This window comes from Pseudomonas sp. NFACC32-1, from assembly GCF_900101215.1.
GTDB lineage: Bacteria > Pseudomonadota > Gammaproteobacteria > Pseudomonadales > Pseudomonadaceae > Aquipseudomonas.
In genome coordinates, this window is sequence record NZ_FMUL01000014.1 from 56,909 (window position 1) to 114,176 (window position 57,268).

51 protein-coding genes (2 of these 51 cut by a window edge) are annotated in these 57,268 nt (G+C 62.1%); 35 read left to right on the forward strand and 16 right to left on the reverse strand.

The genetic code is table 11. The annotated features are described in order from the left end of the window. The 3 genes from BLP99_RS20205 to BLP99_RS20215 form a co-directional block, all read right to left on the reverse strand. On the reverse strand, positions 1 to 492 hold the 5' portion of the coding sequence (locus tag BLP99_RS20205) for a phosphoenolpyruvate carboxykinase (protein ID WP_072397733.1). Its footprint begins 1,050 nt before the window's first position; only the first 492 of its 1,542 coding nucleotides appear in the window; its start codon is at positions 490 to 492; its stop codon lies off the left edge, out of view. A gap of 178 nt (positions 493 to 670) precedes the next feature. Beyond that, a complete protein-coding gene (gene hslO, locus BLP99_RS20210; RefSeq protein ID WP_072397732.1) occupies positions 671 to 1,573 on the reverse strand; it encodes an Hsp33 family molecular chaperone HslO in 903 nt (300 codons plus the stop codon). Between the two features lie 125 nt (positions 1,574 to 1,698). After that, on the reverse strand, positions 1,699 to 2,103 hold the full coding sequence (locus BLP99_RS20215) for an RNA-binding S4 domain-containing protein (RefSeq protein WP_072397731.1): 405 nt from the start codon (positions 2,101 to 2,103) through the stop codon (positions 1,699 to 1,701). A 218-nt stretch (positions 2,104 to 2,321) separates the two neighbouring features. On the opposite strand from BLP99_RS20215, the gene rimB reads away from it, so the two are divergent. Together rimB and rimK are read left to right on the forward strand one after the other, a co-directional pair. Then, positions 2,322 to 2,804 (forward strand): retropepsin-like aspartic endopeptidase RimB, encoded by a 483-nt coding sequence (rimB, locus tag BLP99_RS20220; protein ID WP_072397730.1) that lies wholly within the window; start codon positions 2,322 to 2,324, stop codon positions 2,802 to 2,804. Further along, entirely contained in the window at positions 2,801 to 3,706 is a 906-nt protein-coding gene (rimK, locus tag BLP99_RS20225) for a 30S ribosomal protein S6--L-glutamate ligase (protein WP_072397729.1), read from the forward strand. Before rimB ends, rimK begins: the two co-directional genes overlap by 4 nt. 71 nt (positions 3,707 to 3,777) lie before the next feature. Here rimK and BLP99_RS20230 read toward each other — a convergent pair whose 3' ends face one another. Then, entirely contained in the window at positions 3,778 to 5,091 is a 1,314-nt protein-coding gene (locus tag BLP99_RS20230) for an ATP-binding protein (RefSeq protein WP_072397728.1), read from the reverse strand. A gap of 108 nt (positions 5,092 to 5,199) precedes the next feature. After that, positions 5,200 to 5,940 (reverse strand): osmolarity response regulator transcription factor OmpR, encoded by a 741-nt coding sequence (ompR, locus tag BLP99_RS20235; RefSeq protein ID WP_003186825.1) that lies wholly within the window; start codon positions 5,938 to 5,940, stop codon positions 5,200 to 5,202. A gap of 350 nt (positions 5,941 to 6,290) precedes the next feature. Here ompR and BLP99_RS20240 point away from each other — a divergent pair, with 350 nt between their 5' ends. The 7 genes from BLP99_RS20240 to tauD all read left to right on the forward strand — a co-directional run bounded on the left by BLP99_RS20240 (position 6,291) and on the right by tauD (position 14,694). Then, on the forward strand, positions 6,291 to 8,615 hold the full coding sequence (locus BLP99_RS20240) for a Tex family protein (protein ID WP_092181543.1): 2,325 nt from the start codon (positions 6,291 to 6,293) through the stop codon (positions 8,613 to 8,615). Next, positions 8,615 to 8,998 carry a PaaI family thioesterase gene (locus BLP99_RS20245; RefSeq protein WP_072397726.1) on the forward strand — a complete coding sequence of 128 codons (384 nt, stop codon included), beginning with the start codon at positions 8,615 to 8,617 and terminating at the stop codon, positions 8,996 to 8,998. The genes BLP99_RS20240 and BLP99_RS20245 overlap by 1 nt, the downstream gene beginning before the upstream one ends. Before the next feature lie 271 nt (positions 8,999 to 9,269). Continuing rightward, positions 9,270 to 10,853: a glutamate--cysteine ligase gene (gene gshA, locus BLP99_RS20250; RefSeq protein ID WP_092181546.1), complete on the forward strand. Its 1,584-nt coding sequence runs from the start codon at positions 9,270 to 9,272 to the stop codon at positions 10,851 to 10,853. Between the two features lie 317 nt (positions 10,854 to 11,170). After that, the gene (tauA, locus tag BLP99_RS20255; protein WP_072397724.1) at positions 11,171 to 12,148 is read left to right on the forward strand and encodes a taurine ABC transporter substrate-binding protein; all 978 of its coding nucleotides are present in this window, start codon (positions 11,171 to 11,173) and stop codon (positions 12,146 to 12,148) included. A gap of 24 nt (positions 12,149 to 12,172) precedes the next feature. Beyond that, positions 12,173 to 12,967, forward strand: coding sequence for a taurine ABC transporter ATP-binding subunit (gene tauB, locus BLP99_RS20260; RefSeq protein WP_072397723.1), 795 nt, complete (start codon positions 12,173 to 12,175; stop codon positions 12,965 to 12,967). After that, the gene (gene tauC / locus BLP99_RS20265) at positions 12,964 to 13,803 is read left to right on the forward strand and encodes a taurine ABC transporter permease TauC (protein ID WP_072397722.1); all 840 of its coding nucleotides are present in this window, start codon (positions 12,964 to 12,966) and stop codon (positions 13,801 to 13,803) included. Before tauB ends, tauC begins: the two co-directional genes overlap by 4 nt. A gap of 48 nt (positions 13,804 to 13,851) precedes the next feature. Next, positions 13,852 to 14,694 carry a taurine dioxygenase gene (gene tauD, locus BLP99_RS20270; protein ID WP_072397721.1) on the forward strand — a complete coding sequence of 281 codons (843 nt, stop codon included), beginning with the start codon at positions 13,852 to 13,854 and terminating at the stop codon, positions 14,692 to 14,694. A 179-nt stretch (positions 14,695 to 14,873) separates the two neighbouring features. Here tauD and mgrA read toward each other — a convergent pair whose 3' ends face one another. Further along, a complete protein-coding gene (mgrA, locus tag BLP99_RS20275) occupies positions 14,874 to 15,911 on the reverse strand; it encodes an L-glyceraldehyde 3-phosphate reductase (protein WP_072431759.1) in 1,038 nt (345 codons plus the stop codon). Positions 15,912 to 16,043: 132 nt separating this feature from the next. Next, a complete protein-coding gene (locus BLP99_RS20280; protein WP_072431760.1) occupies positions 16,044 to 16,934 on the reverse strand; it encodes a LysR family transcriptional regulator in 891 nt (296 codons plus the stop codon). A gap of 122 nt (positions 16,935 to 17,056) precedes the next feature. Between BLP99_RS20280 and BLP99_RS20285 the strand changes: the two genes are divergently transcribed. Next, positions 17,057 to 17,797 (forward strand): SDR family oxidoreductase, encoded by a 741-nt coding sequence (locus BLP99_RS20285; RefSeq protein ID WP_072459159.1) that lies wholly within the window; start codon positions 17,057 to 17,059, stop codon positions 17,795 to 17,797. Between the two features lie 10 nt (positions 17,798 to 17,807). On the opposite strand, the gene betT is transcribed toward BLP99_RS20285, so the two are convergent. After that, a complete protein-coding gene (gene betT / locus BLP99_RS20290) occupies positions 17,808 to 19,769 on the reverse strand; it encodes a choline transporter BetT (RefSeq protein ID WP_168199088.1) in 1,962 nt (653 codons plus the stop codon). 519 nt (positions 19,770 to 20,288) lie between these two features. Between betT and BLP99_RS20295 the strand changes: the two genes are divergently transcribed. The 12 genes from BLP99_RS20295 (at position 20,289) to BLP99_RS20350 (ending at position 32,563) form a co-directional block, all read left to right on the forward strand. Further along, positions 20,289 to 21,281 (forward strand): D-cysteine desulfhydrase, encoded by a 993-nt coding sequence (locus BLP99_RS20295; RefSeq protein WP_072397780.1) that lies wholly within the window; start codon positions 20,289 to 20,291, stop codon positions 21,279 to 21,281. 306 nt (positions 21,282 to 21,587) lie between these two features. Continuing rightward, positions 21,588 to 22,388, forward strand: coding sequence for a cystine ABC transporter substrate-binding protein (gene tcyJ / locus BLP99_RS20300; protein ID WP_072397716.1), 801 nt, complete (start codon positions 21,588 to 21,590; stop codon positions 22,386 to 22,388). After that, complete coding sequence (gene tcyL / locus BLP99_RS20305) at positions 22,388 to 23,053, forward strand: cystine ABC transporter permease (protein WP_014336021.1); 666 nt, start codon at positions 22,388 to 22,390, stop codon at positions 23,051 to 23,053. Before tcyJ ends, tcyL begins: the two co-directional genes overlap by 1 nt. Before the next feature lie 3 nt (positions 23,054 to 23,056). Further along, entirely contained in the window at positions 23,057 to 23,818 is a 762-nt protein-coding gene (gene tcyN / locus BLP99_RS20310) for an L-cystine ABC transporter ATP-binding protein TcyN (protein WP_072397715.1), read from the forward strand. Between the two features lie 486 nt (positions 23,819 to 24,304). Then, positions 24,305 to 25,075 carry a hypothetical protein gene (locus tag BLP99_RS20315; protein ID WP_072397714.1) on the forward strand — a complete coding sequence of 257 codons (771 nt, stop codon included), beginning with the start codon at positions 24,305 to 24,307 and terminating at the stop codon, positions 25,073 to 25,075. A gap of 301 nt (positions 25,076 to 25,376) precedes the next feature. Then, positions 25,377 to 26,618, forward strand: coding sequence for an SfnB family sulfur acquisition oxidoreductase (locus BLP99_RS20320; protein ID WP_092181549.1), 1,242 nt, complete (start codon positions 25,377 to 25,379; stop codon positions 26,616 to 26,618). Between the two features lie 25 nt (positions 26,619 to 26,643). Continuing rightward, on the forward strand, positions 26,644 to 27,837 hold the full coding sequence (locus BLP99_RS20325; protein ID WP_072397712.1) for an SfnB family sulfur acquisition oxidoreductase: 1,194 nt from the start codon (positions 26,644 to 26,646) through the stop codon (positions 27,835 to 27,837). Then, positions 27,837 to 29,195, forward strand: coding sequence for an LLM class flavin-dependent oxidoreductase (locus tag BLP99_RS20330; protein ID WP_092181552.1), 1,359 nt, complete (start codon positions 27,837 to 27,839; stop codon positions 29,193 to 29,195). The genes BLP99_RS20325 and BLP99_RS20330 overlap by 1 nt, the downstream gene beginning before the upstream one ends. 70 nt (positions 29,196 to 29,265) lie before the next feature. Continuing rightward, positions 29,266 to 30,075, forward strand: coding sequence for a MetQ/NlpA family ABC transporter substrate-binding protein (locus tag BLP99_RS20335; protein ID WP_092181555.1), 810 nt, complete (start codon positions 29,266 to 29,268; stop codon positions 30,073 to 30,075). Positions 30,076 to 30,077: 2 nt separating this feature from the next. Then, entirely contained in the window at positions 30,078 to 31,202 is a 1,125-nt protein-coding gene (locus BLP99_RS20340; protein WP_092181557.1) for a methionine ABC transporter ATP-binding protein, read from the forward strand. Continuing rightward, positions 31,192 to 31,836 carry a methionine ABC transporter permease gene (locus BLP99_RS20345; protein ID WP_072459154.1) on the forward strand — a complete coding sequence of 215 codons (645 nt, stop codon included), beginning with the start codon at positions 31,192 to 31,194 and terminating at the stop codon, positions 31,834 to 31,836. Before BLP99_RS20340 ends, BLP99_RS20345 begins: the two co-directional genes overlap by 11 nt. Positions 31,837 to 31,933: 97 nt before the next feature. Continuing rightward, positions 31,934 to 32,563 (forward strand): class I SAM-dependent methyltransferase, encoded by a 630-nt coding sequence (locus tag BLP99_RS20350; RefSeq protein ID WP_072431794.1) that lies wholly within the window; start codon positions 31,934 to 31,936, stop codon positions 32,561 to 32,563. 160 nt (positions 32,564 to 32,723) lie between these two features. Here the strand turns inward: BLP99_RS20350 and BLP99_RS20355 are convergent, their stop codons facing one another. Further along, a complete protein-coding gene (locus BLP99_RS20355; RefSeq protein ID WP_072397707.1) occupies positions 32,724 to 33,290 on the reverse strand; it encodes a transporter substrate-binding domain-containing protein in 567 nt (188 codons plus the stop codon). 132 nt (positions 33,291 to 33,422) lie between these two features. On the opposite strand from BLP99_RS20355, the gene BLP99_RS20360 reads away from it, so the two are divergent. Then, positions 33,423 to 33,848, forward strand: coding sequence for a DUF4399 domain-containing protein (locus BLP99_RS20360; protein ID WP_072397778.1), 426 nt, complete (start codon positions 33,423 to 33,425; stop codon positions 33,846 to 33,848). 111 nt (positions 33,849 to 33,959) lie between these two features. Here the strand turns inward: BLP99_RS20360 and serA are convergent, their stop codons facing one another. Further along, positions 33,960 to 35,189, reverse strand: coding sequence for a phosphoglycerate dehydrogenase (gene serA, locus BLP99_RS20365; protein ID WP_072397706.1), 1,230 nt, complete (start codon positions 35,187 to 35,189; stop codon positions 33,960 to 33,962). A 204-nt stretch (positions 35,190 to 35,393) separates the two neighbouring features. Here serA and BLP99_RS20375 point away from each other — a divergent pair, with 204 nt between their 5' ends. Next, positions 35,394 to 36,788, forward strand: coding sequence for an FAD-binding oxidoreductase (locus BLP99_RS20375; protein WP_072397705.1), 1,395 nt, complete (start codon positions 35,394 to 35,396; stop codon positions 36,786 to 36,788). 22 nt (positions 36,789 to 36,810) lie between these two features. Beyond that, the gene (locus BLP99_RS20380; RefSeq protein ID WP_072397704.1) at positions 36,811 to 37,476 is read left to right on the forward strand and encodes a fumarylacetoacetate hydrolase family protein; all 666 of its coding nucleotides are present in this window, start codon (positions 36,811 to 36,813) and stop codon (positions 37,474 to 37,476) included. 79 nt (positions 37,477 to 37,555) lie between these two features. Here BLP99_RS20380 and BLP99_RS20385 read toward each other — a convergent pair whose 3' ends face one another. Then, the gene (locus BLP99_RS20385) at positions 37,556 to 38,449 is read right to left on the reverse strand and encodes an FAD-dependent oxidoreductase (protein ID WP_207956647.1); all 894 of its coding nucleotides are present in this window, start codon (positions 38,447 to 38,449) and stop codon (positions 37,556 to 37,558) included. A 663-nt stretch (positions 38,450 to 39,112) separates the two neighbouring features. Here BLP99_RS20385 and BLP99_RS20390 point away from each other — a divergent pair. Then, positions 39,113 to 40,033 (forward strand): SdiA-regulated domain-containing protein, encoded by a 921-nt coding sequence (locus tag BLP99_RS20390; RefSeq protein ID WP_072397702.1) that lies wholly within the window; start codon positions 39,113 to 39,115, stop codon positions 40,031 to 40,033. A gap of 122 nt (positions 40,034 to 40,155) precedes the next feature. Beyond that, positions 40,156 to 41,073 (forward strand): SdiA-regulated domain-containing protein, encoded by a 918-nt coding sequence (locus tag BLP99_RS20395; protein WP_072397701.1) that lies wholly within the window; start codon positions 40,156 to 40,158, stop codon positions 41,071 to 41,073. An 82-nt stretch (positions 41,074 to 41,155) separates the two neighbouring features. Here BLP99_RS20395 and rpiA read toward each other — a convergent pair whose 3' ends face one another. Next, a complete protein-coding gene (rpiA, locus tag BLP99_RS20400; RefSeq protein ID WP_072397700.1) occupies positions 41,156 to 41,827 on the reverse strand; it encodes a ribose-5-phosphate isomerase RpiA in 672 nt (223 codons plus the stop codon). 137 nt (positions 41,828 to 41,964) lie between these two features. Here rpiA and ilvA point away from each other — a divergent pair, with 137 nt between their 5' ends. Then, positions 41,965 to 43,479, forward strand: coding sequence for a threonine ammonia-lyase, biosynthetic (ilvA, locus tag BLP99_RS20405; RefSeq protein ID WP_072397699.1), 1,515 nt, complete (start codon positions 41,965 to 41,967; stop codon positions 43,477 to 43,479). A gap of 38 nt (positions 43,480 to 43,517) precedes the next feature. Beyond that, positions 43,518 to 43,946: a DUF2269 family protein gene (locus BLP99_RS20410; protein WP_072397698.1), complete on the forward strand. Its 429-nt coding sequence runs from the start codon at positions 43,518 to 43,520 to the stop codon at positions 43,944 to 43,946. 105 nt (positions 43,947 to 44,051) lie between these two features. Here the strand turns inward: BLP99_RS20410 and BLP99_RS20415 are convergent, their stop codons facing one another. Then, positions 44,052 to 44,708: a histidinol-phosphatase gene (locus BLP99_RS20415; RefSeq protein ID WP_072397697.1), complete on the reverse strand. Its 657-nt coding sequence runs from the start codon at positions 44,706 to 44,708 to the stop codon at positions 44,052 to 44,054. 156 nt (positions 44,709 to 44,864) lie between these two features. Here BLP99_RS20415 and BLP99_RS20420 point away from each other — a divergent pair, with 156 nt between their 5' ends. Together BLP99_RS20420 and ptsP are read left to right on the forward strand one after the other, a co-directional pair. Further along, the gene (locus BLP99_RS20420) at positions 44,865 to 45,344 is read left to right on the forward strand and encodes an RNA pyrophosphohydrolase (protein WP_053148065.1); all 480 of its coding nucleotides are present in this window, start codon (positions 44,865 to 44,867) and stop codon (positions 45,342 to 45,344) included. Positions 45,345 to 45,366: 22 nt separating this feature from the next. Beyond that, a complete protein-coding gene (ptsP, locus tag BLP99_RS20425; RefSeq protein ID WP_072459149.1) occupies positions 45,367 to 47,646 on the forward strand; it encodes a phosphoenolpyruvate--protein phosphotransferase in 2,280 nt (759 codons plus the stop codon). Between the two features lie 217 nt (positions 47,647 to 47,863). On the opposite strand, the gene BLP99_RS20430 is transcribed toward ptsP, so the two are convergent. After that, entirely contained in the window at positions 47,864 to 48,610 is a 747-nt protein-coding gene (locus tag BLP99_RS20430; protein WP_072397695.1) for an NRDE family protein, read from the reverse strand. A 153-nt stretch (positions 48,611 to 48,763) separates the two neighbouring features. Between BLP99_RS20430 and BLP99_RS20435 the strand changes: the two genes are divergently transcribed. From BLP99_RS20435 to BLP99_RS20445, 3 genes are all read left to right on the forward strand, one after another. Beyond that, entirely contained in the window at positions 48,764 to 49,546 is a 783-nt protein-coding gene (locus BLP99_RS20435; RefSeq protein WP_072397777.1) for a sulfite exporter TauE/SafE family protein, read from the forward strand. 68 nt (positions 49,547 to 49,614) lie between these two features. Further along, complete coding sequence (lgt, locus tag BLP99_RS20440) at positions 49,615 to 50,424, forward strand: prolipoprotein diacylglyceryl transferase (RefSeq protein WP_072397694.1); 810 nt, start codon at positions 49,615 to 49,617, stop codon at positions 50,422 to 50,424. A gap of 47 nt (positions 50,425 to 50,471) precedes the next feature. Continuing rightward, positions 50,472 to 51,443 (forward strand): thymidylate synthase, encoded by a 972-nt coding sequence (locus tag BLP99_RS20445; RefSeq protein WP_092181560.1) that lies wholly within the window; start codon positions 50,472 to 50,474, stop codon positions 51,441 to 51,443. A gap of 97 nt (positions 51,444 to 51,540) precedes the next feature. On the opposite strand, the gene cadR is transcribed toward BLP99_RS20445, so the two are convergent. Then, the gene (gene cadR / locus BLP99_RS20450; protein ID WP_072397692.1) at positions 51,541 to 51,987 is read right to left on the reverse strand and encodes a Cd(II)/Pb(II)-responsive transcriptional regulator; all 447 of its coding nucleotides are present in this window, start codon (positions 51,985 to 51,987) and stop codon (positions 51,541 to 51,543) included. Positions 51,988 to 52,071: 84 nt separating this feature from the next. On the opposite strand from cadR, the gene BLP99_RS20455 reads away from it, so the two are divergent. Further along, on the forward strand, positions 52,072 to 54,303 hold the full coding sequence (locus BLP99_RS20455) for a heavy metal translocating P-type ATPase (protein WP_092181563.1): 2,232 nt from the start codon (positions 52,072 to 52,074) through the stop codon (positions 54,301 to 54,303). Between the two features lie 105 nt (positions 54,304 to 54,408). Here the strand turns inward: BLP99_RS20455 and BLP99_RS20460 are convergent, their stop codons facing one another. Beyond that, positions 54,409 to 57,268, reverse strand: the 3' portion of a protein-coding gene (locus BLP99_RS20460; RefSeq protein ID WP_072397683.1) for an efflux RND transporter permease subunit. Its footprint extends 221 nt past the window's final position; only the last 2,860 of its 3,081 coding nucleotides appear in the window; its start codon lies off the right edge, out of view; its stop codon occupies positions 54,409 to 54,411.

Genomic DNA, 57,268 nt, shown 5'->3' on the forward strand with positions numbered 1-57,268 from the left:
AATGACGCAACCGTCGGAGTTGGTGCCATCACGCTCGGGCACGCATTCGAAGTTGGCGACGTTGAGGATCTGCCATTCCTGGCGACCAGCGGGGTTGTACTGGGCCGGGTTGATGAACAGGCAACGACCGAACAGGTTCTGCCAGGCAGTCTGGGTGGTCATCTTCACCGCCAGGTAGTGCTCGTCGGACGCGCCTACATGAACGTGGGAGACAAAATGCTCTTGAGCGTTGTTGAACGCTTCGACGCGAGCCCACAGGGCATCGAACTTGTCGGCAGGGAATTTGCGGTTGATCGGGCCCCAGGCGATGGCGTCCTGGGTGCTCGGCTCTTCTACGATGAAACGGTCGGCTGGCGAGCGACCGGTACGATGACCGGTACGGACAACCAGCGCGCCAGTATCGGCAAGCTCGCCTTCACCGCGATTCAGGGCTTCTTTGACCAGATCATCGACACTCAGATCGGTGTACACGGTGTTATTGGCTTGCGTCATGAGATTCCCCATCGGCCCGTGGCCGAGTGCTCCAAACGTTTTGTAGTAGGAAGTCGCGCACTACTACCCGAAAAAAGTGCGCCGGATTATGCCAGAAAAGCCCAAAAAAAGTAGGGCCCTCCCGTCAGTACGGCGTAAAACCGTCGTTTGCCAGGAGATTTACCTGAACTGAACCGTTTCAGTGACGAGTATCTGACGGCGACCCGACACCCGCTCCGGCGAACAATTGCGCAACGTCCGCCGCATCGAACAAGTACCGTTCATTACAGAACTGGCAATCGATCTCGACGGCGCCGCCATGCTCGATCACCAGCTGCTGCGCATCTTCCAGACCCAGACTGACCAGCGCATTGCCTGATCGTTCACGGGAGCAACTGCAACGGAAGCGCAACGGCAGGCTGTCGAACAGCCGAACGGCTTCTTCGTGGTAGAGGCGATGCAGGACGGTTTCGTTGTCCAGACCCAGCAGCTCATCGGCAGTCAGGGTATTGGCCAGCGTGGTGAGGTGCTCCCAATTGGCGTCACGCTCCTCCGGGTCACGAATGCGATCGGGGGGCAATTGTTGCAGCAGCAGGCCACGGGCGCGCCGTCCGTCGGCGTACAGCCAGAAACGCGTGTTGGTCTGCTGGGACATGACGAAGTAGTTGGTGAAGCACTCGGCGAGGGTGGCGCCGTCAAGATCGACGATACCCTGGTAGCGCTTGCCTTGGGTCGGGTCGACCGTCAGGGCCAGGACACCGTTGGGCATCAGGTCGGCCAGGGTGGCGTCGGGGGCGATCTGCTCGGCGTGATAGCGGGCCAGTCCACGGATCTCGCGCTCACTGGAGCACTCGATCATCAGCAAAGGCACCGGGCCTTCGGAGCGGGCCTGGAGAATCAGCAAGCCATCGAACTTCAAAGTGCCCACCAACAGTGCCGCGGCCGCCATCAGCTCACCGAGCAATTGCGCGACCGGCTCCGGATAGGCGTGCTTGGCAAGGACTTCGGCGTAACTGCGCTCCAACGCCACCAGGTCGCCTCGGGCGTCGCTGTCATCGAAGATGAAACGTTGGGTGCAATCGTTATCCGGTAAATCAGTCATGAGATCTGGTATCTGAGGTGATGGCAAAGGAATGGGCGGCATTTTATGGCCATTCCGGGTGGCTTCCAAGCAAAGCGCCGGACGGTATGCACAGCATCCACCCGATAATCCGCTGCCGACCTCTTCTATTCGCTATTGCTTCCCCGGAACTTGAACAGATCCCGGCGCTGCTTCTTGCTCGGCTTGCCATCGGTACTGACGCCCAGGGCACCGGCCTTGCGCTGCGCGGCGGCGGCCTCGCGCCTGGCGATGCTGGCTTCGGTTTCACGATACAACGCCTGCGCTTCAGGTGCTCCACGCCGCACGATCGACAAGGCCTCGACCACCACGGTCTTTTCATCGAACCCGGTGCGAATGACGTATTCGTCGCCGATGCGTGGCTCCTTGCCGGGCTTGCAGCGCTCGCCCCGGTGATGGACCTTGCCACTTTCGATCGCAGCCTTGGCCAAGGCACGGGTCTTGTAGAATCGCGCCGCCCACAACCATTTATCGAGACGGACCTTGTCGTCCTCTTCCTGTTTTTGTGCCACTGCAATTCCTCTCTCTACCGATAGTCAGAACTGTACTACCGTTTTTGTCGAGCGCACGAATCCGGCCTGACAGATAGAATGCGCGCCACGCCGGTTTGCCGGCGAAAGTTACAAGCGCAAACAGGTGCGTAGATATCTGTCGCCATTTTGTGATTATCCTGTGCGATACCGCGACTCGCGGACTCCCACGATCCGACGTACTGATCAGGTTGTTTTTATTGAAGACATTTGACCATTTGACCGTTGTCGGTCTTCGCGAGTGGGTTGCGCTCCCAGACCTGGGAGTGGCGGGCCTGCGGGCAAAAATCGACACCGGCGCCAGCACCTCCAGCCTGCACGCCACCGATATCGAGCCCTTCGAGCGCGACGGCGAGAAGTGGGTGCGTTTCACCGCGCACCTGGGCACGGTGGTGCAACTGCGCCATCGCCGCTGCGAAGCCCCGCTGGTGGCGCGCAAGACCATCAAGAGTTCCAACGGCCACGCTCAGGTGCGCTACGTGATCAGCACTACGCTGGCGTTGGGTGACCGGATCTGGCGGGTCGAATTCACCCTCGCCTGTCGTAAATCCATGCGATATCGCCTGCTGCTGGGTTCCAAGGCCCTGGTCGACGGCCAGTTGGTCGTCAACCCGGGCATCAAATACGTTCAAGACAAGCCGGTATTCCCGGTGTCCACTACCTCTGCCACAGGTGTTGCATGAAGATCGCTGTGCTGTCGCGAAATCCGCGTCTGTATTCCACTCGTCGCCTGGTTGAAGCCGGGACCGAGCGTGGCCATGAAATGGTGGTGATCGACACCCTGCGCGCCTATATGAACATCGCCAGCCACAAGCCGCAGATCCATTACCGGGGCCAACCGCTGGAAGGGTTCGATGCGGTGATCCCGCGCATTGGCGCATCGGTCACGTTCTATGGCTGCGCGGTGTTGCGACAATTCGAAATGATGGGCGTCTTCCCCCTCAACGAGTCCGTGGCCATCGCCCGCGCCCGGGACAAACTGCGCTCGCTGCAGCTGTTGTCGCGACGTGGCATCGGCCTGCCGGTGACCGGCTTTGCACACTCCCCCGACGATATTCCCGACCTCATCGCCATGGTCAACGGCGCACCGCTGGTGATCAAGGTGCTGGAGGGTACCCAGGGCATCGGCGTGGTCCTGTGTGAAACCGCGACCGCGGCCGAATCGGTAATCGAGGCGTTCATGGGCCTGAAGCAGAACATCATGGTGCAGGAGTACATCAAGGAAGCCGGCGGCGCGGACATTCGCTGCTTCGTGGTCGGCGACAAGGTCATCGCCTCGATGAAGCGTCAGGCCCGCCCCGGTGAATTCCGCTCCAACCTGCATCGGGGCGGCAGCGCCAGCCTGATCAAGATCACTCCGGAAGAACGCATGACCGCCCTGCGCGCGGCGAAAGTCATGGGCCTGGCCGTGGCAGGCGTGGACATCCTGCGCTCCAATCACGGGCCGCTGGTGATGGAGGTCAACTCCTCGCCCGGGCTGGAAGGCATCGAAACCACCACAGGCAAGAACGTGGCGGGAATCATCATCGAGCATCTGGAAAAGAATGGCGGGCCGAACATGACCCGGACAAAGGGCAAGGGCTGAAGAGCCGCTGCAAGCTGCAAGCGTACACCGCTTCCAACTTGCAGCTTGAAACTCGCGGCTTGTGGCTGTCTCTACACTGCATCCCTGGGCAGCATCAAGCCCAACGGCAACCGCACCCGCGCTTCCAGCCCGCCACCGACGCGATTGCGCAGCTCGACGTTGCCGCCGTGCATCGAGGCGATACGCTTGACGATGGCCAGGCCCAGGCCCGTGCCCTTCCCGCCTCGGGCGCGGTCGCCACGGGTGAAGGGGTTGAAGATGGCTTCCAGCTCCGACGGATCGATGCCCGCGCCACGGTCCATGACACTCAGTACGACATACGGCGCGCTGGTGTCACCGGACACATAGGCCGCCACTTCGACACCGGTGCCAGCATGGTTCAAGGCGTTACCGATCAGGTTGTTCAACAGACGCTTCATCGATACCCGGCGTAGCGGGAACGGCTGGATTGGTTCCAGCCGCAGATGCACTTTTTCATCGTTCTGGTTGTAGGGCGCGACCACTTCCCGGACCAGTTCGCTGAGGTCCACTTCCTCCACGGACTCGTCACGGCCATCGCGAATGAATGCCAGGAACTGGTCGAGGATCGCGTCCATGTCCTCGATGTCACGGACCATTTCGTTGGTCAGGTCGGTATGTTCGCCCATCAGCTCCAGCGACAGGCGCAGCCGGGTCAGTGGCGTGCGCAGGTCGTGGGAAACACCGGCGAGCATCAGTTCGCGCTCGCGTCCGGCCTGCTCGACATCTTCGGCCATCTGGTTGAAGGCACGGTAGACCTCGGTCATTTCGCTGGGCGTGTCACTGATGGGCAGGCGCACGCTACGCCCCTGGCCCAGTTGGCGAGCCGCGTAGACCAGCCGCTTCAACGGCTGGTTGAGCTGGCTGACGAAGATCCACGCCGACGCCGTCGACAACAGGCCGATGGCGAGGAACCAGCCAAGCACGTTCCAGATCTTCTGCCCCCGTAGCGGATGAGGGTACAGCGGGACCTTAAGCCAGCCGTCCCCCAGGCTCGGCGCACGCACCCAGAGCGCCGGAGGCGAATGCATGCGCAGTCGAACCTCGGTATCGGCCCCCAGTTCGGCCTGCATCTGCCGCTGATAGATCTCGCTGTAGGGCCAGTGCTGCTCCCCCTCCGGCACACCGGCCCCCACCACCCGGATCAACGTCGCCGCCTCGGCGATCTTGGCCCGGTTGGTTTCGTCGGCGGCCCAGTAGGCCCGCAGGGTCAGGGCAACGCCGTGGCTGTATTGCCGATCCACCAGCACGTCTTCGTTCATCAGCAGGTAGACCAGCGTCAGCGCCTTGGAAAAAAGCACGACGATCAGCACCAGCCAGAGGGTGCGGGAGAAGAAACTCTGGGGGAACCAAACGGGGGTTTTCATGGATAACCGCTACACACTTGCAGGAGCGAGGGATGCTCGCACACTGAGGGACTGCGAGTCGCCTGGAAGAAGCCTTCAACCAGCCAACCCGCTCCTACAAATCGCCGATCACTTGCTGGCGGCACCATCCGGTACGAAGACATAACCCACGCCCCAGACGGTCTGGATATAACGCGGCTTGGAAGGATCGGGTTCGATCATCCGGCGCAGGCGGGAAATCTGCACGTCGATGGAACGCTCCAGCGCATCCCACTCACGGCCACGGGCCAGGTTCATCAGCTTGTCGCGTGTCAGCGGCTGGCGTGCGTTCATGACCAGGGCCTTGAGCACCGCGAACTCGCCGGTGGTGAGCATGTGGATTTCATTGCCGCGCTTGAGCTCGCGGGTGGCCAGGGACAGTTCATAGTCACCGAAGGTCACGCTCTCGTCTTCGCTGCCCGGGGCGCCGGGTACCGGGGCCGACTGGCGACGCAGGACCGCCTTGACCCGTGCCATCAGCTCGTCCGGGTTGAACGGCTTGGCCAGGTAGTCATCGGCCCCCAGCTCCAGGCCCTTGATACGGCTCAGCTCGTCACCCTTGGCGGTGAGCATGATGATCGGGATCTGGTTGTTGGCGCCACGCAGGCGACGACAGGCAGTCAGGCCGTCCTCGCCAGGGAGCATCAGGTCGAGGACCACCAGGTTGAAGACCTCGCGGGCCAGCAGCCGGTCCATCTGTTCGGTGTTCGGTACGGTACGGGCGCGGTAGCCCTTGCTGACGAAAAAACGCTCCAGCAGGCTGCTCAGCCCAGGATCGTCGTCAACGATCAGAATTTTTTCGCCTTCAGCAGTTTGTGCAGTGCTGCTCATAGGAAGCTCCTTTGATCTCGGCGCGCATTATGGCCTAGCTGCCGTTATACGCACCGTGTGCATTGTTAGCAGATTTTTCCTCTATCTCCACAATTACGGGTATCGAGCCTACAGACCGCGACGCCCCCGAAAGACGGAACGCTGGTTATAATGCGCGGCCTTTTGTGCCAGCAAATGTCGGATCGTATTCCCGGCATGATTTCCCAGGCCAGGCAGCACTTTTTGAATTTCGCGGGTCAACAGACAGCCTTTTGACCCAGGCAGCGGCGCATGCCAGGCCGCTCAACCAGTCTCGCCGAGCCCTGTCTACGCGGTGGCGGGCCTGATTTCACAATTTGTCAGGTGGTTTTATGGACAGCATCAACAGCCGCATCGCCGAGGAGCTCGGCGTACGCCCACAACAGGTCGAAGCGGCCGTCGCGCTACTCGATGAAGGCTCCACGGTGCCTTTTATCGCCCGTTACCGGAAAGAGGTGACCGGCAGCCTCGATGACACTCAATTGCGTCATCTGGAAGAACGCCTGCGTTATCTGCGCGAACTCGACGAACGGCGCGTCAGCATCCTGGCCAGCATCCAGGAACAGGGCAAGCTGACCCCGGCACTGGAGCGCGATATCAAGCTGGCCGACACCAAGACCCGTCTCGAAGACCTGTACCTGCCCTACAAGCAAAAACGCCGCACCAAGGGCCAGATCGCCCTGGAAGCCGGCCTTGGCGAACTGGCCGACGGCCTTTTCAACGACCCGACCCTGACCCCGGAAACCGAGGCCGCGCGCTTCGTCGATGCCGAAAAAGGCGTGGCCGACGTAAAGGCCGCGCTGGAAGGTGCCAAGTACATCCTCATGGAGCGCTTCGCCGAAGACGCCAACCTGCTGGAAAAACTGCGCAACTTCCTTAAACAGGAAGCGATCCTCAGTGCACGTATCATTGCCGGCAAGGAAGAGGAAGGCGCGAAGTTCCGCGATTACTTCGAACACGACGAACCGCTCAAGAGCGTACCGTCCCACCGGGCCCTGGCGATCTTCCGCGGCCGCAACGAAGGCATCCTCAGCTCCGCGCTGAAAGTCGGCGATGAGTTGCCCGGAACGATGCACCCTTGCGAAGGCATGATCGGCCAGCAGTTCGGCATCCAGAACCAGAACCGCGCCGCCGACAAGTGGCTCGCCGAAGTGGTGCGCTGGACGTGGAAGGTCAAGCTCTACACCCATCTGGAAACCGACCTGCTGGGCGAACTGCGCGACAACGCCGAGACCGAGGCGATCAACGTATTCGCCCACAACCTGCATGACCTGCTGCTGGCTGCGCCGGCCGGTCCTCGCGCCACCCTGGGCCTGGACCCGGGCCTGCGCACCGGTTGCAAGGTGGCGGTGGTGGACTCCACCGGCAAGCTGCTGGACCACGCCACGGTCTACCCTCACGTGCCACACAACAAGTGGGACCAGACCCTCGCGGTGCTCGCCGCCCTGTGCGCCAAGCACTCCGTGGACCTGATCGCCATCGGCAATGGCACCGCCAGCCGGGAGACCGACAAGCTGGCCGCCGAGCTGATCAAGAAGTATCCCGCCATGAAGCTGACCAAGGTCATGGTCTCCGAAGCCGGCGCTTCCGTTTACTCGGCCTCGGAACTGGCGGCCAAGGAGTTCCCGGACCTGGACGTGTCGATCCGTGGCGCGGTCTCCATCGCCCGCCGTTTGCAGGACCCGCTGGCGGAACTGGTGAAGATCGATCCGAAATCCATCGGTGTCGGCCAATACCAGCACGACGTGTCCCAGTTGAAACTGGCGCGCGGCCTGGATGCCGTGGTGGAAGACTGCGTGAACGCCGTGGGCGTGGACGTGAACACCGCGTCGGTGGCACTGCTGGCGCGTATCTCGGGCCTGAACGCCACGCTGGCGCAGAACATCGTGACCCATCGCGACGAGCATGGCGCCTTCAAGACCCGCGCCGCCTTGAAAAAGGTCCCGCGCCTGGGCGAGAAGACCTTCGAACAGGCCGCGGGCTTCCTGCGCGTCATGAACGGTGACAACCCGCTGGATTCGTCGGCCGTCCACCCCGAGGCCTACCCGCTGGTGCAACGTATCGCCGCCCAGACCGACCGCGACATCCGCTCGCTGATCGGCGACGCCGCGTTCCTGAAGCGCCTGGATCCGAAGAAATTCACCGATGAGACCTTCGGCCTGCCAACCGTGACCGACATTCTCCAGGAACTGGAGAAACCGGGCCGCGACCCGCGTCCCGAGTTCAAGACCGCCGAATTCCAGGAAGGCGTCGAAGACCTCAAGGACCTGCAGCCGGGCATGATTCTCGAAGGCGTGGTCACCAATGTCACCAACTTCGGTGCTTTCGTCGACATCGGCGTGCATCAGGACGGTCTGGTGCATATCTCGGCACTGTCGGAGAAATTCATCAAGGATCCGCGCGAAGCGGTGAAGGCCGGCGACGTGGTGAAGGTGAAAGTTATGGAAGTCGACATTCCGCGCAAACGCGTCGGCCTGTCGATGCGCATGAGCGACACGCCCGGCGAGAAAGTCGACGGTGCCCGGGGAGCCCGTCCCGGCTCGACACCGCGTCAACCGCAGCACTCCGCGCCACGCAAGGAAACCGCCACGGCGGCCCCGGCGAACAATGCCATGGCCTCGCTGTTCGCCAACGCCAAGCAGTTGAAGAAACGCTGATGGACGCGCCGGCCGGGTTGGTGGAGAGCGCATTCTTCAAGTTACTCGGCTGCCGCTTGCAGAGCCTGGGAGACGGGGTGGCGCAAGTCGCCCTGGGCCTTGAGCCGCCGTTGCGCAACCGCGGCGGCAAGCTGCACGGCGGCGCACTGTTCAGCCTGGTGGACATTGCCATGGGCCTGGCCTGCTCCAGTGTCCATGGCTTCGACCAGCAGAGCGCGACCATCGAGTGCAAGATCAATTACATTCGCGCCGTGTCCGACGGCGAGGTGCTGTGCACGGCCCGGGTGATCCATCCCGGCCGACGCACGCTGGTGGTCGAGGCCGACGTGATGCAAGGCGAAAAACTGGTCGCAAAAGCGCAAGGCACGTTCGCTGTCCTATAGCTCCCTGTCATCGACTTGGGTTAATTTCGACGCCATGAAATGCTGTGTCGGGCCTTCCTGTGGAAGCGAGCTTGTCCGCGATAGCGGAGGGTCAGTCAAGATCAACGTTGCTGATCCACCGCCATCGCGCGCAGGCTCGCTCCCACAGTGGGGTTGCGGTGGCTAGCTTTTTGGCACGAAAACCAGGCGATAACGCCAGTTTTGACCTCACCCTTGTAGAGCGCCTTGCCCACCCCCATATTGGGGCGACTGACGCGTGAAGGAATTCAACTTGAGCGACCTCTTAAACCGCCGCCTGGCCCTGCTCGGCGAGCGCGCCAACCTCTCCCTGCTCGAGCAGTGCCTGCACGGTATCGAACGTGAATGCCTGCGTGTCACGCGCGACGGGCGCCTGGCGCTGACGCCGCACCCTGATGCCCTGGGTTCGGCACTGACCAATGAACAGATCACCACCGACTATTCCGAGTCGCTGCTGGAGTTCATCACGCCAGCCCTGGCGGACCCGGTCGATACCCTGGACAGCCTCGACAGCATCCACCGGTTCGTCTACAGCAAGCTCGGCGACGAATACCTGTGGAGCCCGTCGATGCCGTGCCCGCTGCCCGCGGAAGAAGAAATCCCGATCGCCTACTACGGCACCTCGAACATCGGCCGGCTGAAATACGTCTACCGCCAGGGCCTGGCCCTGCGCTACGGCAAGACCATGCAGTGCATCGCGGGGATCCATTACAACTTCTCCCTGCCGGAAAAGCTCTGGCCGCTGCTGCGCCAGGCCGAGGCTGCCGAAATGAGTGATCGCGACTTCCAGTCGTCGGCCTATATCGCGCTGATCCGCAATTTCCGCCGCTACAGTTGGCTGCTGATGTACCTGTTCGGCGCTTCGCCGGCCCTGGACGCCGGCTTCCTGCGTGGCCGCCCGCACCAGTTGGAGCAACTGGACACGGACACCCTGTACCTGCCCTACGCCACCAGCCTGCGCATGAGCGACCTGGGTTACCAGAGCAACGCCCAGGCCGGCCTGACGCCGTGCTACAACGATCTGGCGAGCTACACCGACAGCCTGCGCAAGGCAGTGGCCACACCCTATGCGCCCTATGTCGAGATCGGCACTCACCGTGACGGTGAATGGATCCAGCTCAACACCAACATCCTGCAGATCGAAAACGAGTACTACTCCAACATCCGCCCCAAACGCGTGACCTATACCGGCGAGCGTCCGATCCAGGCGTTGATGGCCCGCGGTATCCAGTACGTGGAAGTACGCTGCCTGGACATCAACCCGTTCCTGCCCATGGGCATCGATGTCACCGAGTCGCGGTTCCTCGATGCATTCCTGCTGTATTGCGCCCTCAACGACAGCCCGCTGTTCGAAAACAACGAATGCGGCAACGCCACGAGCAACTTCCTGAGGGTCGTCAAGGAAGGCCGCAAGCCAGGCCTGCAACTGCAGCGCCAGGGCCAATCGGTGGACATGCAGGCCTGGGCCCTCGAACTGTTGGAAAAGATCTCGCCGCTGGCCTCGCTCCTCGACCAGAGCCAGGGTGGCGAAGCCCATCGCCAGGCGCTGGATATGCAACTGGCGAAGGTGCGGGATCCGTCCCTGACACCTTCCGCCCAGATATTGGCGGCCATGGCGCAGAACCAGGAAAGTTTTGCCCAGTTCTCCCTGCGCCAGAGCAAGGCCCACGCCGAGTTCTTCCGCGCCGCACCCCTGCCTTCGTCCGAGCAACAGGCGTTCGAAGAGGCTGCCCGCCAGTCCCTGGCCCAGCAAGCCGAGCTGGAGCAGAACGAGGTGGGAGACTTCGATGTATTCGTAGGCTCGTACCAGGCCAGCATCCTGGCGATCAGCAACTGACCCTCCATGCATCATTCCCATGTCCTACATGGGAATGATCTTGTGGCGAGGGGATTTATCCCCGTTGGCTACAAGCAGCCCTCGACGTTCACCTCGGTGTCTCAGTCGGCTCGCATACGACTGAACTGGGGTTGCTTCGCAACTCGGCAGGGATAAATCCCCTCGCCACAAAAGCGGTAGGCAACGCCCACTTCTTTACCTCTTGTAAATGTTTTCGAAAATAAGCTAGTTCCAAAAAGTTATTTATTTCTTGATTCTTATATCATTTAGTCTCCTCGAACACCGACCGTCCGGCCGCCTGTTTGAGGAGCTTTCCCATGGCATTGCGTTTCCCCCGTATTCTTTTCGCGGCCGTCTCCCTGGCCGCCACCAGCCTCTTTGCCCAGGCGGCCGACCTGACCGTCGCCTACCAGACCACCGTCGATCCGGCCAAGGTTGCCCAGGCAGACGGCACCTACGAGAAAGCCACCCAGGCCAGGATCGACTGGCGCAAATTCGACAATGGCGCCGATGTCATTGCCGCCATCGCTTCCGGTGATGTCCAGATCGGCTACCTGGGTTCCAGCCCACTGACGGCGGCGGTGTCCCGCCAGGTACCGGTAGAAACCTTCCTTATCGCCACGCAGATCGGCGCGGCCGAAGCCTTGGTGGTGCGTGATGGCGCCGGCATCAGCACTGCGCAGGATCTGGTCGGCAAGAAGATCGCCGTGCCGTTCGTGTCCACCGGCCATTACAGCCTACTCGCCGCCCTGAAACACTGGAACATCGACCCCTCGAAAGTCACCATCCTGAACCTCGCGCCACCGGCCATCATCGCTGCCTGGAAGCGCGGCGACATCGATGCCACCTACGTCTGGGACCCGGCCCTGGGCGTGGCCAAGGAAAACGGCAAGGTGCTGATCACTTCCGCCGAACTGGCCAGGTTCGGCGCGCCGACCTTCGACGCCTGGATCGTGCGCAAGGACTTCGCCAGGCAGCATCCCGAGATCGTGACCGCCTTCGCCAAGGTCACCCTGGATGCCTACTCCCAGTACCGCAAGGACCCACAAGCCTGGCTGGCCGACACGTCCAACGTCGATAAGCTGGTGAAGCTCTCCGGCGCCAAGGCCAGCGACATCCCGCTCCTGCTGCAAGGCAACGTATTCCCACTGGCGGCCGACCAGGTCGTGAGCCTCGGCGCACCGACTACCCAGGCCATCGCCAAGACCGCCGCGTTCCTCAAGGAGCAAGGCAAGGTGGAGGCTGTGCTGCCGGACTACACGCCCTTCGTCAGCGCCAAATACATTCCTCATTGATCCGCCAGCAAAGGAGTCATCGCGATGGCCTTGCTACAACTGGAGCGCATCAGCGCACAGTACCCCGGCGCGGCGGAACCGGTACTGGCGGACATATCGCTGGACCTGGGACCGCAACAGCTGCTGGTTGCCCTCGGCCCGTCCGGCAGTGGCAAGACGTCACTGCTGAACCTGATCGCCGGTTTCGTCGAGCCCAGCGCCGGGCAGATCACCCTGGACGGCGTGCCGGTCTCGGGGCCGGGAGCCGAACGCGGCGTGGTGTTCCAGGATGACGCCTTGTTGCCCTGGCAAGACGTACTGGCCAACGTCGGGTTCGGCCTGGAACTGGCCGGTGTCGCCAAGGCAGAGCGCGAAGCCCGCGCTCGCGAAATGCTCGCCCTGGTAGACCTGGCCGGTTTCGAACGACGCCGTATCTGGCAACTTTCCGGGGGGCAGAAACAACGCGTCGGCCTGGCCCGTGCGCTGGCGGCCGATCCTCGCCTGCTGCTGATGGACGAACCCTTCGGCGCGCTGGATGCCTTTACCCGCGAGCAGATGCAGGAACTGCTACTGCAAGTCTGGCAGCGCGCTGCCAAACCCGTGTTCCTGATTACCCATGACATCGAAGAAGCGGTCTTTCTCGCCACCGACCTGATTCTGCTGGCACCCAACCCCGGGCAGATCGTCGAGCGCCTGAGCCTCGATTTCGGACGGCGCTATGGAGCCGGGGAATCGGCGCGGTCGATCAAGTCCGATCCGCGCTTTATCGAAACCCGGGAGCACGTCCTCGCCAAGGTGTTTTCCCAACGCAGCGCCGTCCGGCCACAGGAGCGCGCATGAGCAGCTATGAAATTCCAGCCGTGATCAGCCGCCCTGCGCCCCAGGCCTCGTCCAGGGGTTCAAGGCCTCGCTTGAGCACGCGATGGATCAGCGGCCTGACCCTGGCAGCGTTGCTGCTGCTCTGGTGGGCGGTCACCGCCAGCGGACTGATCGAGCCTCTGTTTCTGCCACCGCCTTGCGCCGTGCTGCAAAAAGGCTGGCTACTGGTGACCAGCGGCTACATGGACGCCACGCTCTGGCAACACCTGGGGGCAAGCCTTGGGCGGATCGGCCTGGGCCTGCTGTTGGCAGTGCTCACGGCGGTGCCGGTGGGCATCGCCATCGGCACCAGCCGCGCGGCACGCGGCGTACTGGACCCGTTGATCGAGTTCTACCGGCCGATTCCGCCCCTGGCTTACCTGCCATTGATCGTGATCTGGTGCGGCATCGGTGAGCTGTCGAAAGTGCTGTTGATCTACCTGGCGATCTTCGCCCCGATTGCCATCGCCACCGCCACGGGGGTTCGCACCGTCGACCCGGCGAAGATACGCGCAGCGCAGTCCCTGGGCGCTACGCGCACCCAATTGCTCCGCCATGTGATCGTGCCCAGTGCCCTGCCGGACATTCTCACCGGCGTCCGCATCGGCCTGGGCGTGGGCTGGTCCACCCTGGTGGCCGCCGAACTGATCGCCGCCACCAGCGGCCTGGGGTTCATGGTGCAGTCGGCGGCGCAGTTCCTGGTGACCGATGTGGTGGTCCTGGGAATCCTGGTGATCGCGCTGATCGCCTTCACCATGGAGATGAGCCTGCGCGCCCTGCAACGCAAGCTGGTGCCGTGGCACGGCCAGACCCATTGACGCCCATTGACCACGCTGACCATTCGGCGCCCGGAACGAGACCCTGCAATGAATAGCCCGACCATCACCCCTTTGAGCACCGCCCTCGGCGCGCAGATCAGCGGGATCGACATCAGCCAGCCCCTGGGCCCGCAGCACCGCGAGATCATCGGCCAGGCACTGCTGGAGCACCAGGTGCTGTTCTTTCGCGACCAACCGATCGAACCGCCACAACAGGCACGGTTCGCCGCGTATTTCGGCGACCTGCACATCCATCCGATCTACCCCAACGTGCCGACGCAGCCCGAAGTGCTGGTGCTCGACACGGCCGTCACCGATGTTCGCGACAATGCCATCTGGCACACCGACGTGACCTTCCTGCCGACACCCGCCATGGGCGCGGTGCTCAGTGCCAAGCTGCTGCCGCCGTTCGGCGGCGATACGTTATGGGCCAGCGGTATCGCGGCCTACGAAGCCTTGTCGACACCTTTGAAGCGCTTGCTGGAAGGGCTCACGGCGACCCACGATTTCACCCGTTCGTTTCCCCTGGAACGCTTTGGCAACACTGCGCAAGACCTGGCCCGCTGGGAACAGGCACGGCGCAGGAATCCACCGCTCTCGCACCCGGTGATCCGCACTCACCCGGTGAGCGGGCGGCGCTCGTTGTTCGTCAATGAAGGTTTCACCACGCGCATCAACGAACTGTCGGAGACCGAAAGCGAGGTGATCCTGAAACTGTTGTTCGCCCACGCCACACGGCCCGAATTTACCCTTCGCTGGCGCTGGCAGGTCAACGACGTGGCTTTCTGGGACAACCGTGTGACCCAGCATTTCGCTGTGGATGACTACCGTCCGGCCCGGCGTGTGATGCACCGGGCGACGGTGTTGGGGGATGTGCCGTTTTTTCGCTGAACAGCGACGCAATCGCCTTTGTGGCGAGGGGATTTACCCCGCTGGGCCGCGTAGCGGCCCTCAAACCTGCATGCACGATCTCAAAGGCAGGCCGTGCTCAGCTGTCCCTGGGGCTGCTTCGCATCCAGCGGGGATAAATCCCTTCGCCACAGGGGTGTATGTTCGCCGTACTGGAAGGGTTACTCGGCTGACGATGGCTTTTCCCAAAGATTGATCCCGCCTTCCTGGGCAAACCGATCGATCTCGGCCAGTTCTTCGGCGCTGAAGTTCAGGTTCTGCAAGGCACCGGCATTCTCGATGATCTGCTCCGGCCGGCTGGCGCCGATCAGGGCGGAGGTCACCCGCGCGTCCCGCAGGGTCCAGGCCAGGGCCATCTGCGCCAGGCTCTGGCCGCGCCGCTGGGCGATCTCGTTGAGGGCGCGCACATGGGCGATGTTCTCTTCCGATAAATGCGAGGCCTGCAACGAACCGCCACCCGGACGGTTGACCCGCGCGTCCGCCGGAATGCCCTTGAGGTATTTGTCGGTCAACAGCCCCTGGGCCAGGGGCGTAAAGGCAATCACACCGGTGCCGAGCTCGTCGGTGGCATCCAGCAGGTCTTTCTCTACCCAGCGATTGAGCAGGTTGTAGGCCGGTTGATGGATCAGCAGCGGGACTTTCCACTCTTTGAGCAGCGCAGCCATTTCCCGGGTCTTCACGCCGGAATACGAAGAGATGCCGACATACAATGCCTTGCCCTGTTGCACCGCGGTGGCCAGTGCACTGGCGGTTTCTTCCAGCGGTGTGTCGGGGTCGAAGCGGTGGGAATAAAAGATGTCCACATAATCCAGCCCCAGGCGCTGCAGGCTCTGGTCAAGGCTCGCCAGCACGTACTTGCGAGAGCCACCACCCTGCCCATAGGGTCCGGGCCACATGTCCCAACCGGCCTTGCTGGAGATGATCAGCTCATCGCGGTAGTGCTTGAAATCTTCGCGCAGCAACCGTCCGAAATTGATTTCGGCACTGCCGTAGGGCGGGCCGTAGTTGTTCGCCAGGTCGAAATGGTTGATACCCAGGTCGAACGCCGTACGCAACAACGCCCGTTGGGTGTCGATAGGCGTGCTGTCGCCGAAGTTGTGCCACAACCCCAGTGACAATGCCGGCAGCACCAGGCCACTGCGGCCGACGCGACGATATGGCATGGACTCATAGCGGTTTTCGGCGGCGATGTAGGTCATCGAAAGGCTCTCTATTCGGACGAAGGGTTCGGAAGGTGGGTACGGATGGCAGAAGCCGATATTGCACAGACGTATCGATCAGCTTGAAAGTTCGCATGGTTGTGGAAGCAGTGCCAGGAAAACCAGAGCACGTTACCGCGCCTGGGCAAACACCTCGGCCAGCCAATCCACAAACACCCGCACCCTGGGTGACAGGTGACGGTTGTGAGGATAAAGCACCGACACCGGCATGGGCGGCGGTGGGGTCGCGGGGAGAATTTCCTGGACCAGCCCCTGCTCGAGCTGGGTTTGCATCCGATAGCGCGGGCATTGGATCAGGCCCAAGCCGGCAATGGCCGAGGCCGCGTAGATTTCGGCGCCGAACACCGAAAGCGCGCCATCGATGGCTACCTCCTTGAGCTCACCCTCGACCATGAACTGGAACGGGTACAGTTTGCCGGTGGTGCGCGACAGGTAGTTCACCGCCCGGTGCCGACTCAAGTCGTCCAGGTTTTTCGGCTCGCCGTACTGGCGCAAGTAGGCGGGGCTGGCGCAGGTGATCTGCCGCAGGCTGGCGACGCGGCGACCGATCAACGACGAGTCCCCCAGCGTGCCCGCCCGCAACACGCAATCGACACCCTCGGCGATCAGGTCGACGAAACGATCGGCCTCGCTGATGGACAGCTCGATGTCAGGGTAGCGGGCCATGAACTGCGGCAGCGCCGGGATCACGAAACTCCGGGCCAGGGTTCCATGCAGGTCCACCCGCAGCTTGCCCTTGGGCGCCACGCTGCGAAAGGCCAGCTCGGCCTCCTCCAGCTCCGCCAGCAACTGCACGCAGCGAGGGTAATAGGCTTCGCCATCGAGGGTCGGCCGCACCTTGCGGGTACTGCGCTCCATCAGGCGCACACCTAGCCAGGCTTCGAACTGATTGAGGGTATGGGTCAGCGTCGCGCGGGGCAGGTTCAGGTCTTCGGCGGCCAGGGTAAAGCTGCTGCGCTCATAGATGCGCACGAATACCCGCATGGCCTTGACTTGATCCATGGTGTTTTTCCAAGCCTTGATTGTTGGTCATTCTTGAACAGTTACGGCAACTCTCCTGCATTTATCGCCGAGAGTAAACATGTGAATCTTCCTCTCATCCACTTCTATCGAGGAACGCAGCCATGATCCGACAGACATCCAAGGTGGCCATTGTGACCGGAGCTTCCCGGGGAATCGGTGCGCAAGTCGCCAGGCAACTGGCTGAAGACGGATTCGCCGTCGCCATCAACTACGCCAACAATGCCATCGAAGCCTCGAAGCTGGTGGTGCAGCTGCGCCAGGCAGGTCACCAGGCCCTCGCGATCAAGGCCGATGTGTCATGCGCCGCCGATGTCCGGCGGATGTTCGATGAGACCGAAACACACCTGGGCAAGGTCGACCTGCTGGTCAATAACGCCGGTATCCTGCAGGTCTTGCCGCTGGCACAGCACAGCGACGAACTGTTCGAGCAGACCTTCGCCATCAATACCCGAGGCACCTTCAACACGCTTCGCGAAGCCGCGACCCGCCTGAACGATGGCGGTCGGATCGTGAATTTTTCCAGCAGCACCGTGGGCCTCAATCTGCCCGGTTACTCGGTGTACATCGCCAGCAAGGCCGCCGTGGAGTCCCTGACCCAGGTGTTCGCCAAGGAGCTGCGGGGCCGGCAGATCACGGTCAATGCCATCGCTCCCGGCCCGGTCGCCACCGAGCTGTTCATGCACGGCAAGAGCGAGGAGCAGATCCAGCACTACGCCAAGATGCCGCCCCTGGAGCGACTCGGCCAGCCGGAAGACATCGCCCGTATCGTCTCCTTCCTGGCGAGCCCCGCCGCCGACTGGGTCAACGGGCAGGTGCTGCGCGCCAACGGCGGCCTGGTGTGAGGCCCGGCAATCAACGCACCAGGTGCAGGAACTGCATGTGCCGTTCGTACTGGTCGAGGATGTCGTTGATCACCTGTTCCTTGGAATAGCCCACCAGATCGTAGTCCTGGCTGCCTTCGCTCAGGTGCACTTCGGCACGGTAGTAGCGCCGGTTGTTGAGTTCCTTGGAACCCATGCCGCCCCGGGCGAAGGAGGGTGTGAAGTAGCCACGCATCTGCACCTGGTAGATGAACGGATGCTGCTCGCCATGGCCGATTTCCAGGCTGACGCAGTCATTGGCCAGGTCTGGAGGGGTCAGCACGGTCAGGCCTTTTTCGGCGAACACCGCTTTCACCTCCTCGACGGCCGGACGCACCGTGCTGTCGAGGAAACGGTAGACCTCATCGCGGGACGGGAAATGCACAGCCTGGCTCAAGCGTTGCCGCCAACCGCCCTTGCCCCGGCGTGAGCCCGACACCGGCGCCAGGGAATGCATCTGGGCGATCTTTTTCTGGGACTCGAGGAAAAACGCCTTGTGCAGGCCCCACATCATCAACAGCAGAATCAGGGAGAAAGGCAATGACGTGAGCACCACCGCCGATTTAAGGGCATCGATACTGCCGGAAAACAACAGCGCACTGGTCACCAGGGCGGTCATCGCCCCCCAGAACACCCGCAGCCATTTCGGCCCGTCTTCATCGGGGTTGCCCCCCTTGGCCGAGAGCGTCGAAAGCACCACGGTACCGGAGTCGGCGGACGTGACGAAGAACACGAAGCTGATAAACACCGTGACCGCGATGACCGTCTTGCTCCACGGGTAGGTTTCCAGCAGCAGGTAAAGGCTCATCGAGGGGTTTTCCAGGGCCGACATGCCCAGGGCACTCATGCCGTGGTTGAGCACCTGGTCGATGGCGCTGTTGCCGAAGATCGACATCCACGCCAGGGTGAAGCCCAAGGGAATCAGCAGAACACCGAAGACGAACTCACGAATGGTGCGGCCGCGGGAAATCCGTGCGATGAACAGCCCCACGAAGGGTGACCACGCAATCCACCAGGCCCAGTAGAACACCGTCCAGCCCCCCAGCCAGTCGCTGGGCTCGTCATAGGCGTAGAGGTCGAAACTCTTCATCGGCAAGGCGCCAAGGTAATCGCCCACATTCTGGATCAAGGTATTGAGCAGGTGCTGGGTGGGTCCGGCGAAGAGCACGAACAACAGCAGGGCGCAGGCCAGCAGCATGTTGATGTCGGACATGACGCGCACGCCCTTGTCGACACCGGCCACCGCCACAATGATCGCCGCGCCCATCATCAGCACGATCAGGCCGACCTGGATCCATTGGGTGTGGGCGATGCCGAACAGGTAGTCGAGCCCGGAATTGAGATGCAGCACACCGAAGCCCATGTCCGCGCCAAGGCCGAACACGGTGGCAATGATGCCGAAGCCATCCACGGCGTAGCCGATGGGCCCATTGATGCGTTTGCCGATCAGCGGGTACAGCGCCGAACGCAGGGCCAGCGGCAGGTTGTGGCGGTAGGCGAAATACGCCAGGGCCATGCCGACGAATGCGAAGACGCCCCAACCATGCAGGCCCCAGTGCAGGAACAGGATCTGCATGGCCTGGCGCGCCGCCTGGGCGGTACCGGCCTCGCCCTGAGGCGGCTGCACCATGTGCGTCAGCGGCTCGGAAACGCAGAAGAAGAACAACGTGATGCTGATGCCGGCGGCGAACAGCATGCCGGCCCATGACAGATAACTGAATTCGGGTTCGTCGTGGTCGGCACCGAGCTTGATCTTGCCGTAGCCGGACAAGGCGGTGACCACCACGAAGACCAGATACAGGGTCATCGCCAACAAGTAATACCAGCCGACCGTGTTGGCCGCCCAGTTCTGCGCCGCCAGGAGCCAGGCGCCGGCCTGGGTGGGTATGGCAATCACCACCAGGCCAAACAGCAGGATAAAGGTCGCGGCGAAGTAAAAGACCGGCGGGTTCATGCGGACCAGGCCGCTGGGTGGAAGGGACGAGGCACTCATGAACGAAGCACCCCGGACAGCGAAAGGATGGCAGTGGAATACGGACTCGGCAAAGGCAAGCCTCCTGTTGTGAGCGGGCAGCAAACCGACGGTTTAACTTGAATGAACGTTCAAGTTAAACATGAATAGGCAGCTAAGGACTAATCGCAGGGCTCAACGGCATCCTTCCTACGCTAGCCTACGGGAGGGTATGACGTTGCCTGGCGAGCATTCGTTCAGTGCTCAAAAGACATGTGCCTACTGCCAAACACAACTCCCTGTGGGAGCGAGCTGGCTCGCGATGGCGGTCTGTCAGTCAATACAGAGGCCCACTGAACCACCGCTATCGCGAGCCAGCTCGCTCACACAGGTTTTTCGGCGCTCGCAAATCATTCGAGTCCCCAATTCCGCGCCGGTTTACTTGAGAACAAATGATTGCCGGTTGCCCCTGAATATCGGCGTGCCTATAGTCCAGACATCGCCTACAACCAGTACGGACTCATGATCAAAGAACAGCTGTCTCGCTTTAACCGTCTCGACCTGCTCAGCCATCCGACACCGCTGGAAAAACTCGACCGCCTCTCCACCTGGCTCGGACGGGACGTCTATATCAAGCGCGACGACCTGACGCCCCTGGCCCTGGGCGGCAACAAGCTGCGCAAGCTCGAATACCTGGCCGCCGATGCCTTGGCCCAAGGTGCCGACACCCTCATTACCGGCGGCGCGATCCAGTCCAACCATGTGCGTCAGACCGCTGCGTTGGCGGCCAGGCTGGGCCTGGGTTGCGTCGCGCTGTTGGAAAACCCCATCGACAGCCAGGACAGCAATTACCTGGGCAACGGCAACCGGCTGCTGCTGGAGCTGTTCGACGCCAAGGTGGAACTGGTGGATAACCTGGACAACGCCGACGAGCAACTGCAGGCCCTGGCTGCCCGCCTGCGCAGCAATGGCAAGAAGCCGTACCTGGTTCCGATAGGCGGATCCAATGCCTTGGGTGCGCTGGGCTATGTGCGCGCGGGCCTGGAACTGGCCGAGCAGATCAAGGACACCGGTCTGACGTTCGCCGCCGTGGTACTGGCCTCGGGCAGCGCCGGCACCCACAGCGGCCTGGCCCTGGCCTTGAGCCAGGCCCTGCCGGAGCTCCCCGTGGTCGGCGTGACGGTTTCGCGCAGCGAAGAGGATCAGTTCCCCAAGGTCCAGGGGCTCGCCGAAGGCGTCGCCCAACTGCTCGATGTGGCGCTTCCGGAGGCCTTCAAGGTAAACCTCTGGGACGAGTATTTCGCCCCTCGCTACGGTGAGCCGAATGCCGGCACATTGGCGGCGATCAAGTTGCTGGCCAGCCAGGAAGGCCTCTTGCTGGACCCGGTCTATACCGGCAAGGCCATGGCCGGCCTGCTCGACGGCATTGGCCGCGACCGTTTCGACGACGGCCCTATCATCTTCCTGCACACCGGTGGCGCACCGGCGTTGTTTGCCTATGACGCAGTGTTCTGAAGATATGGAAACCCTCAATGGGAGCGAGCTTGCTCGCGATGAGGGTGTGTCAGTTGATTGGAACTGGGCTGATCCACTGCGCTGGCGAACAAGCTCGCTCTCACCGGGATAAATTCCAAACAGGCATATAGGGTTGATTTAATATTATTTTCCAATCTATAAAAGCCAACTTATAGTCTCGCCGCAGGCGCATTTGCCGCGAGACGCCCAGGTTGCTTTGAGGCAGGATGTGGCAACCTTCTCGAATCGCGGCTACGCCTTATCTCAGCCAAAATATCTGTTCATAAGAAAACACAGGGGCTTGTCATGAATTTTTCCGCATTACGTCGCAACCTGTTGGTGGGTTCGCTGGGCCTGGCATTGAGCGCCGGGCTGCTGGGGCAAGCGGTTGCCGGTGAGCAACTGCAGAAAATCAAGGATGCCGGTGAAATCAAGATCGGCCTGGAAGGCACTTATCCACCGTTCAGCTTCGTTGATGACAGCGGCAAACTGACCGGCTTCGAAGTGGAGTTTTCCGAAGCGCTGGCCAAGGAACTGGGCGTGAAGGTCAAGCTGCAGACGACTCCATGGGCCGGCATCCTCGCGGCGCTGGAGTCCAAGCGGCTGGACGCTGTGGTCAACCAGGTAACCATCTCCGAGGAACGCAAGAAAAAATACGACTTCTCCGAGCCTTACACCGTTTCCGGGATTCAAGCGCTGGTACTGACCAAGAAAGCCGACGAGCTGAACATCAAGAAGGCCGCTGACCTGGACGGTAAAAAAGTCGGCGTGGGCCTGGGCACCAATTACGAGCAGTGGGTAAAAGCTGAAGTACCCGGCGCCCAGGTCAAAACCTACGATGACGACCCCACCAAGTTCCAGGACCTGCGCGTCGGCCGTATCGATACCATCCTGATCGACCGTCTGGCCGCATTGGAATACGCCAAGAAAGCCAAGGACACCACCGTCACCAGCGAAGCCTTCTCCCGCCAGGAAGCCGGTATCGCCCTGCGCAAAGGCGAGCCTGAACTGTTGGCTGCCGTGAACAAGGCCATCGAGAAACTGCGCGCCGACGGTACGCTGAAGAAGCTCTCTGAAAAATACTTCAGCGCTGACGTCACGAAATAATGGAAGCAGCTCTTCAACTCGCACTGGACTCCGCGCCCTTTTTGCTCAAGGGCGCGTATTACACGGTCATCCTCAGCCTGGGTGGCATGTTTTTCGGCCTGCTGCTGGGGTTCGGCCTGGCGCTGATGCGCCTGTCGCGCTTCAAGCTGGTGAACTGGATCGCCCGCATCTACGTGTCGTTCTTTCGTGGCACGCCGTTGCTGGTGCAGTTGTTCGTGATCTATTACGGGTTGCCGCAACTGGGCATCGAGCTGGATCCGCTGCCCGCAGCCCTGATCGGTTTCTCGCTGAACATGGCTGCCTATGCGTGTGAAATCCTGCGGGCCGCCATCAGCTCCATCGAGCGCGGCCAGTGGGAAGCGGCGGCGAGCATCGGTATGACCCGCGCGCAGACCCTGCGCCGGGCCATCCTGCCCCAAGCCGCACGCACGGCCCTGCCTCCGCTGGGCAACAGCTTCATTTCCCTGGTCAAGGACACCGCGCTGGCGGCGACCATCCAGGTTCCGGAGCTGTTCCGCCAGGCGCAGTTGATCACCGCGCGAACCTTCGAAATCTTCACCATGTACCTTGCCGCCGCGCTGATCTATTGGGTTCTGGCCAGTGTGCTCTCGCACCTGCAGAACGTCCTGGAAGCCCGGGTAAATCGGCATGACCAGGAGTCCTGAGCCATGATTGTCGTGGAAAAACTGACAAAGCAGTTCAAGGGTCAGGTGGTACTCAACGGCATCGACCTGAAGATCGAAGAAGGCGAGGTGGTTGCGATCATCGGCCCCAGCGGCTCCGGCAAGACGACCTTCCTGCGCTGCCTGAACTTCCTCGAGGAGCCCAGCAGTGGTCGGATCAAGGTCGGCGACATTGAAATCGACGGCAGCCGTCCATTGAACCAGCAACAGGGCCTGGTGCGGCGATTGCGCCAGCAGGTGGGCTTCGTGTTCCAGAACTTCAACCTGTTCCCGCATCGCACGGCCCTGGAGAACGTCACCGAGGGTCCGATTGTGGTCAAGAAGGTTCCTCGTGCCGACGCCGAAGCCCTGGGTCGCAGACTCCTGGCCAAGGTCGGCCTGGCGGGCAAGGAAGACGCTTATCCGCGCCGGCTCTCCGGTGGACAGCAGCAGCGAGTGGCCATTGCCCGGGCACTGGCGATGGAGCCGCAAGTGATTCTGTTCGACGAGCCGACCTCGGCCCTCGATCCGGAACTGGTGGGCGAAGTATTGGCGACCATTCGCGGCCTGGCCGAAGAAAAACGCACCATGGTCATCGTGACCCACGAAATGGGCTTCGCCCGGGACGTGGCGAACCGCGTGGTATTTTTCGACAAGGGCGTGATCGTGGAACAAGGCGAAGCCAAGGCCCTGTTCGCCGCTCCGAAGGAAGAACGGACGCGCCAGTTCCTGAGCAAGTTTCTTGCTGACGGGCGCATCGCCCAATAATCCATCGAAACTCGTCGTTACTTCCAGGGATGGAAGTTCGATCCAATGACTGACAAGCAAACCCCGCCCTTGCCTGCAACGCAAAAAGTTGCAACTTAGCCTTGCCACACCGGTTATAAGCTGCGCGCCAACTATCTATATTTCGCCACGACTTCCCGCGATCTACTTCCTCAATCCGTGACCTTCCTCATGCCTAGGCCTGCGCCATCCCCGAGGAAAAGGCAACTTCGCTCCGCTTATTGCTGCCATCGTCGCGTAGGATATTTCTGAAGCCTCACATAATTAATTAATGGATAAACACCTCTATTGACACGACAACTATCGGACCTTTATCTAGAACCCAACAGGCGCTGGACATTATTTAATTCTTTGCGGCAATGGAACCGAAGGGACCGGTCGTGACCGCAATAAAAATTATGTCGTGATCAGAAAAGCCTTTGATTTTTCCGAAACGGATTTCGTTTAGCAGGTATCAAGGAGAACACCATGACATGTACGTCGAATCTTCCCGAACTGGCCGCGCCCTCCCTGGCCAATGCCAACCGTGCCGGTATCAACCTCGCCAGCGCTGCTCGCCTGGAGGTCGCCATCGCTGCTTCTCCCGGCATGGATGCCGGTGACTTGATCGAATTGTTCTGGGACAACTGCTACGTTGGCTCCCGCCTGCTGGCCGAAGCCGACCTGCACGACTGTGTCAGGTTGCGAGTGCCGGAGAGCTTCATCGTCAATGGAACCTCACAGGTCCACTACCGCGTCATGCGGGTCGGGCGCGGGCCGGCGCTGTCGGCAACGCTGCGGGTCCAGGCCAAGCTCGATTGTCCCGGGGGTCAGCCTTCGGCCCTGAGTGGCGATGAGAACCAGGGGCTGGCGCCGGTACGCATACCGGGCACCATCCGACGCCAGGGCGTGAACCCGAGCCAGATCAAGCGCGGCGTCCCGCTGACCATCGAACCCTACCTGAACATGGCCGCCGACGATGCGATTACCCTGCGCTGGGGCGATGTGCGCATGGACCTGCCCCGGGTCAAGCCAGGCGAGGTAGGTCAGCCGATCAACATCTGGGTGCCGCCCCACATCATCCTCGAAGCGGGAGAAGACCTGCGCCTGGAGGTCACCTACTGCATCCTCGACCGGGTAGGCAACAATTCCCATTGGGCGCCACCCCGCACGTTGAAGATCGGTTGCACCAGTCTCTATCCGAAGCAAGCGCCGACGGAACCTCTCCGGGCCGCTGAACCGCGCCGCCACAGACCCTGATCCCCCGACTGGCGAGGGAAGTATCTGCACAAGGTTATGTAGCACCCCGACCAGGGCGGCTATGGGGCCACGAGATAAACCCTCGCCAGGACGACTTGGCGAATCCACTCTATTGATATCCCTAAAAGTTATTTCAGAAATAATTTACGCACGTTTAGGGTATATGAACCGGACCACCGGACATTCTTTTCCGCCGCATTCATCGCGGCGTTTTCCTGAAATGTGAGGTGGGTATGGTACGGAACACAATCACCCCGGTGCAGAACGCCAAGGCACTGCCAGCCGCCACGGAGCGGCTGTGATGTCTGACCTGGCGCAAGCAAAGGTCCAGAGCGATCTGGACGTCGCACCACTGCTGTTGCCTGCACAAGTGCTGCGCAACGATGCCGAGGCCATCAAGGCCGCCCATGATCTGGCCCAGGTCGCTCGCCAGCAGGCCGCGCGGCGCGATCAACAGCGCAAGCTGCCCTGGTCGGAAATCGAACAGTTCACCCGCAGCGGGCTGGGCAGTATTTCCATCCCCCGCGAGTATGGTGGCCCGCAAGTCTCCTTCGTCACCCTTGCCGACGTTTTCGCGATCATCTCTGCGGCTGACCCGGCCCTGGGACAGATTCCACAGAACCAGTTCGGTGTGCTCCAACTGATCCTCGGCACCGGCACGCCACGGCAAAAGGAAATCCTCCTGCAGAGCGTCCTCGAAGGCTGGCGCATTGGCAACGCCGGGCCGGAACGCGGTACGCGCAATACCCTGGAACTCAAGGCCCGGATTACCGCCGACGGCGATGGCTTTGTCATCAATGGCCAGAAGTTCTATTCCACCGGCGCGCTGTTTGCCCACTGGGTGGCGGTCAAGGCACTGGATGACGAAGGCCGGCAGGTATTGGCGTTCGTGCGGCGCGGCACACCCGGCCTGCGGATCGTCGACGACTGGTCGGGTTTCGGCCAGCGCACCACGGCCAGCGGGACCGTGCTGCTGAACAACGTACGGGTGGATGCCGAGTTGGTGCTCGATAACTGGCGCATCAACGAAACCCCGAACATACAAGGCGCGATCTCGCAGCTGATCCAGGCGGCCATTGACGTCGGCATCGCCCGTGGCGCCATCGACGATGCCATTGCATTCGTGCGTGAACGGTCGCGTCCCTGGATCGATGCCAAGGTCGAGCGGGCCAGCGACGATCCGTATGTCATCGCCGACATCGGCAAGTTGAAGATCGACCTGCACGCCGCCGAAGCCCTGCTGCGCAAGGCCGGCCAGGTCCTGGACCAGGTCAGCGCCGCGCCCATCACCACGCCACTGGCCGCCCGCGCTTCGATCGCCGTGGCCGAAGCCAAGGTGCTGAGCACCGAAATCGCCCTGCAAGCCAGCGAAAAGCTGTTCGAGCTGGCCGGCAGCCGCGCCACCCTCGCCGAATTCAACCTCGATCGTCACTGGCGCAACGCGCGCGTCCACACCCTGCATGACCCGGTGCGCTGGAAATACCACGCGATAGGCGCCTACCACCTGAACGGCACATTGCCGGCCCGGCATTCCTGGATCTGACGACCCGACTTCTGGAGTTACGCACATGACGCTTTCCCAACACGTCGCGGTGATCACCAGCGACGAACAAGCCCTGATCGTCGCCAGCGACCTGGCCGAAGATTTCAAGCGCGACAGCGCCTTGCGCGACCGCGAGCGCCGCCTGCCCTACCCTGAACTGGAGGCGTTTTCCCGCTCCGGCCTGTGGGGCATCAGCGTACCCCGGGAATATGGCGGCGCCGGTGTTTCCAGTGTCACGCTGGCCAGGGTGGTGGCCCTGATCGCACGGGCAGATGGCTCACTGGGGCAGATTCCGCAAAACCATTTCTACGCGGTGGAAGTCCTGCGGGTGAACGGCAGCGAAGCGCAGAAACGCCGCCTCTACGCCGAAGTGCTGGCCGGGCAGCGGTTCGGCAACGCCTTGGCGGAACTCGGAACCCGGACTGCCCACGACCGCACCACCCAACTGCGCCGCGACGGCGGCGGTTATCGCATCAACGGGCGCAAGTTCTACGCCACGGGAGCGATCTACGCTCAGCGCATCCCCACGTCGGTGGTGGATGAAAACGGCGTGCAGCAGTTGGCGTTCGTCCCGCGGGACAGCAAGGGGCTGTCGGTCATCGACGACTGGAGCGGCTTCGGCCAGCGCACCACCGGCAGCGGTTCGGTGGTGTTCGAAGATGTCTGGGTCGAGGCCGAGGACATCGTGCCGTTCCAGAGCGCCTTCGAGCGCCCCACGCCGGTCGGTCCACTGGCGCAGATCCTCCACGCCGCGATCGATACCGGCATCGCCCGCGCCGCTTACGAAGACGCCTTGCATTTTGTCCGCAGCAAGACCCGGCCGTGGATCGATGCCACCAGCGATATCGCCACCGAAGATCCACTCACCCTCAAGAGCTTCGGCCAGTTGGGCAGCCGCCTGCATGCCGCCGAGGCGTTGCTGGAGCGCGCTGGCGAGTTTCTCGACCGGGCCCAGGCCGACCCTCATGCCGAAACGGTCGCCGCGGCCTCGATTGCCGTGGCTGAAGCCCGGGCCATCAGCACCGAGGTTTCCCTGGCCATCGGTAGCACATTGTTCGAGCTGGCCGGCAGCCAGGCAACCCTGGTCGAACACGGCCTGGATCGTCACTGGCGCAACGCCCGGGTGCACACCCTCCACGACCCGGTGCGCTGGAAATATCACGCCGTGGGCAATTTCTACCTCAACGATGAGAAACCGCCGCTGCGAGGAACCATCTGATGGCGCAGGGCAAGAAGAAGATCCTGCTCAATGCGTTCAACATGAACTGCATCGGGCACATCAACCATGGCTTGTGGACTCACCCTCAGGACACGTCGACCCAGTACAACACCCTCGAATACTGGACCGGCCTGGCACAACTGCTGGAGCGCGGGTTGTTCGACGGCTTGTTCATCGCCGATGTGGTGGGCGTCTACGACGTCTACCAGCAATCGGTGGAGGTCACCCTCAAGGAGTCGATCCAGCTGCCGGTGAACGATCCCCTGCTGCTGGTCTCGGCGATGGCGGCTGCCACCCGCCACCTGGGGTTCGGCCTCACCGCCAACCTGACCTATGAGCCGCCGTACCTGTTCGCCCGGCGCATGAGCACCCTCGACCATCTGAGTCGCGGCCGGGTCGGCTGGAACATCGTCACCGGCTACCTGGACAGCGCCGCCCGGGCCATGGGCCTGGCCGCCCAGGTCGAACATGACCGCCGCTACGACCAGGCCGATGAATACCTGCAAGTGCTCTACAAGCTCTGGGAAGGCAGTTGGGAAAACGACGCGGTGCTCAACGACCGGCAGCGGCGGATCTACGCCCAACCGGAAAAAGTGCACAAGGTCCGGCACCAGGGCGAGTTCTACCAGGTCGAGGGCTATCACCTGTGCGAACCGTCGCCCCAGCGCACGCCAGTGTTGTTCCAGGCCGGCAGTTCGGAGCGCGGCCTGGCGTTCGCCGGGCGGCATGCCGAGTGTGTCTTCATCAGTGGCCAGGACAAGGCCGCGACCAGGAAGCAGGTGGACAAGGTACGCGCCAGCGCCGTCCAGGCCGGGCGCAATCCCGAGGACATCAAGGTGTTCATGGGCTTGAACGTGATTGTCGGCGAGACCGAAGCGGCAGCCTGGGCCAAACATGCCCAGTACCTGGGCTACGCCAGTGCCGAGGCCGGGGTCGCACATTTTTCCGCGTCGACCGGCATCGATTTTTCCCGGTATGAACTGGACGAGCCGATCCAGTACGTGAAGAGCAACGCCATCCAGTCCGCCACCCGGATCCTGCAGGCCAACGACTGGACCCGGCGCAAGCTCCTGGAGCAACACGCCCTGGGGGGACGCTACATCACCGTGGTCGGTTCGCCCGGGCAGGTGGCCGACGAGCTGGAATCCTGGGTCGCCGAGGCCGGTCTGGATGGCTTCAACCTGACCCGCATCGTGACGCCCCAGAGCTATGTGGATTTCATCGACCTTGTGATTCCCGAGCTGCAGCGACGCGGGTCGTACAAGACCGAATACGACGACGGCACCCTTCGGGAAAAACTGTTCCGCACGGGGGCGCATTTGCCCGAACGACACACCGGTTCGACCTACCGACACTGACCCGTTCGGACCGAGAACAGGGTGGACCACGAAAGTACACACTTCACCATAAATGACTGGAATTACCGACATGACCATGCAACGCCTGACCCTGCCAGTCAAAGCACTGGCCCTGGCCCTCGGCCTGTTCAGCTCGGCGCTGTTCGCCGCCGACGCACCGTTGAAGATCGGCACCACCGCTGCGTTCGCCATTCCCCTGGAAGCTGCCGTGGAGGAGGCCGGCAAGCAGGGCCTGAAGGTCGAGCTGGTGGAGTTCAGCGACTGGATCGCGCCCAACGTCAGCCTGGCCTCCGGCGATATCGACGTGAATTATTTCCAGCACATTCCGTTCCTGGAAAACGCCAAGGCCGCCGCCGGTTTTGACCTGGTGCCGTTCGCCCCGGGCATCATCAACAACGTCGGTCTTTATTCGAAGCGCTTCAACAGCTTCGACGAACTGCCCGAAGGCGCAAGCGTCGCCATCGCCAACGACCCGATCAACAGCGGCCGCGGCTTGCAATTGCTGGCCAAGGCCGGGCTGATCACCCTCAAGCCGGGCGTGGGCTACAAGGCCACCGAAGAAGACATCGTGGCCAATCCGAAGAAACTCCGGATCCTGCAAGTCGAGGCCGTGCAACTGGTGCGGGCCTATGAAGACGCCGACCTGGTGCAGGGCTACCCCGCCTACATCCGCCTGGCGAACACCTTCGACGCCACTTCCGCCCTGCTGTTCGACGGACTCGACCACAAGGAATACGTCATCCAGTTCGTGATCCAGCCCAAGAGCAAGGACGACCCACGGCTGATCAAGTTCGTCGACATCTACCAACATTCGCCCGCCGTGCGCGCAGCCCTGGACAAAGCCCATGGCAAGCTCTACCAGGCCGGCTGGGAAGGTTGACCATGAATGCCATCAATGCTCGACTCAGGCTTGAACCCCCCCCTCTCCAGAGCGCCGAACACACCGAGCTGCATCCGCAATTGAACCGCGCCCATGTGCGCTTCATCGGCGTAGGCAAGACCTACAGCGGCAGCCAAGGGCCGGTGGCCGCGCTGCAGGGCATCGACCTGGCGATCCAGCGCGGCGAAGTGTTCGGCATCATCGGCCGCAGCGGGGCCGGCAAGTCTTCGCTGATCCGCACGATCAATCGCCTCGAACAGCCCACCAGCGGTCGCGTGCTGATCGATCAGGTGGACATCGGCGGATTCGATGAGGACCAGTTGGTAGCGCTGCGTCGACGTGTCGGCATGATCTTCCAGCACTTCAACCTGATGTCGGCCAAGACCGTATGGCAGAACGTCGAGCTGCCCCTCAAGGTGGCCGGCGTGCCCAAGGCGCAGCGCCAGCGCAAAGTCCATGAACTGCTGGAGCTGGTGGGCCTGCAAGGCAAGCACAAGGCCTACCCGGCGCAGCTGTCGGGTGGCCAGAAACAGCGGGTAGGCATCGCCAGGGCCCTGGTGCACGATCCGCAGATCCTGCTTTGCGACGAGGCCACCTCGGCCCTGGACCCGCAGACCACCCAGTCGATCCTGGCCCTGCTGCGCCAGATCAATCGACGGCTGGGCCTGACCATCGTGCTGATCACTCATGAGATGGCGGTGATCCGGGAGGTCTGCGACCGCGTGGTGGTGCTCGATCAAGGTCGAATCGTCGAACAGGGACCGGTCTGGGAAGTATTCGGCAACCCGCGACATGAAGTCAGCCGGACACTGCTGGCCCCATTGCAACAGGCCCTGCCAGACGAACTGCAAGGCCGCCTGCAAGCGCAACCGGCGTCGGCGGATGCCGCTGCGGTGCTGCGCCTGCAATTCACCGGCACGGGGCATGACGAACCGGACCTCGCCGCCTTGTTCAGCGCCTTGGGCGGACGGGTGCGATTGCTCCAGGGCGGCATCGAACGGATCCAGGGGCACGGTCTCGGACAATTGCTGCTGGCGGTAAGCGGCTCGGCGTGGAATGTCGAGCAATTGCGCGAGCGGGCCGGCCGGTGGGCACAGCGAGTGGAGGTGTTGGGTTATGTGGTTTGATCGGTTATTGCAGGGTCTGGTCGATACGTTCCTGATGGTGGGCGTGTCGTCGCTGATCGCGCTACTGGCGGGCATTCCGCTGGCGGTGATCCTGGTCACCAGCGGCAAGGGCGGGATCTACGAAGCGCCGGCGCTGAACCGCGCCCTCGGTGCGTTCGTGAACCTGTTCCGCTCGATCCCCTTCCTGATCCTGATGGTGGCACTGATCCCGTTCACCCGGTGGGTCGTCGGCACCACTTACGGCGTATGGGCCGCCGTGGTGCCACTGACCATCGCCGCCACGCCGTTCTTCGCCCGCATCGCGGAAGTCAGCCTTCGGGAAGTGGACCACGGCCTGATCGAGGCCGCCCAGGCCATGGGTTGCCGGCGCAGGCATATCGTCTGGCATGTATTGCTGCCCGAAGCGCTGCCAGGCATCGTCGCGGGGTTCACCATTACCCTGGTGACCATGATCAACTCCTCGGCCATGGCCGGAGCGATCGGTGCCGGCGGCCTGGGCGACATCGCCTACCGTTACGGCTACCAGCGTTTCGACAGCCAGGTCATGCTCACGGTCATCGTGCTGCTGGTGATGCTGGTGGCGCTGATCCAACTGAGCGGGGATCGACTGGCGCGGCGGCTGAACAAGCGCTGAGTCAAATGAGGGCGCAACCTGCAGGAACGCGGCTCCTGCAGGTGACGCGCTCATGATGCGGTATAGTCGGCCCCTGATCCCAATCAAGCCAGTGGCCATGAAACACACACCCGACGACCTGCGCGCCATCACCACCACGACCCTGGGCCACTACACTGCCGTGGCCGAAAGCTTCCGCGAAGGGACCCGTGACCACGACGTCAGCCAGAACATCGATGCGCTGCTGCGGCATATCCAGGGCCCGGCCCCCTTCCACATTCTCGATTTCGGCTGCGGCCCCGGTCGTGACCTGCAGACGTTCACGCGCATGGGCCATGTCGCGATCGGCCTCGATGGTTCACCGGCATTCGCCCGTATGGCGCGCCAGGACAGTGGCTGCGAAGTGTGGCAACAGGACTTCCTGGAACTCGACCTGCCGGACGAGCGCTTCGACGGGATCTTCGCCAACGCCGTCCTGTTCCATATTCCCGTCCAGGAACTGCCCCGGGTGCTCAAGCAGTTGCGCGCCACGCTCAAGCCCGGCGGCGTGCTGTTCAGCTCCAACCCACGGGGTGAAAACCAGGAAGGCTGGAACGGCCAGCGTTTCGGCGCCTACCATGACCTCGCGGCCTGGCGCGCCTTGCTCACGGAGGCGGGCTTCGTGGAGCTGGAGCACTACTACCGGCCGGCGGGGTTGCCACGGGAACAACAGCCTTGGTTGGCGAGTGTCTGGCGCAGGCCTGCTTAGAATTGGAGGACGCCATCGCGAGCAAGCTCGCTCCCACACTCGACCCGTCGTGAACTCATGATCGGTGAGCACCGCAGCTCCAGTTTGGGAGCGAGCTTGCTCGCGATAGCGGTCCAACGGTCAATGAAGCTTGATGGTTTAGCCTCATCGCCTGGAAGCTTCACTCCTGTTTTTTCAACCACTTCTGCGACAGCTGCTCCAGCCTCCCGTCCTCCTTGATACGCGTCAACGCGTTGTCCAGGCTGGCCTTGAATGCCGGATTGCCCTTCTGGAACGGAATCACCAGGCTTGGCGCCGGCTCGTTCTTTTCCTCCGGCTGGAACGACTGCGCCATCACCAAGGGACGTTGCTCCGGCTCCTTGCTCGCCAACAATCGAGCATCCGGTTGACTGTACGTGGCGCTGGTATCGAAACGTTCTGCCAGTTCCGGGGTCAGTGCTATGTGGTTGATGGCGACATCGTATTTGCCACTTTCCACGCCGCTCAAGAGGTCTGCGGCATCGGTCACCACGAAATCGGCACGGACATCGAGTTCACCGGCCAGCATCTGGCCCAGCTCCACTTCAAAACCGGTGAGCTTGCCGTCTTCCTTGAAGTTGAAAGGGGCCGTGTCGGCTTCGAGGGCAATGCGCAGTTCACCGCGGTCGTTGATATCGTCGATCAGTTCGGCATGGGCCAAGGGGCTCAAAAGGGGTAGCAGGCAAATCAGGCCAGGCAGAAAGCGCATGGTCGCTCCTTTGAATTTGTACAAGCGACGCTCGTTCAGGCTCGCTTTGTTATGGTTGTCGCAGGCTTCGACAACGAATGGTCATGAAGTTGTCATGGCCAGGCGGATTTCATGGAAAAACTGGAGAAGAAAATGAAAAGCTTTATGTCACGTGCAGTGTTGACTGGCCTGTTGTTGGGGACTTCGATGCTGGCTGTAGCGGCGACCCCCGCTCCAAAAGGCGCGCAAGTATTCATCGTTTCCCCGGAAGACGGCGCCACCGTTCCCCAGGAGTTCAAGGTCAAGTTCGGGGTAAAGGGCATTGCCCTGGCCCCAGCCGGTGATGTGACAAAGAACACCGGGCACCACCATCTGTTGGTCGATGTGGACAAACTGCCCGCCGCGGGTGCGCCGATCCCCACCGACGCCAACCACATGCACTTCGGCAAGGCACAGACCGAAGCCACCATCAAGCTGGCCCCGGGCAAACATACCTTGCAGCTGGAACTGGGCGATACCGGTCATATCCCGTTCGAACCCCCGATCGTATCCAAGAAAATCACGGTGAACGTGAAGTAACACGAGAACTGCTGCCACGGCATGCCTGGTGCCAGGCAAAAAAAACGGGAGCCCCTTGCAAGGCTCCCGTTTTTTATCGCAGGCCAATCTCCAGCTTGCAGCTCAGCCGCCTCAGAACAGCACGCGGCAGCGGATGGTGCCGTTGACGTGTTGCAGCTTCTCCTGGGCCAGGTCCGAGTATTCGGCATCGACGTCGATCACGACGTAGCCGACTTTCTCGTTGGTCTGCAGGAACTGACCGGAAATGTTGATGCCGTTTTCGGCGAAGACCTTGTTGATCTCGCTCATCACGCCCGGGATGTTCTCGTGGATGTGCAGCAGGCGGTGCTTGCCAGGGTGTGCCGGCAGGGCCACTTCCGGGAAGTTGACCGACGACACCGAAGTACCGTTGTCGCTGTACTTGACCAGTTTTTCCGCCACTTCCAGACCGATGTTGGCCTGGGCCTCGGCAGTGGAACCACCGATGTGCGGGGTCAGGATCACGTTGTCCAGGCCACGCAGCGGGCTTTCGAAGATATCGTCGTTGGAGCGGGGCTCCACCGGGAACACGTCGATGGCGGCGCCGATCAGGTGCTTGTCCTTGATCGCCTCGGCCAGGGCCTCGAGCTTGACCACGGTGCCACGCGCGGCGTTGATCAGGATGCCGCCCTTCTTGATCGCACGGATTTCCTTCTCGCCGATCATCCACTGGGTCGCCGGGGTTTCCGGAACGTGCAGGGTGACGATGTCGGACATACCCAGCAACTCGTGAAGGTCATTGACCTGGGTGGCATTGCCCAACGGCAGCTTGGTCACGGTGTCGTAGAAGAACACCTGCATGCCCAGGCCTTCGGCCAGGACAGACAGTTGGGTGCCGATCGAGCCATAGCCGACGATACCCAGCTTCTTGCCGCGGATCTCGAAGGAGTTGGCGGCACTCTTGATCCAGCCGCCACGGTGGCAGGAAGCGTTTTTCTCGGGGATACCGCGCAGCAGCAGGATCGCTTCGGCCAGCACCAGCTCGGCGACGGAACGGGTGTTGGAGTACGGTGCGTTGAACACCGCGATACCGCGCTCGCGGGCCGCGTCGAGGTCAACCTGGTTGGTGCCGATGCAGAAGCAGCCGACCGCTACCAGTTTCTTGGCGTGGTCGAAGATCTCTTCGGTCAATTGGGTACGGGAGCGAATGCCGATGAAGTGAGCATCGGCGATCTTTTCCTTGAGCTGGGCTTCCGGCAGAGAACTGGTGATGTACTCGATGCTGGTGTAGCCCGCCGACTTGAGGACGTCGACAGCCGATTGGTGGACGCCTTCGAGAAGAAGGAACTTGATCTTGCTCTTATCGAGAGAAGTCTTGCTCATCTGCGTAAACCTGTGTCCCGGAGAAAAATGGCAGGGAATCGGACAGCGCATGCTGGCCCGACGGCATGACCGCCGTCGCCGCAGTACAGCCGTTGGGCACTACGCTGCGGGGTCGGTATGCTAGCATATGCACCCCGCTAAACACTCATTCCTGCGACGTGAAGCGTTCTCAGGATGACCATGAATTGTTCGAGAGTTCTGTCGATGACCAATCCTTCCCGGATAGATGAACTGAAGACCTTGGTTGAACCTGGCAAGGTCTTGACCGACGCCGACTCCCTGAACGCTTATGGCAAGGACTGGACCAAACACTTCGCCCCCGCCCCCACCGCCATCGTCTTCCCCAAGACGATCGAGCAGGTCCAGGCCATCGTCCGCTGGGCCAACGAGCACAAGGTCGCCCTGGTACCGTCGGGCGGACGCACCGGGCTCTCGGCCGCAGCCGTGGCGGCCAACGGTGAAGTGGTGGTGTCTTTCGACTACATGAACCAGATCCTCGACGTGAACCTCACCGATCGCACTGCGGTGTGCCAGCCGGGCGTGGTCACCGAACAGTTGCAGAACAAGGCCGAAGAGCACGGCCTGTATTATCCAGTGGATTTCGCATCGGCCGGATCCAGCCAGATTGGCGGCAATATCGGCACCAATGCCGGCGGTATCAAGGTCATTCGCTATGGCATGACCCGCAACTGGGTCGCGGGCCTGAAAGTCGTCACCGGCAAGGGCGACCTGCTGGAACTGAACAAGGACCTGATCAAGAACGCCACCGGCTATGACCTGCGGCAGTTGTTCATCGGTGCCGAGGGCACCCTCGGTTTCGTGGTCGAAGCCACCATGCGCCTGGACCGGGCGCCGAAGAACCTCACGGCGATGGTACTCGGCACCCCGGACTTCGACTCGATCATGCCGGTGCTCCACGCATTCCAGGGCAAGCTCGACCTGACCGCATTCGAATTCTTCTCCGACAAGGCCCTGGCCAAGGTCCTGGGCCGGGGCGACGTACCGGCGCCGTTCGAGACCGAATGCCCGTTCTACGCCTTGCTGGAATTCGAAGCCACTACCGAAGACGTCGCCAATCACGCCCTGGAAACCTTCGAGCACTGTGTGGAACAGGGCTGGGTACTGGACGGCGTGATGAGCCAGAGCGAAACCCAGCTGCAGAACCTGTGGAAACTGCGCGAGTACATCTCCGAAACCATTTCCCACTGGACACCCTACAAGAACGATATCTCGGTGACCGTCTCGAAGGTGCCGGGATTCCTGCGGGAAATAGATGCGATCGTCGGCGAACACTATCCAGATTTCGAAATCGTCTGGTTCGGTCACATTGGCGACGGTAACCTGCACCTGAACATCCTCAAGCCGGAAAACCTCGAGAAGGATGAATTCTTCGCCAAATGCGCCACCGTGAACAAATGGGTCTTTGAAACGGTGGAGAAGTACAACGGCTCGATTTCCGCGGAACACGGCGTAGGCATGACCAAGCGTGACTACCTGACCTACAGCCGCTCACCGGTCGAGATCGAATACATGAAAGCCGTCAAGGCAGCGTTCGATCCGAACGGCATCATGAACCCGGGCAAGATCTTCGCTGTTTGAATCAACGAACCAGGAGTCGGTAATGAGCTATCAGCACCAGTATGTCGACGGCACCCGCATTCATTTCCCGGTAGGGAAAGTGGTGTGCATTGGCCGTAACTATGCCGAACACGCCAAGGAGCTGGACAACCCGGTCCCTACGGAACCCCTGCTGTTCATCAAGCCGGGCAGTTGCGTGGTGCCACTGGAAGGCGGCTTCAGCATCCCTGTCGAACGCGGCTCGGTGCACTACGAAGCGGAAATCGCCGTGCTGATCGGCAAGCCATTGTCCACCCGGCCGAGCGTCGAGGAAGTACTGGACGCCATCTCCGGCTTCGCCCCTGCCCTGGACCTGACCCTTCGGGACAAGCAGGCCGAGCTCAAGGCCAAGGGCCTGCCATGGGAAATCGCCAAATCCTTCGACGGCGCGGCGGTGATCGCCCCGTTCGTGTCCAACGCCACCTTCGCCGACCTGACCGACATTCCCGTGCGCCTGACCATCAATGGTCAAGTGCGCCAGGATGGCAACAGCAGCATGATGCTCAACCCCATCGTGCCGATGATCCAGCACATGGCCGGCTGCTTCTCGCTGCAGGCCGGCGACGTGATCCTCACCGGCACCCCGGCGGGCGTCGGCCCGTTGAACGTGGGTGACGAGCTGGTGCTGGAGTTGCCGGGCGCTTGCCGCTTCGAAAGCAGCGTCCGCTGAGAGCCATTCGACTGGCAGGGCTGGCTCGCCAGCGCCCTGCAGAAGGTCGTTTCTTCCAATCTGAAGCCGACTCAACGCTTCAGCAGCGCATCCTCGAAACATATGCCGCCACCTGCTCGACCACGGCTATTGCATCAGCGTAATCCGGCTCGTCGTTGCTGTTATCGAAGCTTCCTGCATCGTCCATGTTCTGGATCAATACGCCATCGCGACGAGGCATGACCAGGAAGTCCTGCGCCCGCAGCCCATACCTGACTTCGGGTTGCGGTACCAGGCGCACTGTCTGTCCACGCACAGGAATTATCGTGTGGTCGTTGAACAACAGCTTCGCGCCATACCCTGTCGCGTTGATCAACGTGTCTTCGGGCAACACCAGGAGTTCATCCGGATGGGTAAACTCCTGGATTTTTATCTGGCCTCCCGCGTCCAGGAAATCAGTCATCAGCGAGCTGGCGTAAGACGTGATGTTGAACATCAAGCTCGTCCATCCACGCGCGTAAGGCGCAGGAAACGGATGGCTTCCAGGTGGCAGCTCCACTTGAGGGGGCAAGAACTTCCTGGCGAACTCCGCATATTCGGGCTCCCGGGCATCTTTTGTTCGCGCCGGCTTTTCCTCGGACGAGAATGGAACATCGGACAACCTGTAGCCATTGACCCACTCGATCGAGCTGCCTGGCAGTTGCGCCACACGTTGGAATTGGCTGAATGAAGCATCCGCCATCTCGTTCCAGCGCGACGCCCAAGCCGGGCCATGCTGGACGTCGCAGAACCGGGAATCGGGCGACCATATTCCCGTGGCGCCCATGGACGGTACCCCGGGAGGAAGGGCCTTGGCATAGATGCAGACAGATAGACCCGCTTGCTGGGCCAATAGCGCAGAGGTCAGGCCAAGCGGGCCGCAACCGATGACGCCGAGAGCGCGAAGCGTTTCTCGGCCGGCCGAGGCGGCGTATGCCAGGCGTAGCGCCTGCATGCTCGATCCCCAGCTCAGTGACCAGCCACAACCGCCATGGCCATAGTTATGAACGATGAGTTTCGACCCCAGCTGTTGCGCCTCGATACGCGGCCCGGCATGACGGAAAGGCCGTGCACAAGCGTATACTCCGGCTATCCGGCCCAGGTGCGCGTTGATCGGCCTGAGCTCTTCACAAGCTGGGGGAGCGGCGGGAAAGAGCGGTCGGGGCCCCTGTGTCTGAAGCTGCCTGCAGCTCAGCAGTATTGAAGTTGAAGCCAGAGCCAACGTCCCACCCAGAACAAATCGGCGTCGATTCACACATCATCCCTGTTTTTGATCGATATTGATGGTGCCTGGATCGGCAGGCTAGGTTAGCTGCTCCCCTCACTCAACGACTTTTGAATTGCATGATGTGTAGCCAGGGGCGCTCCGCACATCCCTTGACCATCAGGTTGAGGCGTCCGCGACAAACGCTGCCATCGCGCACTGATCGTCTGACGAAACACCATGGGCAAAACCGCTGGCGAAAAAAAACACACTGACGAACGGCTGGATCACAAGGCATTGCCGCCATTTACCGTTTTTTTCACATCCTATCTGGATAATTCCTGGGCTTGCGGCGTCTGAGCCGGTCCCAATCGTGGTATTACCCTCAGCCTGAATTCTGGAATACACCTCTCGATGGCCACCCCACCAATGCCCGCCCTTAAAGTTGCCCGCCGCCCGCGCTTTCTCACCGGCTGGTATGTCTGGCCTTTGCTGGCCGCCGTCGCGTATGGCCTGGCATTCGCGATGCATTGGGACGATCGCGGCATGTTGTGGCTGTCGGAACATTTCAAGAGTCCGGCCCAGCGCCAGGACAGCATCTGGCTACCCGACTACCGCGCGGTGATCGATGCCAAGCCATTGCCGGGCATGGAGAAGGACGAAGCGTCCGACCTGACCTATAACCCGCAGACCAAGACCCTGTTCGCCGTCATGGGCAAGAACCCGTTCCTGGTGGAGCTGACGCTGCAGGGTGAGGTGTTGCGCAAGATGCCACTGGTGGGCTGGAACAATCCCGAAGGTGTGTCATTCATGGGCAATGGACTGCTGGCCATTACCGATGAGCGCTCGCATTCGCTGTCGATCGTCCAGGTCGATGCGAATACGCGCGAGCTGAACATCGCCGACTTTCCCCAGTACGACCTCGGCCCATCGGAAAACCAGAACAAGGGATTCGAGGCGGTGGCCTGGGACCCACGCAACCAGCAACTGGTACTGGGCGAGGAACGTCCAGCGGCGTTATTCATCTGGAAAAGCAACGGCAGCCAGTTGCTCAAGGGCGATAAACAGATCCATGCCAGCGATGAACTGGACCTGCGCAACCTGTCGGCCCTGGCGATAGACCCGCGCACTGGCCATACGCTGGTGCTGTCGTCCGACTCGCATTTGTTGCTGGAGCTGGATGAGAAAGGCCAGCAGGTCAGCTTCATGACCCTGCTGGGCGGTTTCAACGGGCTGAAGGATACGGTCCCTCGCGCCGAGGGCGTGACCCTGGATGAGGCCGGCAATCTGTACATGGTCAGCGAGCCGAACCTGTTCTATCGTTTCGAGAAATAAGCTGATCGGCCAGCTCTGTAAGGTAATTCGTCCTTCGCTGTAGGGTGTGGCACACCGCCATTAAGCTTCAGTTCAGGCAGGCGTGATATTTCAACCCCCTGTTCTTATCCGAGCCCACCCTCATGCGCCGACTTGCCCGTCCCAAGCCCTTGATTCTGATGCTGCTGGCGATCGCCCTGATCGTCCTGATCGCAGCGGGTCAATACCTGCGTCTGTTCGAGCGCGCCTGGTTCAACCTCAACACTTTCTGGCAGCCCACCAGCGAGCAAGCCATCGGCCTCGACCAATACCGCGTCACCCTGGAAGCACAGGTGATCGAAGGGCTGGATGACGATGTCTCGGCACTGACGTTCGATCCGGTCCGCAAGAGCCTGTTCACGGTTACCAACAACAACGCCGAGCTGATCGAACTGTCCCTGGACGGCAAGATCCTGCGGCGCATGGCGCTGATCGGTTTCGGCGACCCGGAGGCGGTGGAGTTCATCAGCGAAAACACCTACGTCATCAGTGACGAGCGCCAGCAGCGCCTGATCAAGATCCACCTGGACGAAGACACCCGGTTCCTCGATGCCGCCGATGCGGAGCAGATGACCCTTGGCGTGCACATGAGCGGTAACAAGGGATTCGAAGGACTGGCTTATGACTCGGTGGGCAAGCGGCTGTTCGTGGCGAAGGAACGCGACCCGATGCTGATTTATGAAGTCCAGGGGTTCCCTCATCACAAACCAGAAAAGTCCTACGCAGTTCACGTCATCAATAACCCCAAGCGCGATGCCGGGCTGTTCGTGCGCGATCTCTCGAGCCTGCAATACGATGAGCGCAGCGGCCATTTGCTGGCGCTGTCCGATGAGTCGCGACTGATCATCGAGCTGGATATCGACGGTCGCCCGCTGAGCACGCTGTCCTTGAGCAAGGGTCGCCAGGGCCTGCAAAAGACCGTGCCCCAGGCCGAGGGCGTTGCCATGGACGACGACGGCAACCTCTATGTGGTGAGCGAGCCGAACCTGTTCTACGTGTTCAAGAAGCCGCAGCCCGATTGACAGGAATCGAAATGCTGTGGCGAAGGGATTAGCGAAACGTCGCATCTCCCCTCGTCACGACAGCGCCAGTCACACCATCGGATCAGGCCTTGAGGGTCTTCACACCTTCCGGCGTTCCCAGCAACAGCACATCCGCCGGCCGCGCGGCGAACAGACCGTTGGTGACGACGCCGACGATGGCGTTGATCTGGCGCTCAAGCTCAACCGGCTGGGTGATCTGCAGGTTGTGGACATCCAGGATGATGTTGCCGTTATCGGTCAGCACACCCTCGCGATACACCGGATCGCCACCGAGCTTGACCAGTTGGCGGGCCACATGGCTGCGGGCCATCGGGATGACTTCCACTGGCAACGGAAATGCGCCGAGCACCGGCACCAGCTTGCTGGCATCGGCGATGCAGATGAAGGTCCTGGCCACGGCCGCGACGATTTTCTCGCGCGTCAGCGCCGCGCCGCCACCCTTGATCAGGTTCAGGTGCGCGTCGCTTTCGTCGGCGCCATCGACGTAGAACTCCAGGTCGCTCACCGTATTGAGCTCATACACCGGGATCCCGTGGCCCTTGAGCCGCGCGGCGGTGGCTTCGGAGCTGGCGACCGCGCCGTCGAACGCGCCCTTGTGCCGGGCCAGCGCATCGATGAAGCAATTGGCCGTGGAGCCGGTGCCGACCCCGATGATGCTCTTGTCATCCAGCTGCGGGAGGATGAGGTCGACAGCGGCCTGGGCCACGGCCTGTTTGAGTTGATCCTGGGTCATGCGGGCTCCGGAAACGGGCAGGGAGTAGAGAGGGGCGCGAGTATAACCCAACAAAACCTCGGGATTCGTGTGGTCGCCCGGCCAAAAGCCGGGTTAGACTCCTTGGCCCTGCCCAACCCGCCCAGTGATGCTTTCCGATGCTCGAACAGTACGTCAAAAAGATCCTCAACTCGCGCGTCTACGACGTGGCCGTGGAAACCCCGCTGCAGAACGCCCGCCAGCTCTCCGAACGGCTGGGCAACAGCATCTGGCTCAAGCGCGAAGACCTGCAACCGGTGTTCTCGTTCAAGATTCGCGGGGCCTACAACAAGCTGACCCAACTCAGCGACGAGGAACGCGCCCGCGGCGTGGTCACGGCTTCGGCGGGCAACCATGCCCAAGGCCTGGCCCTGGCAGCCAAGGTACTGGGCGTGAAGGCCACCATCGTGATGCCCAAGACCACGCCGGAAATCAAGGTCGAAGGCGTGCGCTCCCGTGGCGGCCGGGTGGTGCTGCATGGCGACTCGTTCCCCGAGGCCCTGGCCTATTCGTTGAAACTGGTCGATGAAAAAGGCTACGTCTACATTCATCCTTATGACGATCCCCACACCATTGCCGGGCAGGGCACCGTGGCCATGGAGATCCTGCGCCAGCACCCGGCGCCCCTGGATGCGATATTCGTCCCGGTGGGGGGTGGCGGGTTGATCGCCGGTATCGCGGCCTACGTGAAATACCTGCGGCCGGACATCAGGATCATCGGCGTCGAGCCGGACGATTCCAACTGCCTGCAGGCCGCCATGGCTGCCGGCGAACGCGTGGTACTGCCCAGCGTCGGACTGTTTGCCGACGGTGTCGCCGTGGCGCAGATCGGCCAGCACACCTTCGATATCTGCAAGCATCACGTGGACGAAGTGATCACCGTCAGCACCGACGAGATCTGTGCCGCCATCAAGGATATCTATGACGATACCCGCTCGATCACCGAGCCGGCCGGGGCGCTGGGCGTAGCGGGAATCAAGAAGTACGTCGAATCGCGCGGCATCAGCGGGCAGACCCTGATCGCCATCGAATCCGGCGCCAACATCAACTTCGATCGCCTGCGCCACGTGGCCGAGCGCGCCGAGCTGGGCGAAGGCCGGGAGGCGATCATCGCGGTCACCATTCCCGAGCAACCGGGCAGCTTCAAGGCATTCTGCGAAGCCATCGGCAAGCGCCAGATCACCGAATTCAACTACCGCTACAACACCGGCAGCGAAGCGCACATTTTCGTCGGCGTGCAGACGCATCCGGAAAACGATCCGCGCAGCGCCCTGATCGCCAGTCTGACCGAGCAAGGCTTCCCGGTACTGGACCTCACCGACAACGAATTGGCCAAGTTGCACATCCGCCATATGGTGGGCGGGCACGCGGCCCATGTCATCGACGAAATGGTACTGCGCTTCGAGTTTCCGGAGCGACCGGGCGCGCTGTTCAACTTCCTCAACAAACTGGGCGGGCGCTGGAACATCTCGATGTTCCACTACCGCAACCATGGCGCAGCGGATGGCCGGGTCGTCGCAGGGCTGCAAGTGCCTCATGACGAACGTCATCTGGTCCCTGCCGCCCTGGAGGCGATCGGCTATCCATTCTGGGACGAGAGCGACAACCCGGCCTATCAGCTGTTTCTCGGCTGAAGGGCTACGCTCAAAGGCAAGCCATAAGGAAGCGAACGATGGAAACGTTAACCGCTCTCAAGGTCGCCCATGTCCTGGCGACGGTGTTGTTACTGGCCGGTGCGGCGGGGCTGGCCATCTGGGTCTGGCGTGCTCGCCGTGGCGGTGATGCGACGGCGCACACCCGCACGCTGCAAAGACCGCTGGTGTTCATCTGGCTGTTGATGGGCCTGGCGCTGGCGAGCATGCCGTTCACCGGCTGGTGGATGGTGCATCAGGTGGGATGGCCGCTGGGGCAGACTTGGTTGCTGGCTTCCAGCGTGCTGTACACCGCGGCGACACTGGCCGGGTTCTGGCTGTTGGTGCGGTTGAACAGGTTGCGCACGCTGCCGGCGGCGGGCAATGGCAAATTCACCCTGGCCCTGGCGCTGTTCAGCGTCGTCTGTTTTATCGCCATTGCGGGGTTGATGGGAGCCAAGCCGGTTTAAGGTCTTGGACCGTGTCGCTTTCATCGCGAGCCAGCTCGCTCCCACAGAGGTTGCATGATCGACGCAAATCCCCTGTGGGAGCGAGCTGGCTCGCGATAGCCATTTTCAGCCGCGCAGCGAAATCACCGGCCAGCCACGCTTCTCGGCCTCGGCCCTGAGGTTCGGGTCCGGATCCACCGCCACCGGATTCGTGACTACCTCCAGCAGCGGCAAGTCATTCATCGAATCGCTATAGAAATAGCTGTTCTGCAGGGAATGCCCGGTTTCTTCCAGCCAACGGTTGAGGCGCGTCACCTTGCCCTCGCGAAAGCAGGGTATGTCAGTGCTGCGCCCGCTGTAGCGGCCGTCGATCATTTCACATTCGGTGGCGATCAGGGTCTCGACTCCCAGGCGCTCGGCAATCGGCGCGGTGACGAAACGGTTGGTGGCGGTGATGATCACCAGCTTGTCGCCGGCTGCACGGTGCTTTTCCAGCAATTCGATGGCCTGTGGCAATACGATCGGCTCGATGCAGTCGCGCATGTAGTCGAGATGCCATTGTGCCAGCACCTCCATTTCCGTGCGCCCGAGGATCTCCAGGCAGAAATTCAGGTACTCGGCGTTGTCGAGCTTGCCGGCCAGGTAATCCTGATAGAACGCATCATTGCGCGCCTTGTACGTCACGGCATCCAGGAAGCCGCGTTCACACAGGTAATCGCCCCAGGCGTGGTCGCTGTCGCCGCCCAGCAGCGTGTTGTCCAAGTCGAATAAAGCCAGCCGCATTGCAGTTACTCGCTGAAAATTCTGAAGAAAGGTGCCCAGAATACGGACTTTTCACAAGAGTGCACATAAGCTAGGCGACGTGTGTGGTCTGGCTCGTTGCTGCTTTCACAACCTTTGTGGAACAATGCGGCGACATGCGTTTGCGAGGTTGTTGCCGTGATCGATCCCGATGGTTTCCGACCCAATGTGGGGATCATTCTTACGAATGATGCAGGGCAGGTGCTATGGGCTCGCCGTATCAATCAAGACGCCTGGCAGTTTCCTCAAGGTGGAATCAACCCCCAGGAGACGCCGGAAGAAGCCTTGTACCGCGAGTTGAACGAAGAAGTGGGGCTGGAGCGTGAAGATGTCGAAATTCTCGCCTGCACCCGTGGCTGGTTGCGCTATCGTTTGCCGCAACGCCTGGTCAGGACGCACAGCCAGCCGCTGTGCATCGGCCAGAAACAGAAATGGTTTCTCCTGCGCCTGCTCTCCAACGAGCAGCGGGTGCGGATGGATTTGACCGGTAAACCGGAGTTCGATGGCTGGCGCTGGGTCAGTTATTGGTATCCGTTGGGCCAGGTGGTGACATTCAAGCGCGAGGTGTACCGACGCGCCCTCAAAGAGCTTGCCCCGCGCCTGCTGACGCGCGACTGACGACGGAGTTCGACCCCGAGCCATGCTCAATACGCTGCGCAAGATCGTCCAGGAAGTCAACGCCGCCAAGGATCTCAAAGCGGCGTTGGGGATTATTGTGTTGCGCGTCAAAGAGGCCATGGGCAGCCAGGTCTGCTCGGTCTATCTGCTGGACCCCGAGACCAACCGTTTCGTGCTGATGGCCACCGAGGGCTTGAACAAGCGCTCCATCGGCAAGGTCAGCATGGCGCCCAACGAAGGTCTGGTCGGCCTGGTCGGCACGCGCGAAGAGCCCCTGAACCTCGAAAACGCCGCGGACCACCCGCGCTATCGCTACTTCGCCGAAACCGGCGAGGAGCGCTACGCCTCGTTCCTCGGGGCACCGATCATTCACCACCGCCGTGTCGTCGGCGTACTGGTCATCCAGCAAAAGGAGCGTCGCCAGTTCGACGAAGGCGAAGAAGCCTTCCTCGTGACCATGAGCGCGCAGCTGGCCGGGGTTATCGCCCATGCCGAGGCCACCGGTTCGATCAGCGGCCTGGGACGCCAGGGCAAGGGCATCCAGGAAGCCAAGTTCGTCGGCGTGCCGGGCTCGCCGGGCGCGGCGGTGGGTACCGCGGTGGTCATGCTGCCGCCTGCCGACCTCGACGTCGTGCCGGACAAGGCCATCAGTGACATCAAGGCCGAACTGGCGCTGTTCAAGACTGCCATCGAAGGCGTGCGGGCCGACATGCGGGCCCTCTCGGCCAAGCTGGCGACTCAGCTGCGTCCGGAAGAGCGCGCGCTGTTCGACGTCTACCTGATGATGCTCGACGACGCCTCGCTGGGCAGCGAGGTGACCACGGTCATCAAGACCGGCCAATGGGCCCAGGGCGCGTTGCGCCAGGTGGTGACCGACCACGTCAACCGTTTCGAACTGATGGACGACGCCTACCTGCGTGAGCGCGCTTCCGACGTCAAGGACCTCGGCCGCCGGTTGCTCGCCTACCTGCAGCAGGAACGCCAGCAGACCCTGGTCTACCCGGACAACACCATCCTGGTCAGCGAAGAGCTGACCCCGGCCATGCTCGGCGAGGTGCCCGAGGGCAAGCTGGCGGGGCTGGTGTCGGTATTGGGCTCGGGCAACTCCCACGTGGCGATCCTGGCCCGTGCCATGGGCATCCCGACGGTGATGGGCCTGGTGGACCTGCCGTATTCCAAGGTCGACGGCATCCAGATGATCGTCGATGGCTACCACGGCGAGGTCTACACCAACCCCAGCGAAGTGCTGCGCAAGCAGTTCTCCGATGTGGTGGAGGAAGAAAAGCAACTGTCCCTGGGCCTGGATGCGCTGCGGGACCTGCCTTGCGTGACGCTCGACGGCCATCGCATGCCGCTGTGGGTCAACACCGGCCTGCTGGCCGACGTGGCCCGGGCGCAGAAGCGCGGCGCCGAGGGTGTGGGCCTGTACCGCACCGAAGTCCCCTTCATGATCAACCAGCGCTTCCCCAGCGAAAAGGAACAACTGGCGATCTACCGTGAACAGCTGGCCGCATTCCACCCGCAACCGGTGACCATGCGCAGCCTGGACATCGGCGGCGACAAGTCCCTGTCCTACTTCCCCATCAAGGAAGACAACCCGTTCCTGGGCTGGCGCGGCATCCGCGTGACCCTCGACCACCCGGAGATCTTCCTGGTCCAGGCCCGCGCCATGCTCAAGGCCAGCGAAGGCCTGAACAACCTGCGCATCCTGTTGCCGATGATCTCCGGCACCCATGAACTGGAAGAAGCCCTGCACCTGATCCACCGGGCCTGGGGCGAAGTCCGCGACGAAGGCACCGATGTGCCGATGCCTCCGGTCGGCGTGATGATCGAGATCCCGGCGGCGGTGTACCAGACCAAGGAGCTGGCGCGGCAGGTGGACTTCCTGTCGGTGGGCTCCAACGACCTGACCCAGTACCTGCTGGCGGTGGACCGCAACAACCCGCGGGTAGCCGACCTTTACGACTATCTGCATCCGGCCGTGCTGCAGGCCCTGCAGAACGTGGTGCGCGACGCCCATGCCGAAGGCAAGCCGGTGAGCATCTGCGGTGAAATGGCCGGGGATCCGGCGGCAGCGGTGCTGCTCATGGCGATGGGTTTCGACAGCCTGTCGATGAACGCCACCAACCTGCCAAAAGTGAAATGGATGCTGCGCCAGATCAACCTCAGCAAGGCCCAGGAACTGCTGGCGGAAGTGATGACCATCGACAATCCGCAAGTAATTCACAGCTCCTTGCAACTGGCGCTGAAGAATCTTGGGCTGGCGCGGATGATCAATCCGGCTTCGAACAAGACCCTCTGATCCTGCGGCGCTCCTGTCGCGAGCAGGCTCGCTCCCACAGTGATCTCGGTTGTTCACAGCGTTTGTGTTCACTGACGATCTACTGTGGGAGCGAGCTTGCTCGCGATGAGGCCAGCAGTGACACGGCAAACTAGACTCTGTACGAAACAGTCTTGAGAAGAAGGTCAGGCAGTGTTCAACGCAGCATGAACGAGTATCAAGGCTTTTCGTACAGAGCCTAGACCTTGAGCTCCACCTCCCCCAGATGCCCCCCATGCGGCCCGAAACTGCGCTCGACCAGGTGTCGGGTTCCATCGGCATGGACAATCAACGCCGTGCTCGCTCGCGTCCCGTAGGCGGGGCTGGCAATGAACACACTGGACAGCAACGTCTCGGTCGCCAGCCCCACGCCCGTGTCGGGCAAGTCAGCCACCGGTGCGGGCTGCGGGTCGTTCAGCAGAGCCAGCAATGACTCGGGCCGCGGATCGTCCAACACCTCGGCCAGCGCGGCGCGGGCCTTGAGCAACTTGGGCCAGGGCGTGTTCAGCCCGGCGTTCGACAAGCCATAGACCCCCTCGGCCAAGCGTTGTGGCCGGGCATCGCGAGCATTGTGATGCCACAGCTCGGAGCCGTCGCCGAGCAACAGGTTGAACCCGCCATATTCGCCAGCGCGAGGGACGATTTCGCTGAAGTATTCGGCAATCGAGAGATGCCCGGTCAGGAACCGCGCCACCAGTTCACCCCGCGACTTGAACGCCGGCATCTGGCCCGGGTCGCGGATATTGGTCAGGGCCGCGAAACGGCCACCGGCAGCCACGCCGAGCCAGGTGCCTCCAGCCTCCAGGTCACGGCCAGCATGGACCTGCGGCGCGTCAGGCCACTGGGCCAGGGGCAAGGTCGGCCGGGCGTAGAACTCGTCGCGGTTGGCCGCCACGATCAGCGGCTGGGCATGCCCAGGTCGCCAGGCAAATACGATCAAGCACATCAGGTTGTCCCGTTAAAAAATGAACCGAACACTCCGCTTTCGTGGATCACTTTACCCACACAATCGGCCGGCATCCATCGCCTTCAGTGGAGCCGGGGGCCACGGATCCGTTACCATGCCGCTCTTGTTTGGGGGATGGGCGGGGAGACGCCGGTGGAATTTGTGCTCTATCTGCTGCTCGGCGCCTGCGCCGGCGTGCTGGCCGGGCTGTTCGGCGTGGGTGGCGGGATCATCATAGTCCCGGTACTGGTGTTCAGTTTCACCTTGCAGGGCTTCGATCCGCAGGTGTTGACGCACCTGGCCGTCGGTACATCCCTGGCGTCGATCATCTTCACCTCGGTCAATGCCGTGCGTGAGCACCAGCGCAAAGGCGCGGTGCGCTGGCCGATCTTCGCCTGGATGACCGTCGGGATCCTGATGGGCGCCGGTTTCGGCGCGATCACCGCCGAGGCGATTGCCGGCCCGCACCTGCAGAAAATCATCGGCGTGTTCGCCCTGGTCGTCGCCGCGCAGTTGGGCCTGGATCTCAAGCCCAAGGCCAGCCGTACGGTACCGGGCAAGGCCGGGCTGACCCTGGCAGGCACCGTGATCGGCTGGGCTTCGGCGATCTTCGGCATTGGCGGCGGCTCGCTGACCGTCCCTTTCCTGACCTGGCGCAGCGTGCCGATGCAGCAGGCGGTCGCGACATCATCGGCGTGCGGCTTGCCGATCGCCCTGGCCAGCGCATTGAGTTTCATGATTCTTGGCTGGCAAGATCCCTTGTTGCCGGCCCATAGTCTGGGCTTTGTCTACCTGCCGGCCTTACTGGGCATCGCCCTGACCAGCATGGTTTTCGCCCGTATCGGCGCGCGCCTGGCCCACCGCCTGTCGCCGCGCCTGCTCAAGCGAATGTTCGCCGCCTTGCTGTTCTGCGTGGGGCTGAGTTTCCTGTTCTGACGCAATACTGGCTTAATCCCGGGATGCCAGCCTCCCCCGGGCATTTTTGACGTTTACGAGGAATATCCATGCTGCCTTACCCGCAGATCGATCCGGTGGCCCTGGCCATCGGTCCGCTGAAAATCCACTGGTACGGCCTGATGTACCTGATCGGCATCGGCGGCGCCTGGCTGCTGGCATCGCGTCGGCTGAACCGTTTCGATCCCACCTGGAACAAGGAAAAACTGTCCGACCTGGTGTTCTGGTTGTCCATGGGTGTGATCGTCGGCGGACGCCTGGGCTACGTGCTGTTCTACGACCTGAGTGCCTACCTGGCCAACCCGACGTTGATCTTCGAGGTCTGGAAAGGCGGCATGTCGTTCCACGGCGGCTTCATCGGCGTGATGCTGGCAGCGCTCTGGTTCGGCAAGCGCAACAATAAATCGTTCTTCGAACTGATGGATTTCGTCGCCCCCATGGTGCCCATCGGCCTGGGCGCCGGGCGCATCGGCAACTTCATCAACGCCGAATTGTGGGGCAAGCCAACCGACGTCCCGTGGGCGATGATTTTCCCGCCGTTCAGCGACCCGGCGCAGTTGCCGCGCCACCCGTCGCAGCTTTATCAGTTCGCCCTCGAAGGCGTGGCACTATTCCTCATTCTCTGGCTGTTCTCGCGCAAGCCGCGGCCGACCATGGCGGTGTCGGGCATGTTTGCCCTGTTCTATGGCATCTTCCGCTTTATCGTTGAATTCGTCCGCGTACCGGATGCCCAGCTCGGCTACCTGGCGTGGAACTGGCTGACCATGGGCCAGGTGCTGTGCCTGCCGATGATCATCGGCGGACTGGTGCTGATCTGGCTGGCTTATCGCCGGGCGCCGGCTGCGGCCGCCAAGGTTTAAATTCGAATGCCGGAGCGCCGCTCCGGACTCAAGGACACAGGTAACACATGAAGCAATATCTCGATCTGGTGGCCGATGTCATCGAGCATGGCACCCGGCAAGCCAACCGCACGGGAGTGAACACCATCAGCCTCCCCGGCGCCATGCTGCGCTATGACCTGAAGGACGGTTTCCCGGCCATCACCACCCGCAAGCTGGCCTTCAAGTCGGCCATCGGCGAGATGTGCGGCTTCTTGCGCGGCGTGAACAACGCCGCCGAATTCCGCGCCCTGGGCTGCAAGGTCTGGGACCAGAACGCCAACGAAAATACCCAGTGGCTGGCCAACCCGTTCCGCCAGGGCGAAGACGACCTGGGCGAGATCTACGGCGTGCAATGGCGCAAGTGGCCGGCCTACAAGCAGATCCCCCTGAGCAACCCGGCGGCCATCGAGCAGACCCTGGCCCAGGGCTACCGGCGGATCGCCGAGGGTGAGGAGAACGGCCTGGCTTACGTGGTGCTGTACAAGGCCATCGACCAGGTGCGCCAGTGCGTCGACACCATCATCAAGGACCCGGGCAGCCGGCGTATCCTGTTCCATGGCTGGAACTGTGCGCAGCTCGATGAAATGGCCTTGCCGCCGTGCCACCTGCTGTACCAGTTCCACCCGAATGTCGAGACGAAGGAAATCTCCCTGACCCTCTACATCCGCTCCAACGACCTGGGCCTGGGCACGCCGTTCAACCTCACCGAGGGGGCCGCGCTGTTGAGCCTGATCGGCCGCCTGACCGGCTACACGCCACGCTGGTTCACCTACTTCATCGGTGACGCCCACGTCTACGAAAACCATCTGGACATGCTCAAGGAACAGCTCAAGCGCGAGCCGTTCCCGATGCCGAGACTGGTGATTTCCGAGCGGGTGCCGGAGTTTGCCAAGACTGGCGTTTACCAGCCTGAGTGGCTCGAACTGGTGGAGCCCGGCGATTTCTCCCTGGAAGGCTACCAGCACCATGCGCCGATGACAGCGCCGATGGCGGTCTGAGCAACGCCACCATCCCTTGCGGGAGCGAGCCTGCTCGCGATGAGGCCCTTACATTCAACCTATAGGTTGACTGCCAAGCCGCTATCGCGAGCAAGGCTCAATGCCCATGACTCCTGCCTACATGTGAATGCTCCACTTCCGGCGCCACCGCACCACTCACTTCCAGGCGCTGCAGGATCCCGCATTGATCCGGGTCCGGCCCTTCGCCGCAGCGATGGCGCAGGTCGATCAGTTGTGCCTGCAGCGCCAGCAGGCCATCGATACGGGCCCTGACGTGGAGGATGTGTTCATCGATCAATGCATTGACGCTTTCGCACTGGTCCTGGGGACTGTCGCGCAGGGCCAGGAGGCTGCGGATTTCCTCCAGGGTCATGTCCAGGGTGCGGCAGTTGCGAATGAACGTCAGCCGCTCGGCATGGGCCTGGGTGTAGACCCGGTAGTTTCCGTCGCTACGGGCAGGCTCAGGCAGCAAGCCTTCGCGTTCGTAATAGCGGATGGTTTCCACCTGGCAGTCGGTCATCTTCGCCAGCTCTCCGATTTTCATCCCATGCCTCCCGAATAGATGCTTGACCCTATAGTGGCTACAGGGTCTTTACTGTGCAACAGGCACTTTTCACGGACGTAACCGATGAGCGACTCCCTTCACACCCATAAGCCTGTTCACAAATCCGGCCACGGCCATGCCCATGGGCATTCCTGCTGCGCCTCGAAAGCGGCGCCGTCGGTGGTCGACCTCGGCAAAGCGCCGACAGACGGCGCGCGGCTGAGCAGTTTTCGCATCGAAGCCATGGATTGCCCGACGGAGCAGACGCTGATCCAGAACAAGCTGGGCAAGCTCGAGGGCGTGCAGCGACTGGAATTCAACCTGATCAATCGCATCCTGGGCGTGACCCACGCCCTGCCCAGCGATGCGCCGATCATCGAGGCGATCCGATCCCTGGGCATGCAGGCCGAACCACTCGCTGCAGGCCAGGACACCCCCACCCACACCCCACCCTCCCCAGCCAAGCCTTGGTGGCCGCTGGCCCTGTCCGGCCTCACCGCCCTGGGCGCCGAGGTGATTCACTTCACCAGTGCCGCGCCGAACTGGGTGGTCGCCCTGGTGGCGCTGGTGTCGATCCTCAGCGGCGGCCTGGGCACGTACAAGAAGGGCTGGATCGCCCTGAAGAACCGCAACCTGAACATCAATGCCCTGATGAGCATTGCCGTGACCGGCGCGGTGTTGATCGGGCAATGGCCGGAGGCGGCCATGGTGATGTTCCTGTTCACCGTGGCCGAGCTGATCGAGGCCAAGTCCCTGGACCGGGCACGCAACGCCATCAGTGGCCTGATGCAGATGGCCCCCGAACAGGCCACCGTGCAGCAGGTCGATGGCAGCTGGAAGGTGCAGGAGGTCAAGGCGATCGCCCTGGGTGCCCGCGTGCGAGTCCGCCCCGGTGAACGCGTGGGCCTGGACGGTGAAGTGGTGGCCGGCCGGTCCACCATCGACCAGGCGCCCATCACCGGGGAAAGCCTGCCGGTGGAAAAAACCGTCGGCGACAACGTGTTCGCCGGCACCATCAACCAGGCCGGCGAGCTGGAATACACCGTGACCGCGGCGGCCGAACACTCCACCCTGGCGCGAATCATTCACGCCGTGGAGCAGGCCCAAGGCTCACGGGCACCGACCCAGCGCTTCGTCGATCGCTTCTCGAAAATCTACACCCCGTCGGTGTTTGCCCTGGCGGTGGCGGTGGCGGTCATCCCGCCGCTGTTCATGGGCGCGACGTGGTTCGACTGGATCTATCGGGCGCTGGTGCTGCTGGTAGTGGCCTGCCCTTGCGCACTGGTGATCTCCACCCCGGTGAGTATCGTCAGCGGTCTCGCCGCCGCGGCGCGCAAAGGCATCCTGATCAAGGGCGGCGTGTACCTGGAAGGTGGTTACAAGCTGGATTACCTGGCGCTGGACAAGACCGGCACGATCACTCACGGCAAGCCGGTGCAGACCGACTATGTGGCGCTGGACCCAACGCTGCAGGCCAGCGCCCCGGCCCTGGCCGCGAGCCTTGCCGCTCGCTCCGATCACCCCGTATCACGGGCCATCGCCAGCGCGGTTGTGGATAAGCAGGCATCGCCACAGTCTGTGGATAACTTCGCCGCGTTGCCGGGACGAGGTGTTCGAGGCGACATCGATGGCCGGACCTATCACTTGGGCAATCATCGCCTGGTGGAAGACCTTGGCCTGTGCTCTCCCGAGCTGGAAGAAACACTCTTCGCCCTGGAAAAACAAGGCAAGTCCGTGGTGCTGCTACTGGACGACACAGGCCCCCTGGCGTTGTTCGCCGTGGCCGACACCGTCAAGGACTCCAGCCGCGACGCGATCCGGCAGTTGCACGAACTGGGGATCAAGACCCTGATGCTCACCGGCGACAATGCCCATACCGCCGAGGCGATTGCCGGGCAAGTGGGCATGGACCGGGCCCAGGGCGACTTGTTGCCGGAGGACAAGCTCAAGGCCATCGAGGCGTTGTACGCCCAGGGTCACCGGGTCGGCATGGTGGGCGATGGCATCAACGATGCCCCGGCCCTGGCCCGGGCCGAGATCGGCTTCGCCATGGCGGCGGCCGGTACCGACACTGCCATCGAAACGGCCGATGTCGCCCTGATGGACGACGACCTGCGCAAGATCCCGGCGTTCATCCGCCTGTCGCGGCAAACCTCCGCCATCCTGAAGCAGAACATTGCCCTGGCGCTGGTGGTCAAGGCGATCTTCCTGGGGGTGACCTTCACTGGCTACGCCACCCTGTGGATGGCGGTATTCGCCGACATGGGGGTGAGTCTGCTGGTGGTGTTCAATGGGTTGCGATTGTTGCGTAAATAAAGAACGCGGGCGCTGATTTTGCGGTCCGGCCCATCACACGTTTCGCTAGACCCCCTCACCACAGGATGGATCTCATCACCACAGGTCAACTCCCCTTATGCCGGATCAACTCCCCTCACCGAGGGATCTGCCCCGGTCTCCGTCACGCTTGGGCTCGCGGATCTTGTACCAGGCGACATACAGCGCCGGCAGGAACAGCAACGTCAGCAAGGTGGCGATGATGATCCCGCCGATCATCGCGTAGGCCATCGGCCCCCAGAACACTTCCCGGGCGATGGGGATCATGCCCAGGCTTGCCGCGGCCGCCGTGAGCAGGATCGGTCGGCGTCGGTGTTCCGTGGCCTCCACCACGGCGTCCCAGGGCGTGTAGCCGGCCCGCTCATACTCGTCGATCTGGGTGACCAGGATCACCGAGTTGCGGATGATGATGCCGATCAGCGCCAGAATGCCCAGGATCGCCACGAAGCCCATGGGCGTGCCCGTGGGCACCAGCGCCAGCACCACGCCGATCAGGCCGAGGGGCGCGACGCTGGCCACCAGGAACAGCTTCTGCACGCTGTGCAGCTGGATCATCAGGAACGTCGCCATCAGGAACAGCATCAGCGGCACCACGCTGGCGATCGGACCCTGGGCCTTGCTGCTCTCCTCCACCGTACCGCCGGTGGCGACCTTGTAGCCCACAGGCAGGCCGGCGGCGAAGCGGTCGATGTCCGGCTGCAATTGCTTGACCAGGTCGGTGGGCTGGATTTCGTCGCGCACGGCGGCCTTGATGGTAATGGTCGGCTTGCGATCACGCCGCCAGACCAAGGGCTGCTCCAGCTCATAGCGCACCGTGGCGAACGCCAGCAACGGGATCGAAGTACCGCTGGGCGTGACGATCTGCAGGTTCTGCAGGGTTTCCGGAGACCCACGCTCGGCGTCTTCGGCACGTCCGACCACGTTGATCAGGTAGATGTCGTCGTTGACCTGGGTCACGGGCGAGCCGCTGACGATACTGTTCATCAACCGGGCCACGTCCTCGGAAGATAGCCCCAACTGCCGCGCCTTGTCCTGGGCGATGTCGATGCGCAGGACCTTGCCCGGCTCGTTCCAGTCGTAAATGATTTCTCCGATATGGGAGTTCTTGTCCAGCTCGGTGGCCAGCTCGATGGCGTGCTTGCGCACCTGGTCGATGTCCTTGCCGCTGACCCGGTACTGGATCGGCCGGCCCACCGGTGGGCCCATTTCCAGGGACTGCACATAGCTGCCAATGCCGACGAAATCCTCGCGCAGGCGTTTGTGCAGGCGTTCGGTCAGGGCCGTGCGCGACTCCAGGCCCTTGCTCACGATCACCAACTGCGCGTAGTACGGGTTCTGCAGTTGCTGGTCCAGCGGCAGGTAGAAACGGATCGCGCCCTCGCCGATATAGGTACTCCAGCGCGCGATGTCCGGGTCGCCCTTGAGGGTCGCTTCCAGGCGATCGACGGCCTTGCGGGTTTCCTCCATCGAGGCGTTCTGCGGCAGGTTGAGGTCCACCAGGATTTCGGGGCGGTCCGAAGACGGAAAGAACTGGTTCTGCACGAAACGCATGCAGAACACTGCCAGCACGAACAGCAGCACGGTGATGCCGATGGCCCACCAGCGATTGCGCATCGCCCACAGCAGGCCGCCATTGAACGCCCGACCGATCCGCCCCGGCTCGGCGCTGTGGGGCTTCACGTTGGTGCTGAGGATATGCACGCCGATCACCGGGGCGAACAGCACCGCGACGATCCAGGACACCAGCATCGCCACGGCGATCACCGCGAACAGGGTAAAGGTGTACTCCCCAGCGGAGCTGGCGTTCAGGCCGATGGGCACGAAGCCGGCCACGGTCACCAGGGTACCGGTGAGCATCGGGAACGCGGTGGAGGTGTAGGCGAAGGTCGCGGCCTGCTCCTTGGTTTCGCCCTTTTCCAGGCGCGTCACCATCATCTCCACGGTGATCATCGCATCGTCCACCAACAGGCCGAGGGCAATGATCAACGCACCGAGGGAGATCCGCTGCATGGTGATGCCGCTGTATTCCATGAACAGGAAGACCATCGCCAACACCAATGGAATCGAGCAGGCCACCACCAGTCCGGCGCGGATGCCCAGGCTGATGAAGCTGACGACCAGCACGATCACCACCGCCTCGAACAAGGCGCTGGTGAAGCCGCCGACCGCCTCTTCCACCACCTCGGCCTGGTCCGACACCGTGTGGACTTCGACGCCCACCGGCAGGTCGGCGGTCAGCTCGTTCATTCGCGCATGCAGCGCCTTGCCGAAGTCCTGGATGTTGCCGCCCTTTTTCATGGCAATGGCCAGGCCGATGGCCGGCGTACCGTTGAAACGGAACATCGGCGTGGCAGGGTCGACGTAACCGCGACTGATATCGGCGATGTCGGCCAGCCGATAGAAACGATCGTTGAGCCGCAGGTTGACGTTGGCCAGGTCCTTCTCCGACTGGAACTGCCCGGATGTACGCACGGAGATCCGCTCGGGGCCGGCATCGATCACCCCGGCCGGCGTCACGGCGTTCTGGGATTGCAGGCTCTGCACCACCTGGCGCTGGTCGATGCCCAGGGCGGCGAGCTTGCGGGTGGAGAAGTTCAGGTACAGCACTTCGTCCTGCTCGCCGATCATTTCCACCTTGCCCAGGCCGGGGACATCGCGGACCTCGGCGCGCACCTGCTCGACGTAGTCGCGCAATTGGCGCATCGACAGGCCGTCGCCGGTAAAGGCATAGACCGACCCGTACACATCGCCGAACTCATCGTTGAAACCCGGGCCTTGCAGGCCTTGAGGGAAGTCGCCGCGAATATCGTTGATCTTCTTGCGTACCTGGTACCAGATCTCGGGGATGTCCTTGGCGCTGGTGGTGTCGAGCAGGTACACGAAGACCGTCGACTCACCCGGACGTGTGTAGCTTTTGACGTAGTCGAGGGAGTCGAGCTCTTCGAGT

Excerpts from the sequence above, each read along its gene's own strand:
- BLP99_RS20335 (WP_092181555.1), top strand. The coding sequence starts at position 29,266 with ATGACCATGCAACGCCTGACCCTGCCAGTCAAAGCACTGGCCCTGGCC.
- BLP99_RS20445 (WP_092181560.1), top strand. The coding sequence starts at position 50,472 with ATGAAGCAATATCTCGATCTGGTGGCCGATGTCATCGAGCATGGCACC.
- lgt (WP_072397694.1), top strand. The coding sequence starts at position 49,615 with ATGCTGCCTTACCCGCAGATCGATCCGGTGGCCCTGGCCATCGGTCCG.
- BLP99_RS20340 (WP_092181557.1), top strand. The coding sequence starts at position 30,078 with ATGAATGCCATCAATGCTCGACTCAGGCTTGAACCCCCCCCTCTCCAG.
- BLP99_RS20325 (WP_072397712.1), top strand. The coding sequence starts at position 26,644 with ATGACGCTTTCCCAACACGTCGCGGTGATCACCAGCGACGAACAAGCC.
- tcyJ (WP_072397716.1), top strand. The coding sequence starts at position 21,588 with ATGAATTTTTCCGCATTACGTCGCAACCTGTTGGTGGGTTCGCTGGGC.
- tcyL (WP_014336021.1), top strand. The coding sequence starts at position 22,388 with ATGGAAGCAGCTCTTCAACTCGCACTGGACTCCGCGCCCTTTTTGCTC.
- BLP99_RS20330 (WP_092181552.1), top strand. The coding sequence starts at position 27,837 with ATGGCGCAGGGCAAGAAGAAGATCCTGCTCAATGCGTTCAACATGAAC.
- BLP99_RS20395 (WP_072397701.1), top strand. The coding sequence starts at position 40,156 with ATGCGCCGACTTGCCCGTCCCAAGCCCTTGATTCTGATGCTGCTGGCG.
- BLP99_RS20355 (WP_072397707.1), bottom strand. The coding sequence starts at position 33,290 with ATGCGCTTTCTGCCTGGCCTGATTTGCCTGCTACCCCTTTTGAGCCCC.
- BLP99_RS20455 (WP_092181563.1), top strand. The coding sequence starts at position 52,072 with ATGAGCGACTCCCTTCACACCCATAAGCCTGTTCACAAATCCGGCCAC.
- BLP99_RS20410 (WP_072397698.1), top strand. The coding sequence starts at position 43,518 with ATGGAAACGTTAACCGCTCTCAAGGTCGCCCATGTCCTGGCGACGGTG.
- BLP99_RS20415 (WP_072397697.1), bottom strand. The coding sequence starts at position 44,708 with ATGCGGCTGGCTTTATTCGACTTGGACAACACGCTGCTGGGCGGCGAC.
- BLP99_RS20360 (WP_072397778.1), top strand. The coding sequence starts at position 33,423 with ATGAAAAGCTTTATGTCACGTGCAGTGTTGACTGGCCTGTTGTTGGGG.
- BLP99_RS20320 (WP_092181549.1), top strand. The coding sequence starts at position 25,377 with ATGTCTGACCTGGCGCAAGCAAAGGTCCAGAGCGATCTGGACGTCGCA.
- BLP99_RS20245 (WP_072397726.1), top strand. The coding sequence starts at position 8,615 with ATGGACGCGCCGGCCGGGTTGGTGGAGAGCGCATTCTTCAAGTTACTC.
- BLP99_RS20280 (WP_072431760.1), bottom strand. The coding sequence starts at position 16,934 with ATGGATCAAGTCAAGGCCATGCGGGTATTCGTGCGCATCTATGAGCGC.
- mgrA (WP_072431759.1), bottom strand. The coding sequence starts at position 15,911 with ATGACCTACATCGCCGCCGAAAACCGCTATGAGTCCATGCCATATCGT.
- BLP99_RS20230 (WP_072397728.1), bottom strand. The coding sequence starts at position 5,091 with ATGAAAACCCCCGTTTGGTTCCCCCAGAGTTTCTTCTCCCGCACCCTC.
- tauA (WP_072397724.1), top strand. The coding sequence starts at position 11,171 with ATGGCATTGCGTTTCCCCCGTATTCTTTTCGCGGCCGTCTCCCTGGCC.
- BLP99_RS20375 (WP_072397705.1), top strand. The coding sequence starts at position 35,394 with ATGACCAATCCTTCCCGGATAGATGAACTGAAGACCTTGGTTGAACCT.
- hslO (WP_072397732.1), bottom strand. The coding sequence starts at position 1,573 with ATGACTGATTTACCGGATAACGATTGCACCCAACGTTTCATCTTCGAT.
- tauB (WP_072397723.1), top strand. The coding sequence starts at position 12,173 with ATGGCCTTGCTACAACTGGAGCGCATCAGCGCACAGTACCCCGGCGCG.
- tauC (WP_072397722.1), top strand. The coding sequence starts at position 12,964 with ATGAGCAGCTATGAAATTCCAGCCGTGATCAGCCGCCCTGCGCCCCAG.
- BLP99_RS20240 (WP_092181543.1), top strand. The coding sequence starts at position 6,291 with ATGGACAGCATCAACAGCCGCATCGCCGAGGAGCTCGGCGTACGCCCA.
- BLP99_RS20380 (WP_072397704.1), top strand. The coding sequence starts at position 36,811 with ATGAGCTATCAGCACCAGTATGTCGACGGCACCCGCATTCATTTCCCG.
- BLP99_RS20350 (WP_072431794.1), top strand. The coding sequence starts at position 31,934 with ATGAAACACACACCCGACGACCTGCGCGCCATCACCACCACGACCCTG.
- BLP99_RS20315 (WP_072397714.1), top strand. The coding sequence starts at position 24,305 with ATGACATGTACGTCGAATCTTCCCGAACTGGCCGCGCCCTCCCTGGCC.
- BLP99_RS20345 (WP_072459154.1), top strand. The coding sequence starts at position 31,192 with ATGTGGTTTGATCGGTTATTGCAGGGTCTGGTCGATACGTTCCTGATG.
- betT (WP_168199088.1), bottom strand. The coding sequence starts at position 19,769 with ATGAACCCGCCGGTCTTTTACTTCGCCGCGACCTTTATCCTGCTGTTT.
- BLP99_RS20430 (WP_072397695.1), bottom strand. The coding sequence starts at position 48,610 with ATGTGCTTGATCGTATTTGCCTGGCGACCTGGGCATGCCCAGCCGCTG.
- BLP99_RS20390 (WP_072397702.1), top strand. The coding sequence starts at position 39,113 with ATGGCCACCCCACCAATGCCCGCCCTTAAAGTTGCCCGCCGCCCGCGC.
- tauD (WP_072397721.1), top strand. The coding sequence starts at position 13,852 with ATGAATAGCCCGACCATCACCCCTTTGAGCACCGCCCTCGGCGCGCAG.
- cadR (WP_072397692.1), bottom strand. The coding sequence starts at position 51,987 with ATGAAAATCGGAGAGCTGGCGAAGATGACCGACTGCCAGGTGGAAACC.
- BLP99_RS20285 (WP_072459159.1), top strand. The coding sequence starts at position 17,057 with ATGATCCGACAGACATCCAAGGTGGCCATTGTGACCGGAGCTTCCCGG.
- tcyN (WP_072397715.1), top strand. The coding sequence starts at position 23,057 with ATGATTGTCGTGGAAAAACTGACAAAGCAGTTCAAGGGTCAGGTGGTA.
- ompR (WP_003186825.1), bottom strand. The coding sequence starts at position 5,940 with ATGAGCAGCACTGCACAAACTGCTGAAGGCGAAAAAATTCTGATCGTT.
- ilvA (WP_072397699.1), top strand. The coding sequence starts at position 41,965 with ATGCTCGAACAGTACGTCAAAAAGATCCTCAACTCGCGCGTCTACGAC.
- rimK (WP_072397729.1), top strand. The coding sequence starts at position 2,801 with ATGAAGATCGCTGTGCTGTCGCGAAATCCGCGTCTGTATTCCACTCGT.
- BLP99_RS20295 (WP_072397780.1), top strand. The coding sequence starts at position 20,289 with ATGATCAAAGAACAGCTGTCTCGCTTTAACCGTCTCGACCTGCTCAGC.
- ptsP (WP_072459149.1), top strand. The coding sequence starts at position 45,367 with ATGCTCAATACGCTGCGCAAGATCGTCCAGGAAGTCAACGCCGCCAAG.
- BLP99_RS20385 (WP_207956647.1), bottom strand. The coding sequence starts at position 38,449 with ATGCAGGCGCTACGCCTGGCATACGCCGCCTCGGCCGGCCGAGAAACG.
- rpiA (WP_072397700.1), bottom strand. The coding sequence starts at position 41,827 with ATGACCCAGGATCAACTCAAACAGGCCGTGGCCCAGGCCGCTGTCGAC.
- serA (WP_072397706.1), bottom strand. The coding sequence starts at position 35,189 with ATGAGCAAGACTTCTCTCGATAAGAGCAAGATCAAGTTCCTTCTTCTC.